Annotated in this window: 51 protein-coding genes, 5 tRNA genes and 1 pseudogene (2 of these 57 running past the window's edge); 22 read left to right on the top strand and 35 right to left on the bottom strand. The window is 31.3% G+C overall.

The features are described 5' to 3' along the window. On the top strand, window positions 1–566 hold the 3' portion of the coding sequence (locus C7447_RS12825) for a histidine decarboxylase (protein WP_148870907.1). Its footprint begins 604 nt before the window's first position; the window shows 566 of its 1170 coding nt (coding positions 605–1170); the start codon falls outside the window, past its left edge; it ends in the stop codon at window positions 564–566. A 1-nt stretch (window position 567) separates the two neighbouring features. Here C7447_RS12825 and C7447_RS12820 read toward each other — a convergent pair whose 3' ends face one another. The 3 genes from C7447_RS12820 to C7447_RS12810 form a co-directional block, all read right to left on the bottom strand. Further along, window positions 568–1674, bottom strand: coding sequence for a class I SAM-dependent methyltransferase (locus C7447_RS12820; protein ID WP_148870906.1), 1107 nt, complete (start codon window positions 1672–1674; stop codon window positions 568–570). A gap of 5 nt (window positions 1675–1679) precedes the next feature. Further along, entirely contained in the window at window positions 1680–3209 is a 1530-nt protein-coding gene (locus C7447_RS12815; RefSeq protein ID WP_148870905.1) for an FMN-binding glutamate synthase family protein, read from the bottom strand. Between the two features lie 97 nt (window positions 3210–3306). Further along, window positions 3307–3558 carry a type B 50S ribosomal protein L31 gene (locus tag C7447_RS12810; RefSeq protein WP_148870904.1) on the bottom strand — a complete coding sequence of 84 codons (252 nt, stop codon included), beginning with the start codon at window positions 3556–3558 and terminating at the stop codon, window positions 3307–3309. Between the two features lie 195 nt (window positions 3559–3753). Between C7447_RS12810 and C7447_RS12805 the strand changes: the two genes are divergently transcribed. Both C7447_RS12805 and C7447_RS12800 read left to right on the top strand, forming a co-directional pair. Further along, window positions 3754–4794: a glutaminyl-peptide cyclotransferase gene (locus C7447_RS12805; RefSeq protein WP_148870903.1), complete on the top strand. Its 1041-nt coding sequence runs from the start codon at window positions 3754–3756 to the stop codon at window positions 4792–4794. Between the two features lie 3 nt (window positions 4795–4797). Continuing rightward, a complete protein-coding gene (locus tag C7447_RS12800) occupies window positions 4798–6306 on the top strand; it encodes a hypothetical protein (RefSeq protein WP_148870902.1) in 1509 nt (502 codons plus the stop codon). Window positions 6307–6709: 403 nt separating this feature from the next. Here the strand turns inward: C7447_RS12800 and C7447_RS12795 are convergent, their stop codons facing one another. Next, window positions 6710–7993, bottom strand: coding sequence for a metal-dependent hydrolase family protein (locus tag C7447_RS12795; RefSeq protein WP_148870901.1), 1284 nt, complete (start codon window positions 7991–7993; stop codon window positions 6710–6712). Window positions 7994–8107: 114 nt separating this feature from the next. Between C7447_RS12795 and C7447_RS12790 the strand changes: the two genes are divergently transcribed. Genes C7447_RS12790 through C7447_RS12770 form a run of 5 tightly spaced genes read left to right on the top strand, consistent with a single transcriptional unit; the run spans window position 8108 to window position 12578 of the window. Beyond that, window positions 8108–9079 (top strand): YjgN family protein, encoded by a 972-nt coding sequence (locus tag C7447_RS12790; RefSeq protein ID WP_148870900.1) that lies wholly within the window; start codon window positions 8108–8110, stop codon window positions 9077–9079. Window positions 9080–9085: 6 nt separating this feature from the next. Further along, on the top strand, window positions 9086–10216 hold the full coding sequence (locus C7447_RS12785) for a M48 family metallopeptidase (RefSeq protein ID WP_148870899.1): 1131 nt from the start codon (window positions 9086–9088) through the stop codon (window positions 10214–10216). After that, the gene (locus tag C7447_RS12780) at window positions 10203–10895 is read left to right on the top strand and encodes an SDR family NAD(P)-dependent oxidoreductase (RefSeq protein WP_148870898.1); all 693 of its coding nucleotides are present in this window, start codon (window positions 10203–10205) and stop codon (window positions 10893–10895) included. The genes C7447_RS12785 and C7447_RS12780 overlap by 14 nt, the downstream gene beginning before the upstream one ends. Next, complete coding sequence (locus C7447_RS12775; protein ID WP_148870897.1) at window positions 10895–11482, top strand: SprT-like domain-containing protein; 588 nt, start codon at window positions 10895–10897, stop codon at window positions 11480–11482. The genes C7447_RS12780 and C7447_RS12775 overlap by 1 nt, the downstream gene beginning before the upstream one ends. Before the next feature lie 19 nt (window positions 11483–11501). Continuing rightward, window positions 11502–12578, top strand: a complete 1077-nt coding sequence (locus C7447_RS12770; RefSeq protein WP_148870896.1) for a mannose-1-phosphate guanylyltransferase — start codon at window positions 11502–11504, stop codon at window positions 12576–12578. 51 nt (window positions 12579–12629) lie between these two features. On the opposite strand, the gene C7447_RS12765 is transcribed toward C7447_RS12770, so the two are convergent. Both C7447_RS12765 and lpxK read right to left on the bottom strand, forming a co-directional pair. Next, window positions 12630–13130 (bottom strand): thioredoxin family protein, encoded by a 501-nt coding sequence (locus C7447_RS12765; protein ID WP_148870895.1) that lies wholly within the window; start codon window positions 13128–13130, stop codon window positions 12630–12632. Window positions 13131–13189: 59 nt separating this feature from the next. Beyond that, window positions 13190–14212, bottom strand: a complete 1023-nt coding sequence (gene lpxK / locus C7447_RS12760) for a tetraacyldisaccharide 4'-kinase (RefSeq protein WP_148870924.1) — start codon at window positions 14210–14212, stop codon at window positions 13190–13192. Between the two features lie 129 nt (window positions 14213–14341). Here lpxK and C7447_RS12755 point away from each other — a divergent pair, with 129 nt between their 5' ends. From C7447_RS12755 to C7447_RS12745, 3 genes are all read left to right on the top strand, one after another. Next, window positions 14342–15436: a Nif3-like dinuclear metal center hexameric protein gene (locus C7447_RS12755; protein ID WP_148870894.1), complete on the top strand. Its 1095-nt coding sequence runs from the start codon at window positions 14342–14344 to the stop codon at window positions 15434–15436. A gap of 2 nt (window positions 15437–15438) precedes the next feature. Beyond that, window positions 15439–16209, top strand: a complete 771-nt coding sequence (locus C7447_RS12750) for a zinc ribbon domain-containing protein (RefSeq protein ID WP_148870893.1) — start codon at window positions 15439–15441, stop codon at window positions 16207–16209. A 143-nt stretch (window positions 16210–16352) separates the two neighbouring features. Then, complete coding sequence (locus tag C7447_RS12745) at window positions 16353–17972, top strand: family 20 glycosylhydrolase (RefSeq protein ID WP_148870892.1); 1620 nt, start codon at window positions 16353–16355, stop codon at window positions 17970–17972. 138 nt (window positions 17973–18110) lie between these two features. Here C7447_RS12745 and C7447_RS12740 read toward each other — a convergent pair whose 3' ends face one another. The 5 genes from C7447_RS12740 to C7447_RS12720 form a co-directional block, all read right to left on the bottom strand. After that, complete coding sequence (locus C7447_RS12740) at window positions 18111–19958, bottom strand: DUF349 domain-containing protein (protein WP_148870891.1); 1848 nt, start codon at window positions 19956–19958, stop codon at window positions 18111–18113. A gap of 191 nt (window positions 19959–20149) precedes the next feature. Beyond that, entirely contained in the window at window positions 20150–20908 is a 759-nt protein-coding gene (locus tag C7447_RS12735; RefSeq protein WP_148870890.1) for a shikimate dehydrogenase family protein, read from the bottom strand. Continuing rightward, on the bottom strand, window positions 20886–21896 hold the full coding sequence (locus tag C7447_RS12730; RefSeq protein WP_148870889.1) for a DUF368 domain-containing protein: 1011 nt from the start codon (window positions 21894–21896) through the stop codon (window positions 20886–20888). Before C7447_RS12730 ends, C7447_RS12735 begins: the two co-directional genes overlap by 23 nt. Window positions 21897–21914: 18 nt before the next feature. Continuing rightward, window positions 21915–22844 carry a DUF368 domain-containing protein gene (locus C7447_RS12725; protein WP_148870888.1) on the bottom strand — a complete coding sequence of 310 codons (930 nt, stop codon included), beginning with the start codon at window positions 22842–22844 and terminating at the stop codon, window positions 21915–21917. After that, window positions 22837–27291: a translocation/assembly module TamB domain-containing protein gene (locus C7447_RS12720; protein ID WP_246143072.1), complete on the bottom strand. Its 4455-nt coding sequence runs from the start codon at window positions 27289–27291 to the stop codon at window positions 22837–22839. The genes C7447_RS12725 and C7447_RS12720 overlap by 8 nt, the downstream gene beginning before the upstream one ends. 133 nt (window positions 27292–27424) lie before the next feature. Here C7447_RS12720 and tsaD point away from each other — a divergent pair, with 133 nt between their 5' ends. After that, complete coding sequence (gene tsaD, locus C7447_RS12715; protein WP_148870887.1) at window positions 27425–28447, top strand: tRNA (adenosine(37)-N6)-threonylcarbamoyltransferase complex transferase subunit TsaD; 1023 nt, start codon at window positions 27425–27427, stop codon at window positions 28445–28447. A gap of 34 nt (window positions 28448–28481) precedes the next feature. Here the strand turns inward: tsaD and C7447_RS12710 are convergent, their stop codons facing one another. From C7447_RS12710 to C7447_RS12700, 3 genes are all read right to left on the bottom strand, one after another. Continuing rightward, entirely contained in the window at window positions 28482–29099 is a 618-nt protein-coding gene (locus tag C7447_RS12710; RefSeq protein ID WP_148870886.1) for a thioredoxin family protein, read from the bottom strand. 6 nt (window positions 29100–29105) lie between these two features. Continuing rightward, a complete protein-coding gene (locus tag C7447_RS12705; RefSeq protein ID WP_148870885.1) occupies window positions 29106–29624 on the bottom strand; it encodes a TlpA disulfide reductase family protein in 519 nt (172 codons plus the stop codon). A gap of 102 nt (window positions 29625–29726) precedes the next feature. Further along, entirely contained in the window at window positions 29727–30509 is a 783-nt protein-coding gene (locus C7447_RS12700) for a S1/P1 nuclease (protein ID WP_148870884.1), read from the bottom strand. Window positions 30510–30624: 115 nt separating this feature from the next. Here C7447_RS12700 and C7447_RS12695 point away from each other — a divergent pair, with 115 nt between their 5' ends. The 9 genes from C7447_RS12695 (at window position 30625) to C7447_RS12655 (ending at window position 39118) form a co-directional block, all read left to right on the top strand. Continuing rightward, window positions 30625–31485, top strand: a complete 861-nt coding sequence (locus C7447_RS12695) for an SPFH domain-containing protein (protein WP_148870883.1) — start codon at window positions 30625–30627, stop codon at window positions 31483–31485. 76 nt (window positions 31486–31561) lie between these two features. Next, window positions 31562–31660 carry a DUF4177 domain-containing protein gene (locus C7447_RS12690; RefSeq protein ID WP_148870882.1) on the top strand — a complete coding sequence of 33 codons (99 nt, stop codon included), beginning with the start codon at window positions 31562–31564 and terminating at the stop codon, window positions 31658–31660. A 61-nt stretch (window positions 31661–31721) separates the two neighbouring features. Then, complete coding sequence (locus C7447_RS14935) at window positions 31722–32237, top strand: hypothetical protein (protein ID WP_211354927.1); 516 nt, start codon at window positions 31722–31724, stop codon at window positions 32235–32237. Then, window positions 32230–32394 carry an Arc family DNA-binding protein gene (locus C7447_RS12680; RefSeq protein WP_148870881.1) on the top strand — a complete coding sequence of 55 codons (165 nt, stop codon included), beginning with the start codon at window positions 32230–32232 and terminating at the stop codon, window positions 32392–32394. Before C7447_RS14935 ends, C7447_RS12680 begins: the two co-directional genes overlap by 8 nt. Window positions 32395–32479: 85 nt before the next feature. Beyond that, on the top strand, window positions 32480–35686 hold the full coding sequence (locus tag C7447_RS12675) for a sialidase family protein (protein ID WP_148870880.1): 3207 nt from the start codon (window positions 32480–32482) through the stop codon (window positions 35684–35686). A gap of 68 nt (window positions 35687–35754) precedes the next feature. Further along, entirely contained in the window at window positions 35755–36414 is a 660-nt protein-coding gene (locus C7447_RS12670; RefSeq protein WP_148870879.1) for a DUF2490 domain-containing protein, read from the top strand. A 52-nt stretch (window positions 36415–36466) separates the two neighbouring features. Next, window positions 36467–37732, top strand: a complete 1266-nt coding sequence (locus tag C7447_RS12665) for a DUF819 family protein (protein WP_148870878.1) — start codon at window positions 36467–36469, stop codon at window positions 37730–37732. 40 nt (window positions 37733–37772) lie between these two features. Continuing rightward, window positions 37773–38477: a DUF4369 domain-containing protein gene (locus tag C7447_RS12660; protein WP_148870877.1), complete on the top strand. Its 705-nt coding sequence runs from the start codon at window positions 37773–37775 to the stop codon at window positions 38475–38477. Window positions 38478–38620: 143 nt separating this feature from the next. Next, on the top strand, window positions 38621–39118 hold the full coding sequence (locus C7447_RS12655) for a PAS domain-containing protein (protein WP_148870876.1): 498 nt from the start codon (window positions 38621–38623) through the stop codon (window positions 39116–39118). On the opposite strand, the pseudogene C7447_RS12650 reads toward C7447_RS12655, so the two are convergent. Beyond that, window positions 39115–40751 (bottom strand): annotated as a pseudogene (locus C7447_RS12650) (DUF885 domain-containing protein). The gene C7447_RS12655 and the pseudogene C7447_RS12650 sit on opposite strands and share 4 nt — an antisense overlap. 320 nt (window positions 40752–41071) lie before the next feature. Further along, a complete protein-coding gene (locus tag C7447_RS12645; protein WP_148870875.1) occupies window positions 41072–41410 on the bottom strand; it encodes a winged helix-turn-helix transcriptional regulator in 339 nt (112 codons plus the stop codon). A 119-nt stretch (window positions 41411–41529) separates the two neighbouring features. Between C7447_RS12645 and C7447_RS12640 the strand changes: the two genes are divergently transcribed. Next, window positions 41530–41928 carry a DoxX family protein gene (locus C7447_RS12640; RefSeq protein ID WP_148870874.1) on the top strand — a complete coding sequence of 133 codons (399 nt, stop codon included), beginning with the start codon at window positions 41530–41532 and terminating at the stop codon, window positions 41926–41928. A 177-nt stretch (window positions 41929–42105) separates the two neighbouring features. Here the strand turns inward: C7447_RS12640 and C7447_RS12635 are convergent, their stop codons facing one another. From C7447_RS12635 to C7447_RS12545, 19 genes are all read right to left on the bottom strand, one after another. Continuing rightward, entirely contained in the window at window positions 42106–42414 is a 309-nt protein-coding gene (locus tag C7447_RS12635; protein WP_148870873.1) for a DUF3467 domain-containing protein, read from the bottom strand. A 54-nt stretch (window positions 42415–42468) separates the two neighbouring features. Next, window positions 42469–46743: a DNA-directed RNA polymerase subunit beta' gene (gene rpoC / locus C7447_RS12630; RefSeq protein WP_148870872.1), complete on the bottom strand. Its 4275-nt coding sequence runs from the start codon at window positions 46741–46743 to the stop codon at window positions 42469–42471. A gap of 99 nt (window positions 46744–46842) precedes the next feature. Next, window positions 46843–50652, bottom strand: a complete 3810-nt coding sequence (rpoB, locus tag C7447_RS12625) for a DNA-directed RNA polymerase subunit beta (protein ID WP_148870871.1) — start codon at window positions 50650–50652, stop codon at window positions 46843–46845. Between the two features lie 242 nt (window positions 50653–50894). After that, complete coding sequence (gene rplL / locus C7447_RS12620) at window positions 50895–51272, bottom strand: 50S ribosomal protein L7/L12 (RefSeq protein ID WP_148870870.1); 378 nt, start codon at window positions 51270–51272, stop codon at window positions 50895–50897. A gap of 49 nt (window positions 51273–51321) precedes the next feature. Then, window positions 51322–51840: a 50S ribosomal protein L10 gene (gene rplJ / locus C7447_RS12615; RefSeq protein ID WP_148870869.1), complete on the bottom strand. Its 519-nt coding sequence runs from the start codon at window positions 51838–51840 to the stop codon at window positions 51322–51324. Window positions 51841–51860: 20 nt separating this feature from the next. Continuing rightward, window positions 51861–52553, bottom strand: a complete 693-nt coding sequence (rplA, locus tag C7447_RS12610) for a 50S ribosomal protein L1 (protein ID WP_148870868.1) — start codon at window positions 52551–52553, stop codon at window positions 51861–51863. 20 nt (window positions 52554–52573) lie between these two features. After that, window positions 52574–53011 carry a 50S ribosomal protein L11 gene (rplK, locus tag C7447_RS12605; protein ID WP_148870867.1) on the bottom strand — a complete coding sequence of 146 codons (438 nt, stop codon included), beginning with the start codon at window positions 53009–53011 and terminating at the stop codon, window positions 52574–52576. Between the two features lie 66 nt (window positions 53012–53077). Further along, window positions 53078–53626, bottom strand: a complete 549-nt coding sequence (nusG, locus tag C7447_RS12600) for a transcription termination/antitermination protein NusG (RefSeq protein WP_148870921.1) — start codon at window positions 53624–53626, stop codon at window positions 53078–53080. Between the two features lie 2 nt (window positions 53627–53628). After that, the gene (gene secE / locus C7447_RS12595; RefSeq protein ID WP_148870866.1) at window positions 53629–53820 is read right to left on the bottom strand and encodes a preprotein translocase subunit SecE; all 192 of its coding nucleotides are present in this window, start codon (window positions 53818–53820) and stop codon (window positions 53629–53631) included. Window positions 53821–53834: 14 nt separating this feature from the next. Next, window positions 53835–53907 (bottom strand) — tRNA-Trp (locus C7447_RS12590). Between the two features lie 60 nt (window positions 53908–53967). Then, a complete protein-coding gene (tuf, locus tag C7447_RS12585; protein ID WP_148870865.1) occupies window positions 53968–55155 on the bottom strand; it encodes an elongation factor Tu in 1188 nt (395 codons plus the stop codon). 70 nt (window positions 55156–55225) lie between these two features. Beyond that, window positions 55226–55298 (bottom strand) — tRNA-Thr (locus C7447_RS12580). A gap of 12 nt (window positions 55299–55310) precedes the next feature. Then, window positions 55311–55383, bottom strand: a tRNA-Gly gene (locus tag C7447_RS12575). Window positions 55384–55452: 69 nt separating this feature from the next. Then, window positions 55453–55535, bottom strand: a tRNA-Tyr gene (locus C7447_RS12570). 42 nt (window positions 55536–55577) lie between these two features. After that, window positions 55578–55651 (bottom strand) — tRNA-Thr (locus C7447_RS12565). A 97-nt stretch (window positions 55652–55748) separates the two neighbouring features. After that, window positions 55749–56069, bottom strand: coding sequence for an HPF/RaiA family ribosome-associated protein (locus C7447_RS12560; RefSeq protein WP_148870864.1), 321 nt, complete (start codon window positions 56067–56069; stop codon window positions 55749–55751). Window positions 56070–56073: 4 nt separating this feature from the next. Next, window positions 56074–56964: a tyrosine-type recombinase/integrase gene (locus C7447_RS12555; protein ID WP_148870863.1), complete on the bottom strand. Its 891-nt coding sequence runs from the start codon at window positions 56962–56964 to the stop codon at window positions 56074–56076. A 101-nt stretch (window positions 56965–57065) separates the two neighbouring features. Further along, window positions 57066–57263 (bottom strand): 30S ribosomal protein S21, encoded by a 198-nt coding sequence (gene rpsU, locus C7447_RS12550; RefSeq protein WP_148870862.1) that lies wholly within the window; start codon window positions 57261–57263, stop codon window positions 57066–57068. Between the two features lie 312 nt (window positions 57264–57575). Then, a protein-coding gene (locus tag C7447_RS12545) for an alpha-amylase (RefSeq protein ID WP_148870861.1) crosses the window boundary here: on the bottom strand, window positions 57576–57671 show its 3' portion. It continues 1290 nt past the right edge of the window; only the last 96 of its 1386 coding nucleotides appear in the window; its start codon lies beyond the right edge, outside the window; the stop codon is at window positions 57576–57578.

Here is a 57671-nt window from a genome sequence, read left to right as displayed (position 1 = left end):
GTGACGCAGCATTAGCTGGTTCTTTTGGTCCATTTATGCAACCTCGTTTGCCTTTCGATTTTATGGACGGTGCCGACAGTATTTCTATTAGCGGGCATAAATTTATTGGCTCTCCTATTCCTACAGGTGTATTAATTGCAAAAAGATCAAACAGAGATAGAATCGCTAAAGGGATTTCTTATATTGGATCTTTCGACACTACAATTACTGGTTCTCGTAACGGACATTCTCCTTTATTTTTATGGTATGCTTTAAAACGATTAGGAATTGAGGGGCTAAAACAACGCTATCAGCAAAGTTTGGAAGTTGCAGAATATTGTGAAGCTCAGTTAAAATCTATTGGTATTGATGCTTGGAGGAACCCAAATGCAATTACTGTTGTATTGCCTAAAACACCAAAAAGGATTAAAGACAAATGGCAATTAGCTACTGAAGGAAATATTTCACATGTAATTTGTATGCCAAATGTTAGCAAAACTCAAATTGACGAATTTGTAAACGATCTTAAAAATACTACAGATGCTTTCTCCGAAGATGAATTTTCGTATGATTTTTCGTTGAGTTAAATTACTTTATACATTCTATAATCTCGAACTTTTTATTGAAGTTGACTACAGTAACTTCAGTAAAAAGTTTATTTAAATGTGTTTTATAATTGAGATGTGTATTGGCTACCAATAAAAAACGTCCGTTGTTTTTTAAACACGCTTTTACATCTTCAAAAAGAGATAAAGTTACTTCGATATTATTTTCGTACTCAAAATGAAATGGCGGGTTACTTACCACTAAATCAAAATTTTGATTGTGCAAACTAGATAAGTTTTCGGCACATAGAAACTTTGCTTTTCTATCTTTTAAATTAATTTTTGATGACTCAATCGCTAAATTAAAATCATCAACTAATGTTACTTCTGCCTTAGAATTTAATTCAGTTACTTGATAAGCAATCACCCCGTTACCAGAAGCCAAGTCTAATACTTTTGTTTCCTGCGGAAATACTTTTAAATTTTCTAAAAAAAATTGCGTTCCTATGTCTATACTTCCAGATGAGAATACTCCATAATATTGTTTTAATTCTTTTCCTTTAAACTCAAGAGTGTTGATGAGTTCTTCCGTTAATCTAAGTATAGAGGAAGGGGCTTTTTTAGGTTTTTTAAGAACTAACAACCGTGCTTTTTTCCATGCTTTCGATTGTTCAACTTCTTCAAAATAAATACTAGCAATTTTTAAAAATGATGGGCTAAAATACTTGAGCATAAATCCACAAACTACCTCTGTTTCCTCATGAGAACTCTTATAAATCTGTTGTAAAAATAACTCGAATAATTCTAATGATTTCGGAATTTTAATCAGAGCTACATTAACTTTATTCAAAGCGTCTAAAGGAGTTTTAAAAACAACATCCGCAGATAAATTATTTCTTTCTAAATTTTTACAAATTGCTTTTTGTTGACTTGCGTAGGTCCAAACAGTAGTTAATTTTTTATCGTGTAAAACGCAGTTCCAAACTCCAAAACGATCGTTAAACAAATGAATGTTATCAATATTTTTATCAGCAATAAAATCTAACGCTAATAATTCTGCATTGCTCCATGCCCTTAACGACTTATCTGTTGTTACAGGGTAACGCTCTAACACAAAGACTTTAGAATCAATTTGAAGTTTTTCTTCCAACGAGTTTACGATATTAAGACTTCTTCAGAATAATAAATTTTATCTAATGAAGTAATTTCTCCTCCTTTATTCCTTCTAAAAACATCAGTAGCTTTTATTTCTTTGATTGAGTTTTTCCCCATCGCCGAAACAAGCTCTTTTACAGCTCCGATTGTTTTATCATGATAATTTTTAACACGAACATTTTTATATTCAACTACTAAAGCCTCCACTAAATCTTCATCTTGCGTAGCCACACCAACAGGGCAAGTATCTAAATTACATTCTCGTGCCTGGATACATCCCAAACTTAACATAAAACTACGCGCCATACCAATAGCATCTGCCCCTAAAGCAAGAAACTTTACCACATCAAAAGCATCGATCGCTTTACCACTTGCAATAATTTTAATTTTATCTTTTAAGTTATATTTTAACAAGGTTTTATTAACAAAAGAAAGACCTTCCAATAAGGGAGTTCCTACATAATTTGTAAATTCTATAGGTGCAGAACCTGTGCCTCCTTCTCCCCCATCCACAGCAATAAAGTCAGGATAGTTATTCGCTTCTGCAAATGCTTTTATCATTTCCTCTATTTCTTCATTATTACCCACACAAAATTTAATTCCTACGGGTTTACCTCCACTTAAATCTCTTACTTTTTGTAAAAAAGAAATCATTCCTTCAAAGCTTGAAAAAGCGGAATGACCAGGAGGAGAATCTACTCTTGTAAATGGATCTACCGAACGTATTTTAGCAATTTCTTCTGTGTTTTTTTTGGCAGGCAAAATTCCCCCATGACCTGGTTTTGCTCCTTGAGAAAACTTAATTTCTATCATCTTCACTTCTGGTCGAATCGCATTTTGTTTAAAAATTTCATCATCGAAAACTCGTTTTCCATCCACCGTTTTTCCAGCACCAAAATAACCAGTACCAACTTGGAAAATTAAATCTCCTCCTTGTAAATGATATGAAGATATTCCCCCTTCACCTGTATTATGTGCAAAACCTCCCATTTTAGCTCCTTGATTTAAAGCCATAACAGCATTTTTACTCAACGAACCAAAAGACATTGCTGAAATATTAATAATTGAAGCATTGTATTTTTGAGCGCACTTATCTGAACCAAAAACCACACGATCTCCAGCTATATGATGATGATCTGTTGGAAAAAGCGAATGTTTTATAAACTCATACCCTTTTGCATACACATTATGTTGGGTACCAAAAGGAACTGTTTCTATTTCTGTTTTTGCTCTTTGATAAACTAAACTTCTTTTTTCACGATTAATAGGTGTTCCACTTAAATCATCTTCAATAAAATATTGTTGTATTTTTTCGCGCTCCTCTTCAAAAACCCATCGTAATCTTGCTACTACTGGAAAAGCACGTAGTAGAGAATGTTTTTTTTGAATAAAAGCATCATAGATAGCAATACAAGTAAGAAAGAAACTGATAGTTAAAAATGAAACCGTAGTTCCATTAAGAAAAAAATAGGTCAACACTCCAAAACTAACTGTAGCTATTATAAAAACAGCTAAGATCGTATTTCTCATTTTATTAATTTTTGTGGTCTAATGTACAGAAAATTTATGCATAAAAAAAAGCTCTAACGTAGTCGCTAGAGCTTTATATATCGTTAATACGTCAAAATTATTTTTTGAATTTTGAGTATTTGTTTTTGAACTTATCGATACGACCTGCTGTATCAACCAATTTAGACTTACCTGTATAAAATGGGTGAGAAGTTCTTGAAATTTCTAATTTAATTAATGGATATTCAACACCATCTACCTCTAAAGTATCTTTAGTGTTAGCAGTTGAACGCGTTAAGAATACATCTTCATTAGACATATCTTTAAATGCAACCATTCTATAATTTTCTGGATGTATACCTTTTTTCATCTCTGTATAATTTTAAAATCTTAATTTTGTGATTGAATTGTTTAAAATTGGTAAAGTTTAAAACACTTCAAAAATATCAAAAAACCTGCAATGGCTATTTGAGGGTGCAAATTTAACCCTTTTTTTGAATTTGCAAACAAATAAATTGCTTTATTTGTATTGAAAACGAATAAAATAGAATTTAACACTACAAATATGCGTATTTTTTCAAACCTAACATTCTTTTTATCAGTATTTTTACTACTAACTTCCTGCAGTGAAACAGGTTATAAATTCAAATTAAATACTACTCAAAAAGTTACTTTAGGGCAAGAGGCATCTATTTCTTTTGAACAAATTAAAGGAAATAAAATTGACAGCGTTCAATTATTTATTGATGGAAAACGTTTAACTAAAACAGAAAATGCTACTGTAAATACTTCAACTTTAGGTGTAGGTAAACATGCAGTAACTGCCTTAGCATTTTACCCAGGAAAGGTTAAAAAAGTAAATAATTCAATTGAAGTAGTAGCAGACATAGCTCCTAACGTATATAACTACAAAATTGTTAATACCTACCCTCACGATGAAAACGCTTACACACAAGGTTTAGAATATCATGATGGTTTTTTATACGAAACAACGGGGCGTAGAGGTCAATCTTGGTTACGAAAAGTGAATCTTGAAACAGGAAAAGTTCTTCAACAAAAAGATTTAGATAAAAAATATTTTGGAGAAGGTATGACTATTTTTAACGATGTTATTTACTGGTTAACATGGCAAGCCAATAAAGGGTTTACTTATAACTTATCTAATTTTGAACTAATTGGTGAATTCAACTATAATGAAAGTGTACAAGGTTGGGGTTTAACACATAACGATACTGAACTCATTAAATCGGATGGAACTAATAAAATTTGGTTTTTAGATCCTACTACTAAAGCTGAAAAAAGAAATATCCAAGCCTATACAGATAAATATCCTGTTGACAATTTAAATGAGTTAGAATTTGTTAACGGACAAATTTTCGCAAATAAATGGCAACAAAATTCGATTGTAATTATTAACCCTGAAACGGGAGTGATTGAAGGTGTTGCTGACCTCAACGGGTTAAGAGATATTGTAGCTAAAGATCAAAAATTAGACGTTAGTGATGACGTTTTAAACGGAATTGCTTACGATTCAAAAAGCAAGCGTTTATTTGTTACTGGAAAACACTGGAGTAAATTATTTGAAATTGAGTTGATTAAACGATAGTAAATGAGGTATTTTCTATCAATTTTAGCCGTAATTATTATTACAACTGTTAGTTCTTGTAGAAAAGATTTTACTACTATTGCTAGTTTTGGTCAATTGGAATTTTCTAGAGACACTGTTTTTTTAGATACAGTTTTTACCAATATTGGTTCTGCTACTTATAATTTAAAAGTATATAATCGTAGTAATAAAGCTATTACCATTCCACAAATTACATTAGAAAATGGTACAGCTTCAAATTATCGCCTAAATGTAGATGGAAAACCAGGAAAATCATTTGAAAATATTGATCTTCTTGCCAATGACAGTATGTATGTTTTTATTGAAACAACTATTGATTTTAGCAATATTCCTGATCCACTTTATACCGACAGGATTTTGTTCGACAACGGAAACAATCAACAAGATGTAGACTTAGTTACCTTAGTTCAAGATGCTACATTTATATTTCCAGATAAGGATCCTATTTCTATGAAGATTGATAGTTTATCTTTAGATGGAGAACCTACAACTATAAAAGGGCGTTTTTTAGAAGACAGCGAACTTATATTTACCAAAGACAAACCTTATGTTATTTATGGTTATGCAGCAATTCCATCAAACAAAACATTAATTATTGAAGCGGGAGCTAAAATTCATTTTCATGATAATTCAGGATTGATTGTTGATAGAGATGCAACTCTAAAAGTAAATGGAACGTTAGATGAAAAAGTAGTTTTTGAAGGAGACAGACTGGAAAGTTCGTTTAGCAGAATTCCTGGACAATGGGGAACTATTTGGATGCGAGCAGGAAGTAAAGAAAATGAAGTAAATCACGCACAAATTAAAAACGGTGTTATTGGCTTTTTAGTAGATAGTCTTGGTTCAGCTACTACTCCAACATTAAAACTTCAAAATACAGAGGTTTATAATCATGTCAACTTCGGTATTTTAGGAAGCCAAACCAACATTGAAGGAAATAATGTTGTTATAGGAAGTGCGGGGCAAGCTTCTTTTGCAGGAACTGCTGGTGGCACTTATAACTTTACTCATTCTACTTTTGCTAATTATTGGAGTAATAGTTTACGGCGACTCCCCACTGTTTTGATAAATAATTTCTCTGTAAATCAAAATGATATGGGACAAGAAATTATTGAAACTCAAGATTTACAAGAAGCTACTTTTACCAACTGTATTATAGAAGGAAATAATAATATTGAATTTGTTCTCGATAAAATAGATGGCAGCTTATTTAACTATAACCTCTCAAATTGTCTTATTAGATTCAATGATATAAATGGTTTATACACCAATAACGACGAACTAAAATTTGACGATGTTACTCATTACCAAAATATCATTTTAAATGGAACTCCAGGTTTTAAAAGTGTTTTTTTTAATGAATTTATTATTGGTGAAGAAAGTGACGCAATCAATAAAGCCACGCCAACAACTATTTCATTAGATATTTTAGGTACTGATAGAACTAGCAATCCAGATATTGGTGCTTATCAGCATATATCTTTTCAATAATTATTATTTAGAAATAATAAATAAAAGCAACTAATAAATCTATTTTTATTAGTTCAAGTTTTCCGTTTAACTACTCTATATCTATTATTAAACTCCCAAATATCACCATCCATCGAATTATTAAAAATTAAAAAACTTCTCTTTCTATCTTTACTACAAGTTCTTTTAATTACAATAATTTCAAGTGGTTAATTTGGTTTAATTTAAAAGAGCTATTAACTATAAATTGGTTAATAGCTCTTTTTAAAATTTCAATTAGTTTTTTTAAATTGAGTATAATGGTTTCGGGGGAAACTATTAGTTTTTTTTAATTGAGTGCAATGGTTTCGGGGGAAACTATTAAGTTTAAAAGTATACCTATTAGATTAGGTATACTTTTTTTATTTATTTAAATAATTAATTTTTAATCTTTTTTATATACAACTCCGTTTTTCATTACAAAAACTACCTTTTCCATGGTCTTAATATTTTGAGCTGGATCTTCATCAACCGCGATAATATCAGCATAAAAACCTTTTTTAAGTTGTCCTATTTCATTTTCCATTTTTAAAATTTTAGCAGGTGTAATTGTAGCTGATTGTATCGTTTCTATTGCAGACATACCTGCTTCAACCATATAACCAAACTCTTTTCCATTATTCCCATGCTTAAAAACACCTGCATCTGTTCCAAAAACTATTCCTACTCCTTTTTTATAAGCCTTAGCAAACGTTCCTTGAATTTGTGGTCCCACAGCCAATGCCTTTGGCACAACAATTTCAGGGTAAAACCCTTTTACTTTTGCCTTCTCCTCTACTTCTTTTCCTGCTGTAATTGTTGGCGTCAAATACACATCGTATTTTTTCATTAACTCCATGGTTTTATCACTCATGTATGTACCGTGCTCTATAGTTTTTACGCCTCCTAGTATTGCTCGCTGCATACCTTCGTCTCCATGAGCATGAGCTGCAACATGCATTCCGTAGTCTTTCGCCATATCACAGATAGCTTTTATTTCTTCAACGGTAAATTGTGGATTGTCCCCACTTTTCGCAACGCTTAACACTCCTCCTGTAGCTGTGATTTTAATACAATCGGCTCCATTTTTATACCGTTGTCGCACTGCTTTTTTTGCATCTTCAACACTATTTACAACTCCTTCTTTTGGTCCAGGATTACCAGTTAACTCTCTACTACTTCCATTAGTGGGATCTGCATGACCTCCGGTTGTCGCTAATGATTTACCAGCAGTAAAAACTCTTGGTCCTAAAATTTTACCTGCGTTAATTGCATTTCGAATCGAAATATTAACTCCAGTTCCACCTAAATCTCTAACTGTCGTAAATCCGTTTAATAAAGTCGTTTTGGCAAAACCAACTGAGTTAAAAGCAATATCTGCCTCGTTTAAAATATATCTATTCAATCGTGTTTTTTGATTAAACTCTTGTTCAATATGCACATGCATATCAATTAATCCAGGCATCACCACTTTATCTTTTAAATCAATGATTTTATCAACTGTATTACGTGGCATTACGTAATCATTTATAACATCAATAATTTTATTATCATTAACAACAATAGTTTGTTCTGTTTTTATTTCTCCTGATTTTGTATCAATCAATTTTCCACATAAAACATATGTATTTTGAGCAACTACACTATTAATCATTAATAAAAAAGAGAGAAAAACAATTATTTTTTTCATATTAAATAGGGATTATGTTTTTATAAAAGTATCAAATTTTATACAAACAAAGTGTTATTTGTAAAACACAAAATAAAATTGCATTTTTGGTTTCTAATCAATCCCCAAAAGATAATGGAAATTATATCTGGTTTAAACACCGAAAAAAAACGCTTTAAATACTTCGGAAAAGGTAGTGAGTTTGCTATCATTTACTTTAAAAATTTGCTTTTAACAATTGTTACATTAGGAATATATTATCCTTGGGCAAAAGTTGAAAAATTAAAATATCACTACCAATCTACCGAATTAGACAAAGCGCGTTTTACATTTCATGCAACGGGTAAAGAAGTGTTTCGAGGATTTATAAAAATTTACATCATCTTTATATTACTGTACGGATTCTTATTCTACGGGATTCAAACCGAAAACGAAATAACCACTTTTATCGCTTTAGGTGTTTTTTACCTTTTCTTTTTATTGATTATTCCTTTTGCTATACATGGAGCTGCTCGTTACAGAGCTTCAAGAAGTTCGTGGAAAGGTATACATTTTAAGTATTTAGGAGACAAAATGGAGTTGTTTTGGAAGTTTATAGTAGGAGCTATTTTAACAGTATTTACACTAGGAATATACGGCGCATGGTTTTCTGTAGATATTAGAAAATATATTCTGAGCCATATGCGCTTTGGTAATTTATCTTTTGATTTTAAAGGAAAAGGAGAATCATTATTTTGGATTAACATTAAAATGATTTTGTTTGTTTATCCTACACTTGGAATTTATTCTTTTTGGTATTTTAAAAACTTATGGAAATTTTATGCTGACAATACAGAAATTACACAAAACGGCAAAAAAGTAAACTTTAAATTCAATATGAAAGTTGGTGATATCTTTGAACTTTTTGTAGTGAATTCTTTATTAATCGTGTTCACATTTGGTATTGCAACTCCTTGGGTAATTGTTCGTACCTTTCAATTTATGTTCCGCTTTTTAGAAATTGAAGAAGGCTTAGATACCAATAGCATTCAGCAAGTTTCTTATGATGATTATGATGATGCAGCTGGTGATGATTTCTTAGATTTTTTAGATTTTGATTTAATATAACAATCAATGTCTTTTAAAGCAAATTATTTTGACGGAGAATCATCAAAAACGTATTTAGCATCAGTACATCCAAATACAACAGATTGGAGGATTTTATTTACTGATGAAAATGGTTTACATAAAGAAGTGCATTGGAAAATTGAAGATATTCAAAAATCAGAAGTTTTTACCAAAGGATTAATTGCTTTCACATATGGAAAAACTTTTCCATTTCAGAAAATTGAAAGTTCAGACAATACTTTTATTGAATACATTTCTAAAAGCATTCATAAAAATTTAAACAATAAAATAGATATTTTATTACATAAATCAGGCAATAAATCTATTACTTTATTACTATTAGCAATTGTTGGTTTTGCCGCAGGTATGTATTTTTATGTAATACCAACTGTCGCTATTAATTTTGCTAAAAACTTACCGAAAGAACGTGTTATTACTTTTGGTAATTATGTTTATAGAGCATTATCTCCCGATTGGGAGATTGACTATCAACAATCAAAAAAATTACAGTATTTTGTAGATGCCATGCAAATAGATAGTGAATTTCCAATAAAAGCACACGTTGTTAAAAACGATGATCTAAACGCTTTTGCAATTTCTGGAGGAAAAGTTATAATATACTCTTCTTTATTAAAAAAAATTGAAAACGAAAATCAACTTGCCGCTTTAATTAGTCACGAAATTTCACATATAAATAACAGACATGTGTTAAAAAATGTATCTCGCAACTTATCAAGTGCTATCTTTGTCTCTGTTTTATTTGGTGATATTAACAGTATAACTGCTATTATTGGTGAAAATGCGCATCTATTTTCTCAGCTCTCTTTTACACGAAGTTTAGAAAAAGAAGCCGATATTTTCGGGTTAGAAATGATGCGAAAAAACAATCTAGATTTACACGGAATGCCTGAATTGTTTCAACTTCTAAAAAAAGAAACTTCGAGAGATATTCCTTCTTTTTTAGATAGTCATCCAATGCTAAAAGACCGTATTGAATACACTAAGAAAATTGCCGATAAACAAGAAAGCTTTGAACAAAATGAGATTTTAAAAGAAAAATGGCTAGACCTTAAAAATTCTTTTTCTTCTGAAGAGAAAACAAAAAGTTATGACGATCTATTAAATGAAAATTATTAATAAAAATATTGTAATTACTGGTACCAGTAGAGGAATTGGGCTTGAACTCGCTAAACAATTTGCAAATGCAGGTTACAACGTTTTAGCTTTATCAAGAAAAACAAACTCTCTAGAAAGTTTAAATCATAAAAATATCACTCTCATTTCTACAGATTTATCTGATGTAAATGACATAATGAAAGCAGTCAATTTTGTAAAATTAAATTGGCAAAAAGTAGACATCCTAATCAATAATGCTGGTAAACTCATTAATAAACCATTTGAAAAATTAACTTCAGATGATTTTTTAGAAGTGTATAAAGTAAATGTTTTTGCTGTTGCTGAATTGACTAAAAACCTACTTCCATTTATGGAAAAAGGAAGTCATGTAGTTACTATTAGCAGTATGGGAGGAATTCAAGGAAGCATGAAGTTTCCTGGTTTAGCGGCTTACAGTTCGGCAAAAGGAGCTGTAATTACATTATCAGAGTTGTTAGCAGAAGAATACAAAGAACAACAAATAGCATTTAATGTATTGGCTTTAGGAGCTGTGCAAACAGAAATGTTAGAAGAAGCTTTTCCAGGTTATATTGCTCCATTATCTGCAAAAGAAATGGCCGATTATATATTTAATTTTGCCCTTACAGGAAATAAATTTTACAACGGAAAAGTATTACAAGTTTCGAGTTCAACACCTTAATGCAAATTCTTTACAAACACATCCCTAAAAAAGCTGTTCCGTTAGTTGAGTATTTAATTATCGAGCATAAAATCAATTTAAAAATTGTAAATCAACGACACACCAAACATGGTGATTTTAGAACTTTTCCTAACGGAAGTACTCAAATTACTGTTAATAATAATTTAAATGAGCATCAGTTTTTGCTGACTTTAATCCACGAAGTTTCTCATCATGTAACACATAAAAAATTCGGTCGTGTTCAACCACATGGTAAGGAATGGAAAACTGTTTTTCAACATTTAATGTTGCCTTTTTTACAACCTGAAATTTATCCTCAAAATGTACTACCTCATCTAGCTAATTATTTAAAAAATCCGAAGGCAAGTACAGATGCCGACGTAAATTTATCATTAGCTTTACGAGGAGGTATGGCAGAAACCGGAAAGAGCTTTATCTTTGAGCTTCCAAAAGGAAGCGTTTTTCAGTTTAAAAGTAAACTCTATAAACGCGGAATAAAGAGAAGAACACGTTATGAGTGCTTAAATTTAGCAAACAAACGTGTGTATCTTTTTAATCAGAATGTAGAAGTTTTACTTGTTGAGTAAAACAAAATCAATCAAAATTATGAACAATAATTATTACGCAGTTATTATGGCGGGTGGTGTCGGCTCTAGGTTTTGGCCTGTAAGTACACAAAAATTTCCAAAACAGTTCCATGATATGTTAGGAACGGGAGAAACGCTAATTCAACGAACTTTCGAAAGAATTAATGAATTAGTGCCATCAAAAAATATATTAATTGCAACCAACGAACGATACGAAAAACTAGTGTTAGAGCAATTACCTAAGGTTAACCAAAATCAGTTATTGTTAGAACCTGCAATGCGTAATACTGCACCTTGTATTTTGTACTCTGCTTTAAAAATTTATAATCAAAATCCAAACGCGGTTATGTTGGTTGCTCCGTCTGATCATTGGATAGACAATGAAGCTGAGTTTATTAAAAACATTGAAACTTCATTCAAAGCCTGTTCTGAAAAAGATATTTTAATGACGTTAGGAATTCAACCTGATCACCCTAATACAGGTTATGGCTATATTCAATTTGAAGCAAATTCTGCAGAAATAAAAAAAGTAAAAAACTTTACCGAAAAACCAAATCTAGTAACTGCAAAACAATTTATAGAGAGTGGTGATTATCTATGGAATGCAGGAATTTTTGTGTGGTCGGTGAAAAGTATTATCAAAGCTTTTAAAAACTATTTACCAGAAATGGTTGATGTTTTAGATGATGGAAATAATGTTTATAATTCTGATTTTGAAGATGACTTCATCCGTAATAATTATGAAAAATGTGAAAACATTTCTATTGATTTTGGTGTCATGGAACGCGCTAAAAACGTTCATGTTTTACCTGTTGATTTTGGTTGGAACGATTTAGGAACCTGGGGTTCTCTTTATAATAAGTTAGAAAAAGACATTCATAATAATGCAACTGTTGGTGCAGATACTATTTTTAGAGATGCCAACGGAAACATGATCCGAACTCAAAACGGAAAAAAGGTCATTATTCAAGGTTTACAAGATTTTATCGTTGTAGAGAAAGAAGATGTTATTATGATTTGTCCTAGAAAAGACGATCAAGATATTAAACAAATTATGGCGAACGCCAAAAATACTTTTGGTAATGAGTTCGTATAAAAAAATCCGCTGAAAATTTCAGCGGATTTTTTTATATCATTTTATGGAATATTACTTATAATTGTTGGAAATTTCTTCAAAAAAAGGATAATAATACTCAACCATATAAGAACCATTTTTTCTACCTAACACATTTCCGTTTTCATCAATCATTATTAATGTTGGAAATGAAGTTTGCGCATACCTTCTACTAAGCTCTTCATTTGTTGCTTTATTTTTAGCGGTTACTAAATCTTTATTTCTAGGATAATCTGCTAAGTATAAAACCATATTTTCTTTCGAATATGCTTTAAACTTTTCTGTATGAAATAAGTTTTTATCTAACTCCATACAAGGTCCACACCAATCTGAACCCGTAAAATAAATTAAAATAGGCTTATGTTCTTTTTTTGCTTTTTTAACGGCTTCTTTAAAAGTTGATTGCCAATCTATTTGTATTAAATTCTCTTTAGTCTGCTCAACCTCATCACCATTAGAAACAACGGTACTTTGTGCATTTAAAAAACTCACAACACCAATAAACATTCCTAAACCTAAAATCAATTTCTTCATCTGCTATAATACGTTTATATTCAGTTCACAATACCAAAAACAATGCCAATATAATAAATTTATTTTTTTATAAACTCCTGAATTTCAAAAACAAACAGTTTTTCATCAGTTAAAAAAATACTTTTTATTGCTATATAACTAATATTAGCTACTTTATCTTTAAGTCGAACGTAATCTTTCTCGGTAGTAATTAATATTTTTTCTTCGGATTCAATTCCGTTAAAAACAGTATGTATTCTTGAAATATCCTCTGAAGTAAAATTGTGATGGTCTGGGAACTTCAAATGTGTGAAATTAATGTTTTCTTCTGATAAATAATTTAATAATGGAGTCGGATTTGCAATTCCTGTAACCAAAACAATTTCTTTATTTTTTAAATTTTCTATTGAAATCTCCCCGCTTCCTTTTAATTTTTTATCATAATCAATAGCGGTAAAAAATACTTTTTGATTTGACTTCAGGTTGAGTTTTTTAATGATTTTATTTTGTTCTGTGTCTGATAGATTTTGCGGACATTTAGTTACAACAACTATATTTGCTCTCTTCGCTCCTTTTCTACTTTCACGTAAATGTCCTGCAGGTAAAATAAAATCGTTTACATATAAATCGTCGTATTTGGTAAGTAAAATATAAAAACCTGCCTTCACTTTTCTATGTTGAAAAGCATCATCTAACAATATAATTTCTGGTGGATCTACTAACTTCAATAACTGTTGAATTCCGTTCGTTCTATTAGCATCCACAGCTACAGTAACATTATCAAATTTTTTAAAAAATTGGAGTGGTTCATCTCCCACATCTTCTGCAGAATGCGTTGAATTTACTAATTGAAATCCTTTCGTTTTTCGTTTATATCCACGACTTAAAACTGCAACCTTATGTTCATTTTTTAATAATCGAATTAAATATTCAATTTGTGGCGATTTACCTGTTCCTCCTACACTTAAATTCCCAACAGCAATTACAGGAATATCAAAGGATATAGATCTTAAAATGTTAACATCAAATAAAAAATTACGAATTGAAATTATCAAATCGTATAAGATGGCAAATGGAAATAGTAAAAACCGAAGTATTTTCATTAAGCCAAAAGTAGAAAATATTTCCGTCATTGCGAACAACAGTGAGCCAATCTTATTAAATAGATTACTTCGTCGTTTCTCCTCGTAATCACTAAATTTAGTAACTTTGATTTCAGTTAATATAGAACTATGCAAATAAAAGACATCACTAATTATTTAGAACATATTGCACCTCTTTCATACGCAGAAGATTTTGATAATGTAGGTCTACTCCTTGGTAATTACCAAACAGAAGTTACAGGAGTTTTAGTTACTTTAGATACTCTTGAAGAAACTGTTGATGAAGCGATTGCTAAAAATTGTAACCTTATTGTTAGCTTTCATCCTATTATTTTTAATGGCCTTAAAAAACTAAACGGCAATAATTATGTAGAGCGTGTAGTATTGAAAGCTATAAAAAATAATATTGCTATTTATGCTACACATACTGCTTTAGATAATTCTAACAACGGAGTTTCTGCTAAAATGTGTGAAGTTCTTGGATTAGAAAACACACAGGTTTTAATTCCGAAAAAGGGAATTATAAAAAAATTGACCACTTATATTCCTTTTGCTGATGCCAATGATTTACGAAATAAATTATTTGAAGCTGGAGCCGGAAACATAGGAAACTACGACCATTGTAGTTTCAACGTTGAAGGAAAGGGAAGTTATCGTGGTAACCCTGATTCTAATCCTACAGTTGGTGAAAAAGGAAAGCTAATGTTTGAAGAAGAAACTTGTATTTCAGTGGTTTTTGAAAATTATCTAGAAGGAAAAGTCCTTAAAGCATTATTTAGTAATCATCCGTATGAAGAAGTCGCTTATGAAATAATTACATTAGATAATACTAACCAAAATATAGGAATGGGGATGATTGGTGAATTGTCATCAGAAATGAATGAAAAAGATTTTTTACAATTCGTTAAAAAGATATTTAAAACAGACTGTGTACGCCATTCAGAATTACTAAACAAATCGATAAAAAAAGTAGCTGTTTTAGGCGGTTCTGGAAGTTTTGCTATCAGCAATGCTATTAGATCAAAAGCAGATGCTTATGTGAGTGCTGATTTTAAATATCATGAATTTTTTAAAGCTGAAAAAAGGATTTTATTAGCCGATGTTGGTCACTATGAAAGTGAACAGTTTACAAAAAACCTTTTAGTTGAGTATCTTACCGAAAAATTTAGTAATTTTGCAATTATTTTAAGCGAAAAAAGTACAAATCCAATACACTATATTTAAAGATGGCAAAAAAAGAAGTAACGGTAGAAGAGAAATTAAGAGCGTTATACGATTTACAATTAATCGATTCTAGAATTGATGATATTAGAAACGTTCGTGGTGAATTACCTTTAGAAGTTGAAGATTTAGAAGATGAAGTTGCCGGATTAAACACCAGAATTTCTAACTTAGCTGAAGATGTTGCTAATTTAGAGGCAGATATAAGCAATAAAAAATTAGCGATGGAAGAGTCTAAAACGCTAATAACTAAATACGAAGAACAACAAAAGAACGTTCGTAATAATCGTGAGTTTGATTCTTTAAGTAAAGAAGTTGAATTTCAAGAATTAGAAATTCAATTAGCCGAGAAAAGAATTAAAGAATTTAAAGCTAAAATTGCTCAAAAAAATGAAGTAATTGACAGTACTAAAGAAAGATTAGCACAACAACAAAATCATTTAGATCACAAAAAAAATGAATTAAACGCTATCTTAAAAGAAACTGAAAAAGAGGAGAAATTATTACACGAAAAGTCGGAAGAATATTCTAAATCTATCGACGAGCATTTACTAAATGCCTATAACAGAATTCGTACAAAAGTTAAAAACGGATTAGCTGTCGTTTCTATTGAACGTGGAGCTGCTGGTGGATCTTTCTTTACGATTCCGCCACAAGTACAATTAGAAATTGCCAACCGTAAAAAAATTACCATTGACGAGCATAGTGGGCGTATTTTAGTAGACGCTGCTTTAGCCCAAGAAGAAAAGGATAAAATTGATAGCATATTTGCTTAATATTTTCATCAAAATATATTTTAAAAGCTCTCGGTTACGAGGGCTTTTTTGTTGAGTTCAATTTAAGTTTGCTTCTAAAATTAATTTCTGATAACTTAGCTATTATCGAATAGCTATATTCTAACAAATCAGAACTAAAGATTATGAAAACTCCTATAACAATCAAAAATTTAATCATTTTATTTTTTTTAATAATCTCAACTGCTTGTACCTTACAAAAAAAGAAACGTGTAATTACTTTCCCGAAAACAGATTTAGCTGCAGAGAGTTTTATTCCAAAACCTCTAAAAGTGATTTCTACTAATAGTGGATTTGCTCTGGATAAACATACTGCTATTTACACCTCTAAAAATAATACAGAGTTTGAAGAAGTTGGGAGGTTCTTAGCTAATAAAATTAAAGCAAAAACTGATTTAGATCTTAAAGTAAATATAGATGAAATTCTCGATAAAGAAACCGTTATCTATATTAACCAATCAAATGGTATTAATCACAATAAACGAGAAGCTTATCAACTATACATAACTCAAGATTCAATAATACTTAATTCTAATACTACAGAAGGAGCTTTTAGAGGTATCCAAACCTTACAACAAATAATTCCAGAGACAAGTAATGATACTCTTTCAAGCACTAAAATATGGGTCGTTCCTACAGGAAAAATCATCGATTCTCCTCAATTCGAATATCGAGGAGCAATGCTAGATGTAGCACGTCATTTCTTTAACGTTGAAGATGTCAAAAAATACATTGATATATTAGCATACTATAAATATAATGCACTCCATTTACACCTTACTGATGATCAGGGATGGCGTATAGAAATCAAATCATGGCCTAAACTTACGGAAATTGGAGGAAGTACAGAAGTAGGTGGAGGATCTGGTGGCTTCTATACCCAAAAGGAATACTCTGAAATTGTTAATTATGCAGCAATTCATCATATTATAATTGTTCCTGAAATTGATATGCCTGGGCATACTAATGCTGCCTCTGTTTCTTATCCGTTTTTGAATGGGAATGGCAAAACTCCAAAACTATATAAAGGGATGAAGGTAGGTTTTAGTACATTTAACACTCATAAAGATACCGTTTATGCTTTTATTGATGATGTAGTTCGTGAAATATCTGCTCTTTCACCTGGTCCTTATTTTCACATAGGTGGAGACGAAAGTCATGTAACTAAAAAGAAAGATTATATATATTTTATCACTAAAGTAGAAAAGATTGTTCAAAAATATGGTAAGCGTATAATTGGATGGGATGAGATTGCCACAGCGAATATAGATTCTACTTCCATTTCACAATTCTGGTCTAGCAAAAAAAATGCAGAAAAAGCTATAAATAAAAACATGAAAATTATTATGTCTCCAGCTAAAAAAGCATATTTAGACATGAAATATGACTCGCTCTCCAAACATGGGTTACACTGGGCAGGCTATATCCCCGTTGATACTGCCTACATTTGGACACCAGAATCTTATGATGGTATACCAATAAAAAATATTTTAGGAATAGAAGCACCTCTGTGGTCAGAAACCATTAGCAATATTGATGAATTGGAGTACTTAGCTTTTCCAAGAGCTATTGGGTATTCAGAACTCGGTTGGACAACTCAAGAGAATAGGGACTGGGAAAATTATAGACTTCGTTTGGCAAAACAATCATCTTTTTTAAATCGCATGAATGTTAACTATTACCCTTCAATCTTAATTGATTGGAATAAAAATGAAAATTCTCTTGAAAAGATTGAAAAGTATTGATAATACATATAAAGATTTGATTTGCAACTATTTTACATAAAAACGATAACAATCCCTATAAAAAGCAAAAAACTCGAACCACATTAGGTTTCGAGTTTTTTACTAAGATCTTGATTTTATAAGTTTATTAGCCAAAAACTAATAATCTAGCTTTTTAATATAATCTAACTTTAATTGTAAAAGATCTAATTCATCTTTGAACCCTTGAATTTCTTTACGTACATTTTGTACCAATGGATTATCTGCAGAAGCATTAGAAATAAAGCTTAAATTATTTTCTAATTGCTGCATTTCACGAACCGTTTCATCTATCTTTTTACGAATATAAAATTGCTCGTTATCTAATTTTTTTAAATCCTCTTGTTCTAAATGGTTTTCAATTAAATTCTTAAACTTCATCATTTCAATATCTTCACGACCTAAGTTTAATTTTTCTAATTGAGTATCGATTACTTTATTAAATTTACCGTCTAAATGGCGTGCGTTTCTTGGTAACCTACCTAAATCTCTCCACTTATTTATAGCATCCTGTATATTTTCTAATGTAGCTACTTCTTCTACTTTAAATTCATCTAAGAATACTTTTTTTGCATCTACAACATCTTGTTGCTCTTTATTTAATTCATTTTTACGAGCGTGTAATTTATCAAAATAATAATTACAAGCACTTTTAAAACGTTTCCAAATATCATCAGAAAATTTGCGTGGTACATGACCTATTTTTTTCCAATCGGCTTGAATACGCTTCATTGTGTTGGTAGTTTCCTCCCAATCTTCACTATCCTTAATACTTTCAGCTAATTCAACTAAAGCGATCTTTTTCTTTAAATTATCACTTTGAGAATTTTTTTCTTCTTTATAAAAAACATTCTTTTCTGAATTAAACTTTTTTGTAGCCGCTTTAAATTCTTGCCAAACCGCTTCACTTTTATTATACGGAAGTTTACCAGCATCAAAATATTTTTTACGAATAGCTTCCACTTCTTTAATGCTTTTTTGCCAATCGTTATGTGTCTTATTACCTGAAGTATCGTAAGCGTTAAGCTCTTCAATAACCAACATTTTTGCATCAATAATATCTTGATACTTTGATTTCAATTCACGGAAATGTTCATGGCGTTTATCATGTAGTTTTTTGGTTACCTCGCTAAATTTATCCCAAACATCTTCTCGATGTTCTTTATCTACTGGACCTATATCTTCTTTCCACAAGCGGTGTAAATCCTGTAATTCTTTAAATGCGTCATTAACATCTTCTTTTTCTAAAAGGCCTTCGGCACGAGTAATTAATTTTAGCTTTTCTTCTAAATTATGTTTAAAATCTAACTCTCTAAAGTCTTTATTAAGGTGTAAAATATCATAAAAACGCTCTACGTGATGATGATAGGTTTTCCAAGTATCATTATAACGACTTCTCGGTACAGACCCTATTGCTTTCCATCGCTCTTGTATCTGCTGATACTCATTGTACATTGTTTTTGGATCTGCATTTTCAATCAATGCTTTTAACTCATCAATTACAGCATTTCTCTTATCTAAATTTTCATTTAGTTGCTTTTCTAATTGAGAATAATAAGCATCACGTTTTGTTTTATATTCTTTTAAAAGTTTATTGTATTCTGTTTTAATGGGACTCGAAAATTGAAAATCGATAGAATTTCCTCCTTCTGCTAAAAATGCTTCTTTTTTCTCTGCTAATAACTTACCAAATTTACTATTGAAGGCATTTTTAATTGCATCCGAATTCGCTTTTATTTGTTGAACAGGATTGTTTTTTATTAGCTTACTTAACTCCTCTACTAGTTTCTCTAACTCCATAGAATTGAAGTCTAACATAGGTATTTCGTGCTTCTCATCTTTCTTTTCAGCTTCTTCCGCGACTTCATTTTCTATAGCATCTACTACTTTTGATGTTTCTTCAGTAATTTTACTATCAACTGTACTCTTTGATTTATTCTCTACGCTTTTATCGTTATTTTCTAACATTTATATAATGTTTAAAGTTCCAAAATTAGATTATAAAGATACGGATTATTGCATAATTGCAAAGTTTAATTTAAGTAAAACCCTTTAAAATATTGTGTTTAAGAAGATTTTTAACATCCTTAACCTTAATATAAAATAAAGATTTCTAAAAAAATTAGTTGTAATTTAATTTAAAAACTATTCGAACGATGTTATTTATTCCAAATTTTCCAAGATTTTTCAGCTTGTAATTCAAGCATTTCTAATCCGTTTTTTGTGGTTGCTCCTTGCTTTTTTCCTAAACTTAAAAATGTAGTTTTTGCAGGATTATAAATTAGATCGTACAGCAAATGTTTTTCGTTAATATATTGATATGGAATATCCGGACGATTTTCAATATTAGGATGTGTACCCAAAGGGGTACAATTTATAATAATTGTGTACTCAGTGATTTCTTTTGAAGTTAATTCAGAATAAGTAAACATTTCTTCATTCCTTTTAGTTCGCGTTACAAACTTGTATTTTATATCTAACTTTTTTAACGCATGCGCTACTGCTTTAGAAGCACCCCCTGTTCCTAAAATTAATGCTTTTGTATGATGTTTTTTTAAGAGTGGCTTTAAAGAGTTTTTGAATCCATAATAATCGGTATTATATCCTTTCAACTTTCCTTTTTTGGAAATTTTAATACTATTTACCGCTCCTATTTTTTTTGCCTTTTTATCAATAGTATCTAAAAAAGGAAAAACTTCTTCTTTGTAAGGAATCGTTACATTTAAACCACATAAAACATTTTTATTTTCCTTTAAAATCTCAGATAAATCTTCTATTTGTTGTAAGTCAAAATTTATATATTTATGATTTTCCAGCTTTAATTCTTTAAATTTTTCTGTAAAATACTCTCTGGAAAAAGAATAAGAAATATTTCTTCCCAAAAGACCAAATAATTTATTTTTTTCGCCTTTTACCATAATAATCGATTGCTAAAACTAATAAAATACCTACTAATATAAATCCAATAACAAGCCACGTTTCTTGTTTTTCAAAATCTGGAATGTAACGTTGATAATTTTCTACAATTTTATTTCCTTCTTGGTCAAGTAAAAAATCTCCGTTATCTGTTTTGAAAACAGTTTTTTTCCATGGCCAAACAATTCCTAAAGAACCCGTTATAAAACCAATAATAAGAGCAGTAACAATTTGATGCCATCTTTTTAAAACATAGCCTAAAACATGGGATATTGATACTAATCCAAAGGCAGATCCTGCTGTAAATGATCCTATGATTTTTAGATATCTAATTTTAATTGGATCTTTTAATACATCAAAATTCCCTGAGAATAATTGGCTAATAACATTTCCTAAAACATTTACGCTATCTACTAACAAGAGTACATAATTTCCAAACAAAATAAGTATAAAAGAACCCGACAAACCAGGTAAGGTCATTCCTGAAACACCAATAATACCACAAGCAAAAACAAACCATAAATTATCGTTTTCTTTAGCAGGTGTCATAAAACTAATCGCTATTCCTATAGAAGCTCCAACGATTAACGCTAAGATGTTTTTGGCCCTCCAATCTCCAAAGTCTTTGGAAATATAATAAATAGAACCTATAATCATTCCAAAAAACCAAGCCCAAACATAAAGTTCGTAGTTCTTAATAAAATAATCTAAAATCAAAGAAACACTAAAGTAGCTAAATACACTTCCTAGCATAACCAACACTAAAAATTGTATGTTTGTATATTGTACAAAACTTTTAAACCGTCCGTTAAAAAGTAGCTTAAAGGCTTTACCGTTTATCCTCTGAAAAGCAAATATAAGCTCTTCATAAAACCCCATTACAAATGCAACCATACCACCAGAAACACCAGGAATTTTATTAGCGCCACCCATTACCAATCCTTTTAAGAATAGATTGATTTTTTCTGATAGTTTTCGTTGTTTGTACATTTATTCTGGTCGTTATAACTAAAGACTATTATTTTTAACAGCTAGTCTTTCTAGTAATAAAATTAAACCAAAGCCTAATACTGATAGTAAAACAGCGTACATTATTTGTGGATCTCCATCAAAAGAATAAGGTGAAATTGACAATTCATTAAAAGGCACTTTCTCTCCGTGAGAATTTATTCTATAGGTTAACGCTTTTTTCCAAGGCCAAATTTTATTAAGTGAACCAATAATAAAGCCTGTTAATACTGCCAACGTATAATTTTTATAATTATCAAACAGCCATTTTAATATTTTCGAAAAAGTAAGTAACCCTATAATAGCACCAGTACCAACAAATGCTATAATTTGAAAATTTTTATTATTTACTGCAGATAAAATAGGTTTATATGCCCCTAAAAGCACCAAAATAAAAGAACCTGAAATACCTGGCAAAATCATAGCACAAATTGCTATTGCCCCTGCTAAAAACATAAAAATTGGGGAGGAATTTTCTGAAACTAGAGGGTTTAAAGTGGTAATGTAATATGCTAAAACAGCACCTAAAACTAACACTATAATAGAAATTGTATTCCATTTTGTGATTTGCCTTCCAATATAAATTATACTTGCTAAAACTAATCCAAAAAAGAAAGACCATAATAAAACAGGATGATGGTCGAGTAACCATGATATTACTTTTGCTAATGAAATAACACTTATAACAATCCCTACAAAAAGTGAAAGTAAAAAGGTTCCATTTAATTGTTTCCAAGCTTTTTTAAACCCTTCTTTTTTTAAGGTTTTAAATAATTCTAAATTTATATTACTTATCGACCCCAAAAGCTCTTCATATATACCCGAAATAAATGCTATTGTACCTCCTGAAACTCCAGGAACCACATCTGCGGCTCCCATTGCCATTCCTTTTAACCCTATTATAAAATAATCTTTAATTGTTCTACTCATTCTTAATTTTGGTTGTATCTTTTTTAGTTTTAAAATTAATTAGTGGTCTTTTTTGCTTAACGTTTATACTATCTATATTTTTATCCTTGTTCTTTTTGAGTCCAATTTTTTCTTTCAATTCTTTAATATTATTGAAGTTTACTTGGTAGGATAGTCCCAATCCCTGTGTGTACCCTTCTTCTTCTAATGAATATTGAACTTCATTCGGTTTGTTAAAAAAATTAGCTCTTAACGTTCCTTCTTCATTTAATAACACCTCAACTTTTACTTCTCCAACTACATTTGTTTGAGTATTTCCTCCAACTGGAACCCCTACTTTACCATTTACTAAAACTCTATCGCTTATTTGAGTAGATACAGAAACATCTACCTGATCATCAATAGCGTTTCTTAATTTACTAACATCTGCTTTATCTCCTTGTGTATAGCCTACACCCACTTGAAATTTACTATCTTCACTATTCAACATATTAGACAATATACTCGTTGCCATTTGAGCAGCTGTTCCTGTTATCCCTGAATTGGCACTACTACCAATAGTTTCTTCATCGAAAAAAGTACCAAAAGCCAGTAAAAAAGTAAAGTGTTGCATTTTCGTATTTAAATCGTTTTCATTTAATATAAATTCCAATTCAGAGGCAATAGTTGAGTTTGCATTGGGTATTTTTATATCAAACTCTTGTTTCGAATTAAATAGTCCTCCTGTAATTCTTGTATATAAATCTATGGGTATTTTACGAGTTGAGTTAATATTATCTAATAATTGAGCTGGATTAGCCTTAGTTTCATAAATTGCTGTCAAATCTAATTCAGCATCAAACGGACTCCCATTCCAAGAAATAGTCCCTCCTTTTTGCACGTTAAATGGTTTATTAATAATTCCTCCATATTTAAAATTATATACCCCTTTTTCAATTTTTAAATCCCCAAACATATTAAACTTTCCACGGGTATCAATTTCTATATCCAGATTCCCTGTACCGCTTCCTTTTAAATCACTTCCAGATATTTTATCGATTACCACATGCGCTAATGCATCTTTAGTAACATCCAGCTTAATTGTTAAATTTAACCCTTTAATTTTATCAATACCTAGATTTTGATCTTCTTCTTTATCTTCGGTTTTAAAACGAATGAGTTTATAATTATCTATTGTGGTTACATCGTTTAAAGGAATTACAAAAATGGTTCCCGGTTGAGTACTTCCATTAACATCTATACTTAAATTACTTGTTAGACCTCTTATTTGAGCATTACCTCTTAAAAAAGCAGATCCATAATACGGTATTTCTTCTGCCTCTTTAGTATCTAATACTAATAAATTTGGGGTATTTAAATCTAAATTCATATACCACTTTTCAAATTCTTGATGTGTAACACTTCCAGATAAATATCCTTTTGTATCGAATTTTGTATCTTTTAAAACAATGTTTTTAACTATAAAAGATTGATCTTGTAATTTTATATTGGCATTTTCGATAAAATCAAAATCTATGTTTAAATATGGGAATGTTAAACCTGCTTCTATTAAATTTAAGTTTCCTTTAAAATCAGGATTTGAAATTTCTCCTTTTGAGGTAAAATTACCTGATAATCTTCCTCGTAGGTTTGAAATTACTTCACCTCCAAAATCACTAAAACCGTTAAGCTCGTACTCTTTAAAAGTAATTCCCAAATCCATCGTAGGTTTTTCAGTAGAAAAATCGAGAGATCCTATAGCTTTTACGTTATCAAATTCATAATCTCTTAACGAAATATCAACATCGTATTTATTGAATGAATTTTGTCCTTCTACTTTAATCTTTAAGGTACCTTGAGAAAATTCATTTACAATAACATCCTTAATCGTTAGATTTGCCAATGGTTGTATATTTCCGTCTTTTTGTTTTAATTCGGCGACTCCATTTATAACTCCTTTTAAGTCTAAATTTTCAATTTCTGGCAAAACACTACTTACTTGAACATTAGTGAGTTTTGATTTTAAATCTTTATAATCATCACCAAACAAATCTCCTGAAAATTCAATTTTTTGATCATCAGAAATCAATAAAAAAGGACTAAAAGAAAAGCTATCTTCTCTTAAATCAAATGTAACTTTGTTATCATTATTACCTTCTGGATTTACCACCCAATCATAATCATTGTGATTAAACGTAGATTTTTGTATACCTACCACGGATTTCTGATTTTGATTAATCGTGTAAAAGAAATCTAAATTAAAATCCTCCGCTTTTTTCTTTCCTCCTTTAAATGTTGATTTAAAAAACAAAGTATCATTTACCGTTCTGTTTAATAAATTAAGATCGGTAACATCATAATATTTGGTTGTTATTTTATCAGCAGTTAAGTGTGTATTGTAGAGAGTGTTTTTATTATCAATCCGCAACAAAACTTCATCAATTACATTTTTATAAATATCTAATTGAGGTGATGAAAAGGTTATTTTTACAGCGTCTCTATTCGAATTAATTCTTCCCTTAATTTTTGTGTTTTTACTAATTGAAATATGAGGTAAAAACACATCTACAATTTGATTGTAAATAGCAAAATCGAAATTTATATATTGATTGGGAGCTACTGGTATAGGTTTATAGTTTGTATACACACTCCCTAAAGCATTTTGAAAAACAGGGAATAACTCAGAAAATGTAAATTTTCCTTCTAATTCGCCCTGAACAATATCTTTAGAATCTACTTTTATTGTTTTTATACTGTCTTTTACAGATGAATTAACTTCAAACTGTTCAAAAGGATAAACCTGTTTATTGTTAGTATAAACCACATTGGTAAACGTAGCTTTACCTATGATATCATCAAATGTATTTCCTGAAATATCCAACTCAATTTTTCCTTTTAATATCGCTAAACTATCTCTTTTAAAAAGGTTCGTTTTTGTCAAATCAACTTTATCGATATCTGCCGTAAAATCAAATTTGTTTACTTCGGAAGAAAAATCTGCTAATCCCTTAAATTTTAAATTGAAATTATCATCCTTTGCATCTAAAAAGCCATCAAATTTTTTATTTTGAAACTGACCGTTTACACTTAAATTTTTGTAGGAATACCCATTAAATTCTAAACTAGAGACATTACCTATGATAGTGGTATTGATGTTTTCTACTTGAAAACCACGGCCTCTTACATCTGCTTTTAAAGATATTTTTCCTAATTGAGGATCATTAGCAAATTTACCTAAATCGAAATCAATAAACTCTACTTCTCCACTATACCTAGCGTTATCAATATTATCAATATTAGTTAATTGTAAATCAGAAATAGTACTTCCTATTTGTGAATGAACTTCTAAAGTAGCGTCCATTTGCTCGGGAGTAACTTTAATAATTCCTGAAAGATTAAAATTACCAAACTTTTTAAAATCTGATGGTAACTTTTTTCCCAGTACATTCGGTAAAATACTTCTTAATTGATTATAATTTGAAGAGACTCTATCAATATTTCCATCAAAAACAAAACCTCTTTCGGAATTGAATGCATTTACAAAACCTAAATCACCTTTTATTTGCATTCCATATTTAGAATACATATTTAAATTATCTGCACTAAAATTATTTAAAACTCCTTTTATTTTACCTGTAAAAAACAACATATCTGCACCTCCTAATTCACCATAAAACTTGTTTAAATCTATTACTGATATTGAGCTCTTTTTAAATTCTCCTTGTACTTTAACTTTATCTAAAAAACTTGAAAAATCTTCTCGTTTATACTTAAAAATTATATCTGCAACTACGTTCGTTTCATTATCTGTTTTAATAATTGTATTTTGTAAGAGCATTTGAGTTCTGGTATATTCAAAATCGCTTGACATACTTGTTACATTTATCCCCCTATTATCTGTAAAGTACAACCCTCTTATTTTCATAGAAACATTAGGACCTACTAACGAAAAATCTTGCACACTGGTTCCAGCATTGTATGCAGCGAATTGAAGATGGTTATTCTTATTTTCATCTTTCAATTCAAAAGTTAAACCATCAATATATATGTTTTGAGAATTTAAAACGAAAGGGGTTGAATCTTTTTGAGGTTTATCATCTTCAAAGCTTTTTAAAAAAATAGACATATTATCTTCTTCTTCGCCTTTATAGGTTTTCATATAAAAATGAGCTCCGCTTAAAGTAGCATCCCCTAAATTCACATTATTATCCAGTACTCGTTTTGCATTAAGTAACGATGTTTTTAAGTTTTTTACAAAAATAAGTGTGTCTTGATGATGATCTCGAATTTCTATCCCTTTTAACTGAACACTTCCTAGAAGAGACAAATCTATTTTTTTTACAACAATGCTAGTATTAAATTCTTTATTGAGATAATTTGTAGCAATTTTAGCCAACCTACTCTGAACAGCAGGTATAGATAATATAAGCATCAAAAGGAGAAGAAGAATCAAAATGACTCCTATTAATCTCATTAATATTTTGTTCACTTTTTTGATAACTCGCCTATTAATTTACCTGTAAAACATCAAAAATTTTGCCTTATTACAAAGAAACATCAATTTTAACGAATATCTAACGTATTATGAATATTTTTGTAGCTAATTAATTGAATAATTAAGCGTGCAAAATATTTATATTTTAGGGATAGAAAGTTCTTGTGATGACACTAGCGCATCAGTAATTCATGATGGAAAAGTACTGAGTAATATAGTTGCAAATCAAGAAGTTCATTCGAAGTATGGAGGTGTTGTTCCCGAACTAGCCTCAAGAGCTCATCAACAAAATATTGTACCTGTTGTACAACAAGCCATTGAGCAAGCTAAAATAACAAAAGAGCAACTTTCTGCTATTGCTTTTACTCGCGGACCTGGTTTAATGGGGTCATTACTTGTAGGAACATCTTTTGCTAAATCACTAGCATTAGGATTGCAAATTCCTCTTATTGATGTAAACCATATGCAAGCTCATATTTTAGCCCATTTTATTAAAGAAGATGATAGTAAAATTCCACCATTTCCTTTTATCTGTTTAACTATTAGTGGCGGACATACACAGATTGTAAAAATCACCAATCATTTTGAAATGGAAATTTTAGGTGAAACTATTGACGATGCCGTTGGTGAAGCGTATGACAAGTCTGCAAAAATTTTGGGTTTACCTTATCCTGGTGGACCTTTGGTTGATAAATATGCACAACTTGGAAATCCGAAAGCTTTTCAATTTACCAAACCAAAAGTCGGTGATTTAGATTTTAGTTTTAGCGGATTAAAAACCCAAATTTTATATTTTCTTCAAAAGAATGTTAAAGAGAATTCTAATTTTATTGAAGAAAATCTCCATGATATTTGCGCCTCCATTCAATACACCATTATTGAAATTTTAATTGGTAAACTTAAAAAAGCTGTAACGCAAACAGGAATTAAACATATAGCAATTGCAGGTGGAGTTTCTGCGAATTCTGAGATAAGAAAACGTCTTAAAATTGCTGAAAAACATTGGAATTGGACTACTTATGTTCCCAAATTTGAATACACTACCGATAATGCCGCTATGATAGCTATTACAGGGTATTTAAAATACTTAAATGAAGATTACTCTGATGTTTCTATCACCGCGAAAGCAAGATTAAAAGTTACAGAATAAAAAAAGCGAACTCTTTGAGTTCGCTTTTTTTATTTTATTTTGCCACCTTTATGGAGCAACCTATTGCTTTTGTCTCGGTCGTTACAGGCGCTTTTCCTGCTAGTAAATTATCTACTGCCGCCTCAACATATTTTTCCGATGCCTCATTAGCATTTCCAGAATTGTTATCTATAGCTCCAATATAAGAAACTACCATGCTATTATCTTCTTTTTTACTCAATACAAAAACATGAGGTGTTCTCGTGGCTCCAAATTTTGGATACACTTTTTGCCCTTCATCGAATAAATAAGGAAAGGTAAATCCTTTAGTTTTTGCTCTCTCTTTCATAGATTCAAAATCATCTCCAGGTGAAACTGCGGGATCGTTAGGGTTTATTGCTACTACTGGGTATCCTAAGTTTTTGTATTTTTTATCTAAGGCAATAATTCTATCTTCATACATTTTTGAAAACGGACAATGATTACATGTAAATACTAAAATAATCCCTTTAGCTTTATTATAATCTTTTAAAGAAATCTTTTTCCCATCTATATTTTTTAACGAAAAATCTTCTACAGTATCTCCAACTTTATATCCTTTTATTGAATTCACTGTAAATGCTGATGTAATTGCAAATACTGATAAGATTAATAGTGTTTTAAAAGTCTTCATAATTGTTTAATTAATAAGTTTATTTAATTCTTTTAATAATGATTCATACTCGAACGATTGTTCGTAAAAGGCTCTTTTATTCTTGTTATAAATTAATGTTGCAGGTATTGCTCCACTCCATTTTTCATTAATTTTATTAATCCATTTATTTTGATCTGGATCGTCTAACAAAACTACTTTTGATTGAAGTTTATTGTCTTTTATAAATGGTATTAATTGATCTTCTATTTGATTAGAGAAATCTAAACTCACCAACAACACTTCTACATTTTTATCTTTAAATTCTGTGTTAATCTTTTCAAAAACGGGTAATTCATCTACACAAGGTTTACACCAAGTCGCCCAAAAATTAACCACATAAGTCTTATCATCCTTTTTATTCAACAACGGCTCTAATTGACTGTAATTATACACTTTAATACCTTCAATTTTTTCAGAAATTGCCTCTCTAATTTCTTTTTTTTCATTTTGTTTACATGAAAAAAGTAATACTAAAACTAGTAAATATAGTCCTTTAAATCTCATAGGATAAAAATATGTATTGTGATTCTGTTATTTAAAAAATTAACTTTATTTAACAAAAAAAGCCTCTTAAAAAGAGACTTTAATTTATTTGTTTTTATTGATTTAACAGAAAATTTCATTTAAAATTTTTGCCAAACGTAATCCGCCTTTTTGTAATTGTTCTCTTACAACAGGAAAGTACTCATACGAATAACGGTAACGCAAATCTTCTCCTACTTCTACCGACCCATAAACTTTTTGGGTTATTTGATGTGTGTCTTTAACCCAATCTAAAACACTTCCTTTTTGAATAGCTTTAATTTGTTCTTTCGATAAATCTTTTGCATTACTAGCTAATTCTAAATAACTCATATTCCATTCTTCTATCATGTTTTCGTCCCAAACTCTATGCAAGTTCGTTCCTTTTTTAAACCATTGAACTTGTATTGTGTTTCCACCTTTATCTTCCTTTTGGCCAATATGCATTGGTTGGTGTAAATCTCCTACTAAATGTACTAGCATTTTTAAATAAAATCGTTTATCTTCTTTAGATGATTTTTCATCTTTTAAGACCTTAACACAATAATTTATTCCTGTTACTAAATCTCCTTGTGGATTTTTTTCAGCAGTTTCATAATCACCATCTAATGGCATGTTTACATAATGCCAAGAGTAAAACTCATTATACTTTTTATCAGATTTAATCTGATCTGCATGTGTAGACACAAATGCTAAACTTTCTCCTTGTAATAATTCATCTATTTTTCTTTTAGCACGTTTAGATAAATGATTTTCAGCAATTTTTCCTGTTGCTCTATGACCTGTTGGTCCCCAAACATCAAAAGTTGTAAATCCTGTAAAAACAGCTAATAAAGATAGTATAAAAAATAGTTTTAAAAATTTCATTATAATTATATTTTCCGCTAAAGTAACAAATATTTCAACTCAAATTTTTGGTAATATTAAAAAAAATGATATATCTTTATGACATCAATTTGATATCACTTTAAATTTTAAAATAATGAAATCAGAAAAAATCATCAAACCAACGAATGGCTATGTAATGTTAACCATAGCTTTCTTATTAATTTTTGGAGGTATTTATTTAGCAATATCAAACAGTAACCCTTTATATGTAATTACTTCTTTTTTAGGTATATTTCTTTCACTAGGCCTCATTTTAGTAAATCCAAACACTTCAAAAGTTCTGTTGCTTTTTGGAAAATATGTTGGTACTGTTAAACAAAACGGATTGTATTGGGCTAATCCATTTTTTACAAAAAAAAACATCTCATTAAGAGCGAGTAATTTTGATAGCGAACGTTTAAAAGTAAATGATAAATTAGGTAACCCCGTTATGATTAGTACAATCTTAGTTTGGCGTGTTACCAATACTTATAAAGCGGCTTTTGATGTAGATAATTATGAAAATTTTGTTCGAGTTCAAACAGATGCGGCTGTAAGAAAGTTAGCTAGTATGTATCCGTACGATAATTTTGCTGATGAAGGGCATAAAGAAGACATCACTCTACGTTCTAGTGTAAATGAAGTGAGCGAAGCTTTAGAAAAAGAAGTAGAAGAACGCCTTGCTTTTGCAGGTATTGAAGTTTTAGAAGCTCGAATTGGTTATTTAGCATATGCTCAAGAAATAGCAAACGCCATGTTAAAAAGGCAACAAGCTACAGCAATTGTTGCTGCAAGACATAAAATTGTTGAAGGCGCTGTTAGTATGGTGGAAATGGCTTTAGAAGAATTAAATAAAAAAGAAATTGTTGAATTAGATGAAGAACGAAAAGCTGCCATGGTAAGTAATTTAATGGTAATTTTATGTAGCGACAAGGAAGCATCGCCTGTTGTAAATACTGGAACTTTAAATCACTAAAATTATGATACAAATAATCTTATCATTAACAATTCTAATCGTAGATTTTATATTTAATATTTTAGTCCAATAAAACATGAAAGAATACAAAGTAATAAATTGGAAAATGGGTTTGTCAAAAAATAGCGAACGCTTAGAAGACACCTTAAATAATTATGCCAAACAAGGTTGGTAAGTAACACATATTGCTGAACACTCAGCTAGAATAGTGTTTGAAAGAGAAAAAAACAGATAAAATGAAAGTTTTTAAAGAAGAGCAAAAATTTACACAATGGTGGTTAATTGTAATTTTAATTTTTTCAACCATCACTCCTATTGTTATTGTATTTAGAGAATATCAAGCTTCTGAAAACACATTTGAAGGTAATTATCATAATTTAATTGGTTTAACTATTGGTGTTTTAATTTCAGTGTTAATTTTTTTTCTTAAACTTAGAACACGAATAGATGAAAAAGGAGTTCATTATCAGTTTTTTCCTTTCCACTTTTCATTAAAAACTATTCTTTGGACTGAAATGAGTAATGCTTATACTAGAAAATATGATGCAATTTCAGAATATGGAGGCTGGGGATTAAAAGGTTGTTTATTATGGAATAAAAACAAAGGAAAAGCTATAAATGTATCAGGAGATTTAGGTATTCAACTAACCTTAAACAATGGTAAAAAAATATTAATTGGTACACAAAGAGAGGAAGAAGCAAAACGAGTACTAGAAACTTATAAAGAAAAAATTAAACAATTAAATGGCTAAGAAAAAAGCATTTGCACTACGCATCAATGAAGAAATGCTCAAAGCTATTGAAAAATGGGCATCCGACGAATTTCGTTCTACTAATGGACAAATCGAATGGATGTTAATGCAATCTCTAAAAGATGCTAAACGAGAACCTAAAAAGAAAGAAGAATAAAACCCCGATACTTCATTAACACTTTTTTAAGAATTATAAAACGAATTAACTGTACTTTTATGTTAAATCAGCAATTCTTTTTTTTATGAAAAAAATAACCATACTACTACTTATATTAACTTCTTCATTTTTATTAGCCCAAGATTTCTCTATGGATTTAGTAAAAAACATGAAGCCTCGTAATATTGGCCCTGGAGGAATGAGTGGGCGTGTTACGTCAATTGATGTTGTACAGTCTAATACTGATATTATGTACGTAGGCACAGCTTCTGGTGGATTATGGAAATCTACTTCTGGAGGAATTAAATGGGAGCCTGTTTTCGAGAAGGAAGTAACAGCTTCTATAGGCGCTGTTGCAATTCAACAATCAAACCCTAGTGTAATTTGGGTAGGTACTGGTGAAGGAAATCCTCGTAATAGTTTAAATGGTGGATATGGTATTTATAGGTCCCTTGATGGTGGAAAATCATGGAAATCTATGGGGCTAGAAAAAACCCGACATATTCACAGAATCGTAATTGACCCAACAAATCCAAATACAATTTATGTAGCTGCTATTGGCTCTCCTTGGGGAACACACAAAGAACGCGGCGTTTATAAAACCATAGATGGAGGTAAAACTTGGAAACAAATTTTATTCAATAATATAAAAACTGGAGCTGCAGATTTAGTGATGGATTCGTCCAACCCTAACAAACTAATCGTAGCTATGTGGGAACATAAACGTGATCCTTGGTTTTTTAATTCTGGTGGAAAAGGAAGTGGGCTTTACATTACGCATGATGGGGGAGAAAACTGGAAACATGTTACAGAAAAAGAAGGTTTTCCTAAAGGAGAGTTAGGAAGAATAGGTGTAGCAATTTCTAGAAGTAATCCAAATATCATTTATGCTTTAGTAGAGGCTAAGAAAAATGCTTTATACAAAAGTGAAGATGGTGGGTTTAATTGGAAGAAAATAAATGACAAACCTGGAATAGGGAATCGCCCTTTTTATTACTCAGAAATTTATGTTGATCCACAAAATGAAAACAGATTATATACTGTTTTTACTTATATAAATGTATCGCAAGATGGCGGTAAAAACTTTAACCAGTTAATGCCAGCTTATGGCGTTAATAACGGAGTTCACCCCGATCATCATGCTTGGTGGATTCATCCAACAGATGGTTCATTTATGATTGATGGAAATGACGGAGGTATGAATATTACCAGAGACGGCGGAAAAACTTGGCGTTTTATTGGAAATCTTCCTGTAGCTCAATTTTATCACATAAATGTAGATAATGAATTTCCATACAATGTTTATGGAGGGATGCAAGATAACGGTTCTTGGGGAGGACCCGCTTACGTATGGAAATCACAAGGTATTAGAAATTCGTATTGGCAAGAATTGGCTTTTGGCGACGGTTTTGATGTTGTTCCTGATAAAGAAAATTCTCGTTACGGATATGCAATGAGCCAACAAGGATATGTTTCTCGTTACGATAAGGAAACTGGAAATAATTATACAGTTCGCCCAACACATCCAGATGCTAATATTAAATTACGTTTTAACTGGAATAGTGCAATTGGTCAAGACCCTTTTGATAATTCAACGATCTATTTTGGAAGTCAATTTGTACATAAAAGCACCGATAAAGGTTTAACTTGGAAAATAATTTCGCCAGATTTAACAACTAACGATAAAAGTAAACAAAAACAAAGTGAAAGTGGTGGTTTAACCATAGATGCTACTGGAGCTGAAAATTACTGTACAATTTTAGTTATAGAACCTTCTCCTTTAGAAAAAAACATGCTATGGGTTGGAACAGATGATGGTAATGTACAAATAACTCAAAATAACGGAGCTACATGGACAAACATTACAAAAAACATTAAAGATTTACCCGCTGGAAGTTGGATTACACAAATAAAAGCTTCTAATAAAAATAAAGGTGAAGCTTTACTTATTGCAAATGATTACAGACGTTTTAACTACACACCATACGCATACAGAACCAAAAATTATGGCAAAACATGGGAACGTATTGTTAATGAGAAAGATGTAAAAAGTTATACATTGAGTATTATTGAGGATCCTATCAATCCTAATTTACTGTTTTTAGGTACCGATGATGGACTGTACATTTCTATAAATGCCGGTAAAAAATGGACAAAATGGACCGAAGGATTTCCAACAGTTCCTGTAAAAGACATGGTAATACATCCGCGAGAGCATGATTTAGTTATTGGTACATTCGGTAGAGCTGCTTGGGTTTTAGATGATATTCGCCCATTAAGAGCTATCGCAAAAAATCCAGAAATTACAAAAAAGAATATTGTTTTATTCGAACCGCCTACAGCATATCAAGCAGCCTACCAACAACCAACAGGAAGTCGTTTTGGAGCAGATGCTTTGTATAATGGTGAAAACAGATCTCGTGGTGCTTTGGTTTCTTTTTATGTTAACAAACCAAACACAAAAAAAGAGGACACTCAAAAAAAGAAAAAAGATACTCTTAATACTAAAGAAGAAGAAGAAGAAGTAAGTGTAAAATGGGATTCAATTAAATTTGACATTTTTGATGGTAATCGTCTTATCAGAACTATTAAAAGAAAAACTCCAAAAGAAAACGGAATACATGAAGAGGTTTGGTTTATGGATGAAAAAGGAATCGCAAGACCTTCACGAAAAATTCGAAAACAAAACAGAGAGCCTGGTGGTATTGATGTAAAACCTGGTACATATAAAATAAAAGCCACTTTTGGAGATCAAATTTCTGAACAGAACATAAAGGTAGAATTTGACCCTAGATTATCAATTTCTGAAGGAGCTATTAATCAAAAATATAAAGCTGGTAAAGAATTAGAAAGTTATCAAGAAACAATGGCTAAGGCTGTTAAACAGTTAGTGGAAAGTAAAAACATAGCTAATGATTACAAATCTAAATTAACTAAGGAAGATAAAAAGCTTTATAAAAAACAAATAAAAAAATCGACTGAGATTACGAAGGAAATCGACTCGCTGATTAACATTTTTATAGGTAAAGAAGATAAAAGACAAGGTATAATTAGGAGTCCAGAAGTAAACGTAAATCAACGCCTAAGAACGGCTAATGGTTATATTAGAAGCAGATTTGGAAATTTAACAGAAACAGAAAATCAATTAGTTAAACAATTTAAAGATGCTTTAAAAGATGCTTTATTTAAAACTAATGAATTCTTTGATAAAGATTGGTCTACTTATAAAAATGAAGTAGAAAAGATAGAAATATCTCCTTTTAAAAAAACAGAAAAATTCAATCTTAATTAAAAAATCATAAAAAAGTATATATAAAATCCTTCAATGAATTTTGAAGGATTTTATGTTTATTTGCATCCATGAAAAACAAAATATCTATTTTAATTACAATTTTATTAGCAACACATTTAATAGCACAAAATACTACAACCCCTGAAAAAAAATTAGGAGTTTGGTATATGTACAATGGAAACCATAAACTTTCCCATAAATTTAGCCTCAAAACAATGGCTCATTTTCGTTTTTTTGAAATTGGTGATGATTTGCAACAATTTATTGTTCGTTTAGGAGGGAATTATAAATTCAATAAAAACTTAAATGCCACTTTAGGCTATTCTTATTTAAACACAGACAGTTCTTTTCTTGCTAATGGCGGTGAAGTAAATGAACATAGAATTTATGAAGATCTAAATTTAAAACATAAAATAGCAGATTTAGGATTAACACACCGTTTAAGAGCCGAACAACGTTTTTTTAATTCTATAACAGATCATTTTATTCGCTACCAATTTACATTAAGCCACCCTTTATTTAATAAATGGTCTACTTATTTATATAATGAAATATTTTTCGATTTTGACGGAGAAGCTTTCAATCAAAATTGGTTAGGTCTTGGTTTAAAATACAGCGTATCTAATCATCTAAAATTGCAACTAGGCTATATGAAAATATTTAATGATATAGACATGAGTTTTGACAGAATTCAACTAGGTATTTCAATCAATACAAAACATTTCTAACAAAAAATAGTCCAATTATTTTTTTGATACATTAGCTAAAATATTCTTACCTATGTACAACCAACCTCTTTTTACTAACGATGCTATCGTTTTCGGAATCTTAATGCTTTCACTCGGATTTGTTTTTTATACAGAAAGTAAAACATCTGGTTTCTGGAAAAAATTCTATAAAATTGTTCCTGGGTTATTAATGTGTTATTTAATTCCTGCAATTTTTAATTCCCTCGGAATTATATCTGCCGAAACTTCTAAAACATATTATATTGCAAGTCGTTTTTTATTACCTGCTTCGTTAGTATTAATGACTTTAAGCATCGATTTAAAAGCAATTTTTAATTTAGGTCCAAAAGCACTAATCATGTTCTTTACAGGAACAATAGGAATTATTTTAGGTGGGCCAATAGCAATACTTTTAATCTCTATTGTTTCTCCAGACACTGTTGGTGGTGTTGGCTTTGATGCTGTATGGAGAGGTCTTTCTACCTTAGCTGGAAGTTGGATTGGTGGTGGTGCAAATCAAGCCGCTATGTTAGAAATCTATCAATACAATCCTCAAAAATATGGAGGTATGGTTTTGGTTGATATTGTAGTGGCTAATATTTGGATGGCAATTATTCTTATTGGAATTGGTAAATCTAACAAAATTGACAACTGGTTAAAAGCAGATAATTCTGCTATTGAAGAATTAAAGCAAAAAGTGAGTTCATTTTCTGAAAGTGTAACCAGAAACCCATCATTAACTGATTTTATGATTATTCTAGCACTCGCTTTTGGAGCAGTCGGTTTTGCTCATTTTGGTGCAGACGGTATCTCTTCTTTCTTAAAAAATAATTTCGAAGCTGTTTCTGATAAATCATCTGCTTTGTCTTCTTTTTCTTCAAAATTTTTTTGGATGATTACCATTGCTACAATTATAGGTATCTTTTTATCATTTACAAAAGCAAAAAATTACGAAGGTGCTGGTGCAAGTAAAATAGGTAGTATTTTTATTTATGTTTTAGTAGCAACTATAGGTATGAAAATGGATTTAACCAAAATTATTGAAAACCCTGGTTTAATAGCCATTGGTTTGGTTTGGATGACGATACATGCAGGCTTATTAATTCTAGTTGCCAAACTCATTAAAGCGCCTTATTTTTTCTTGGCTGTTGGTAGTCAAGCAAACGTAGGTGGAGCAGCATCTGCACCAGTTGTTGCAGCTGCTTTTCATCCTTCTTTAGCTTCCGTTGGTGTACTGTTAGCTGTTTTTGGTTATGTGGTAGGAACTTATGGTGCAATATTATGTACAATTTTGATGGAAATAGCATCAAAAGTTTAAGAGAATTCTGCATATTTGCAATCGAAAATTATAAGACACCATGAAGAAAATAGTAGCGCTTTTAACCATAACAATCTTAGTTTTTTCTTGTTCTAAGGACAAAGGGAACATGATTGTTAAAGGTCAGATTAAAGGATTAAAGAAAGGAACATTATATTTACAGAAAATGAAAGACACTCTTATTGTGTCTGTAGATTCTGTTAAATTATTTGGTGATGATAAATTTTTATTAAGTGATAACGTTGAATCTCCTGAAATGTACTACCTAACTTTTGATGGAAATACGCAAGAAAAAAAATTGATGTTTTTTGGAGAACAAGGAGAAATTACGGTTAATGATAATATTGAAGAATTTGGCTTTAAACCTGAAGTTTTAGGTTCTAAAAACCAAGAAGTAATGGACAAATTCAATGAAATTAATAAACAATTTATATTAAAAAGATTAGACTTTATTAAAAGAGATATTGAAGCGCGTGCTGTTAAAGATGAAGAAGCTGTAACAGATTTAGAAGCTGAATATAAAAGATTAGTACGTAAACGCTTCTTATTTACCACCAATTTTGCCATCTCTAATAAAGATAGTGAAGCAGCTCCATATATTGCATTGTCTGAACTTTTTGACGCAAATATTTACTTGTTAGATACGATAAACAATAGTTTAACAGACCGTGTTAAGGCATCTATGTACGGCAAACGTTTAAACAAATTTGTTACCGATGTAAAAGAAAAGGAAGGACAGAAATAAAAAAGCTATTCTTACAAAATAAAAAAGCGCTGTTTTAAAACAGCGCTTTTTTATTTTTTTTCTCTAATCTTAATTAAGTATTATAATATATATATATATGTTGTATTTTTATATAAATAAATTAAACATTTACTTTTAAAATAATGAGTAATTCGATTGAAGAATATATTGATAAAAGAGTGATTATGCCTTTGTTAAGTTGGGATATTTTTAGCCAATTCTCTTTAAATAAAAACGATATTTATAATTTACAAGATCAAGAAATAAAGCAACTTTTATATTTTTCTCATAAATACAAGTGGGATCAAAACATACAGTCTATACTAACTAAAAATAGTTATGAAGCCTTAGTTTTAACTAATAATGCAAAAGAAATTATATGGGTAAATGAGGGGTTTACTAAAATGACAGGTTATTCTAAAGAGTATGTAAAACATAAGACACCTAGTTTTTTACAAGGGAAAGATACTTCTGAAAATAAAAAAACAATAATTCGAAAAAAAATAAATAACAATACACCTTTTAAAGAAGTCATTTTAAATTACAAAAAAGACGGAACACCATATCAATGTGAAATCTACATTATTCCATTAAAAAAAGAAAACACAACTCATTATTTAGCTTTAGAAAAAGCAATTTAATTATCAACTAAATTTTCTAAAACATTTAATGGTAACGGACCATTGGTTAATACCACATCATGAAATTTTCTAATATCAAACTTATCACCTAAAGCATCTTTAGCTTTTTTACGTAACTCCAAAATCTTTAACATTCCTATTTTATATGCAGTTGCTTGACTTGGCATTACAATATGTCTTTCCACCATTTTTACAGCATCTAATTCAGCATTGGGAGTATTATCAATATAATATTTAATTCCTTGTTCTCTTGTCCATTTTTTAGCATGAATTCCTGTATCAACTACTAAACGACACGCTCTCCATAATTCCATTGCTAAACGACCAAAATCTGAATATGGATCTGCATAAAAGCCCATTTCCTTAGGAATAAATTCTGAATACAATCCCCAACCTTCTACATAAGCAGTATAACGACCAAACTTTCTAAACATAGGCACCTCTTTTAACTCTTGTGCAATCGCAATTTGCATATGATGACCTGGAATTCCTTCATGATATGCTAAGGCTTCCATTTGGTATGTTGGCATACTTGCCATATCATATAAGTTTGCATAATATGTTCCTGGACGAGAACCATCTAATGCCGGTTGTTGGTAAAATGCTTTCCCTGCAGATTTTTCTCTAAACCCTTCTACTGCCTTCACTTTTAAATCGGCTTTAGGTTTAGTAATAAACAACTCATCTAAACGTGTTTTCATACTATCTATAATATGAAGTGCCTTATTTAAATACGCTTCTTTTCCTTCTGGGTATTAGGATAATAAAACTGCTTATCAGTTTTCATGAATTTAAAAAAGTCTTGTAAAGAACCTTCAAAAGCAACTGTCTTCATTATATTTTTCATTTCTTCATGAATTCGAGCTACTTCTTTCAACCCAATTTCATGAATTTCATTTGCCGTTAAATCAGTTGTAGTTGTTCTTTTTAAAGCATTGTTAAAAAAAGCTTCTCCATTAGGAAATTTCCATGCTCCATCATCTGTAGTTGCAGTTTTTTCTTGCGCCTCTAAGGTTGCTATTAAATTTCTGTATCCAACTAAAACATCTTTTTTTAATGCTTTTTTTGCTGATTCTATTAATGTTGATTTCTCTTCTGAGGAAATGTCTAATTTCTCAACTTTAGATTCAAAGTCATTTAATAAAGTACTTTTTTCTTTAGAATCATCAAAAGGCTGTCCTTTAATTAGGTTTTTTGAATCATCTAAAACCTTTGCAAAAACAAACTTGGGAATCATAATTCCTACTTCCTCACGTGTTTTTAAATTCTTTGCAAGTTGATTAAATAATGGTTTAATTTTATGTAGCCTGCTAATGTAATTTTCTGCATCTTTTTTATTTTGTATTTGATGCATATTAATTAAAAATGCAGGTATTTCTGCTTGCATACCATGCATTTGATTTACAGGATAGTCATACAATCTGTAGGCGTCATCTGCAATTGAATTTTCTAAACTTTGTTTAAAAAGATCGTAACTCAATTTAGTATCAGCATTTAAAGCTTCCACATTTACTGAATCTTGAATCCACTGTAATGCTTGTTTGGTGTATTCTAATTCTTTATCCGCAAACTCATCAGAAATATCATTCCATTTATCGGCATCTTTTTTAATACCTAAATAAGTTTGATACATAGGATGACGATCTAGGTTCTCATCAAATTGCTTTTGAAAAAAAGTATTTACTTTTTCGGACTCTTTTTTAATTTCTTCTATTGAATAGGTTTTGGCTGTGTTAGTTTTACAAGAACTTAAAACGGTTAGGCCAGCTACAACAACTACTTTTAAAACATGTGATTTCATTTAAAAAAATTTGAGCTTTAAAGGTACTAAATTTGATTTGTTTCTTAATCCAATTTCTAATAACTTGATTATCCTTGAATATCCACAATTAAAACAGATGGGTATTCTTTCACCTGTTAGCGGTAACCTGAAAAGCAACTCTAGAAATAAAACTACTTCCCGATTATCTTCTTTCTATGTAACAAACCCCAAAAATGTAATTCGTCCAAGACTTTTTCCAATGACATTCCGTGTTCCGTAATTGAATATTGAACTTTTGGAGGAAACGTATCAAACACTTCTCTTTTGACCAACTGATTTGTTTCTAAATGTTTTAATTCTTTAGATAACGTTTTGTCTGTTATACCAACAACTTCCCTACTAATTTCTTTAAACCGTTTTGGACCACCAGACAAGGAAAATAAAATCAATAATTTCCATTTTCCCTCAAGAACCTCAAGAGCATCTTTGATAGAAAGCATTGTTTTTGGACAACCACCTTTTGATAACATAACTTCAATTTTAAACACTTTACTTTCCTAATGGATAGTGCTATCCAGCGGGAAAGTAATATCAAACAGATAGCTAATGTACATAATTTTGTTTCGTATAAACTAAAAACATAAAGACAATGATAAATCAAAAAAATTCTAAAGTGCTTAACATTACCTTATGGATATTTCAAATCCTTTTGGCAGTAACATTTATTTGGGCGAGTGCAATGAAATTATTTCAACCAAATAAACTGCCTTGGCTGTGGACAAAAGAAAACCCTGAACTAGTAACAAGTACAGGAATTTTAGACGTATTAGCAGGTTTCGGATTAATCTTACCTTCTCTACTTCGAATTCAACCAAAAATGACAATATATGCAGCCTATGGAACAATAGCTCTTATGATTTCTGCAAGTATATTTCACATTATGAGAGGAGAAGGAAATCAAATAGGATTCAATATCTTCGTTTTGCTTTCTGCTATATTTATTGCTTGGGGAAGACTGAAAAAAGCACCAATAGAACCAAAAAAATAAAAGGTAGCCGCTAACAATGGCTATATAATTCAACGAAAATTTACTATCTTTCAGTTACGGCAGGAAAAAATCATGCGGATTTTTCCGTAACGGAATCATTTCATAGCCAAGACCGATAGCTAAATCTCAAAATAGACCCCATAAAAAAACCGAAACTAATTAGTTTCGGTTTTTATTTTATGCTTCCCCTGTGGTTCCTCCAAAATTCATAGGAATTGGTGGTTGCTCATAATCTTTAATTTCACCATTAGTTTGTTCAAATTTCCGAACATTATCTGCTAACGCCTTACTTAAACGTTTAGCATGTTGTGGTGTCAAAATAATTCTAGACTTTACTTTTGCCTTGGGTACACCAGGCATAATATTAATAAAGTCTACTATAAATTCAGATACCGAATGGTTAATAATTGCTAAATTACTATACGTTCCTTCCGCTATTTCTTGATCTAATTCTATATTTAACTGTGGTTCTTTATTTTCTGCCATTGTAAAATCAATTTAAAAAGAAAGACCTCTAAAATTAGAGGTCTTTACTATAGATTATAAACTTTTTTCTATCTCATCTTTAGGACCTACAATAATTTTATCATAAGCTCTCATTCCTGTACCTGCTGGTATACGTTTACCAACAATTACATTTTCTTTTAATCCGTCTAAGCTATCAATTTTACCGTTAACTGCGGCTTCATTTAATACTTTAGTCGTTTCTTGGAACGATGCTGCAGAAATAAATGATTTAGTTTGTAACGATGCTCTTGTAATACCTTGCAACACTTGTTCTGCCGTTGCTGGTTGCGCATCTCTTGCTATTACTAAATTTTTATCTGATCTGCGTAAAAATGAGTTTTCATCTCTTAACTGACGAGCAGATATTAATTGACCTGCTTTTAGTTTTTCTGAATCTCCTGCTTCTTCAACAACCTTCATACCGAAAATTGCATCATTATCTTGAATAAAGTCATCTTTATGAACTAATTGATTCTCTAAAAATAAAGTATCTCCAGAATCAATAATTCTAACTTTACGCATCATTTGACGTACTACAACTTCGAAATGCTTATCGTTAATTTTTACTCCTTGTAAACGATAAACTTCTTGAATTTCGTTTACTAAGTATTCTTGTACTGCCGAAGGTCCTTTAATTGCTAAAATATCTGCTGGAGTTGTAGCTCCGTCCGATAATGGCATACCTGCTTTGATGAAATCATTTTCTTGTACTAAAATTTGGTTTGATAACTTAATTAAGTATTTCGTTATTTCTCCAGTTTTAGACTCTACTATAATTTCACGATTACCACGTTTAATTTTACCGAAAGTAACTACACCGTCAATTTCAGCAACAACAGCTGGATTAGATGGATTACGTGCTTCGAATAATTCTGTTACACGCGGTAAACCTCCTGTAATATCTCCTGCTTTACCAGATTTACGAGGTATTTTCACTAACGTTTTACCCGCTTCTACTTTCTCTCCGTCATCTATCATTAAGTGAGCCCCTACAGGTAAACTATATGAACGTAACGCATTACCATCTTTATCTTCAATAATTAAAGAAGCAATGATTTTTTTGTTCTTAGAATCAGTAATCACTTTTTCTTGGAAACCTGTTTGCTCATCAATTTCTACAGAATAATTAATACCTTGCTCTAAATTATCGAACTTAACTTTACCTCCGAATTCAGAAACAATTACACCATTAAATGGATCCCATTGACAAACAACTTCTCCTTTTTTAATTGTTTTTCTGTCTTTATTAAAAATAACAGAACCGTAAGGAATGTTGTTAGTACTTAACGTGATTTCTGTTTTCTTATCTATAATTTTAATCTCTGCAGTACGAGAAATTACGATTTCAACCTCTTCTCCATTACTATCTTTTCCTGTTACTGTACGTAAATCTTCAATTTTAACATCTCCATCAAATTTAGCTATTAGCTTATTTTCTTCAGAAATATTTCCTGCTACCCCACCAACGTGGAATGTACGTAATGTTAACTGTGTCCCTGGCTCTCCAATAGACTGTGCTGCAATTACACCAACTGCTTCACCTCTTTGAACTTTACTATTAGTAGATAAACTCTTACCATAACACTGCTCACAAATTCCACTTTTAGCTTCACACGTTAATGCAGAACGTACTTCAACTCTATCAATCCCTGATTTTTCAATTTTTAAGGCTACTTCATTACTTAATAAATCACCCGCTTTTGCTAAAACTTCATCAGTTAATGGATCGTATACATTATGTAAAGTAACACGTCCTTCAATTCTATCTGATAAAGACTCAACGATTTCATCATTTTTCTTTAATGGACTCACTTCTAATCCACGTAAAGTTCCACAATCTGCCTCGTTAATAATTACATCTTGAGAAACATCTACTAAACGACGGGTTAAATAACCAGCATCGGCTGTTTTTAATGCGGTATCGGCAAGACCTTTACGAGCACCGTGCGTTGAGATGAAGTATTCTAAAATTGATAAACCTTCCTTAAAGTTAGATAAAATTGGGTTTTCAATAATTTCACCACCACCAGCAGTCGATTTTTTAGGTTTCGCCATTAATCCACGCATACCTGTTAACTGACGAATCTGTTCTTTCGATCCACGAGCTCCAGAATCTAACATCATAAATACAGAGTTAAATCCTTGTTGGTCTTCACGTAAACGTTTCATTGATAACTCAGTTAACCTATTGTTGGTAGATCCCCAAACATCAATTACCTGATTATAACGTTCTTTTTGCGTTAACATACCCATGTTATAGTTCATAACAATTCCATCCACTTCTTTATTAGCTTCAGCAATCATAGTATGCTTTTCTTCAGGTATAATAATATCACCTAAACTAAATGATAACCCTCCTTGGAAAGCAAACTTGTATCCCATGTTTTTAATTTCATCTAAGAAAGCACCTGTAGCAGGGATATTAGTTACTTTTAAAATTCCACCAATAATTCCTCTTAATGATTTTTTTGTTAAAACCTCATTAATGTATCCTGCTTCTTCTGGTACTACTTCGTTAAATAAAACACGACCTACAGTAGTTTGAATAATTTGAGTTGTTAACTCTCCTGCTTCATTAAAGTCTTTTGTGCGTACTTTAATTCCTGCATTTAAGTCTACCCTTTCTTCGTTAAAAGCAATAGTTACTTCTTCTGGAGAGTAGAAAGTTAATCCTTCCCCTTTTACAGGTACTTCTGGAGTAGACTTTCTTTCTTTTGTCATATAGTATAAACCAAGTACCATATCTTGAGACGGCACCGTAATTGGTGCTCCGTTTGCAGGGTTTAAGATGTTATGAGAAGCCAACATTAATAATTGCGCTTCTAAAACAGCTTCTGGTCCTAATGGTAAATGAACTGCCATTTGATCCCCATCAAAATCGGCGTTAAAAGCTGTACACACTAATGGGTGTAAACGAATTGCTTTACCTTCGATTAATTTTGGTTGAAATGCCTGGATACCAAGACGGTGTAACGTAGGGGCACGGTTTAATAAAACTGGATGTCCTTTAATTACATTTTCTAAAATATCCCAAACAACTGGTTCTTTTCTGTCTATAATTTTCTTTGCAGATTTTACCGTTTTTACAATTCCTCTTTCTATTAACTTACGAATAACGAAAGGTTTGTATAATTCAGCAGCCATATCTTTTGGCAATCCACATTCGAATAATTTTAATTCTGGTCCAACAACAATTACAGAACGTGCAGAATAATCAACACGCTTACCTAATAAGTTTTGACGGAAACGACCTTGCTTCCCTTTTAAACTATCTGATAAAGACTTTAATGGTCTGTTAGATTCTGTTTTTACTGCTGATGACTTACGCGTGTTATCAAATAATGAATCTACCGATTCTTGTAACATACGCTTTTCATTACGTAAGATAACTTCTGGAGCTTTAATCTCCATCAATCTCTTTAAACGGTTGTTACGGATAATTACACGACGGTATAAATCATTTAAATCTGATGTTGCAAAACGACCACCATCTAATGGCACTAATGGACGTAATTCTGGTGGAATAACCGGAACTACTTTCATAATCATCCATTCTGGTTTGTTTTCGCGATTCTTTTGAGAATCTCTAAATGCTTCAACAACATTTAAACGCTTTAATGCTTCGTTTTTACGTTGTTTAGATGTTTCTGTATTTGCTTTGTGTCTTAATTCATAAGATAAGTCATCTAAATCGATACGAGCTAATAAATCAATTAAACACTCTGCTCCCATTTTAGCGATAAACTTATTTGGGTCAGTATCATCTAAATATTGATTGTCTTGAGGAAGTGTATCGGCAATATCTAAATACTCTTCTTCCGTTAAGAAATCCATCTTTTGTAATGGTTCTCCTTCTGTATTTTTTGCAATACCTGGTTGAATTACTACGTAACGTTCGTAGTAAATAATCATGTCTAACTTTTTAGATGGTAATCCTAATAAATACCCCATCTTGTTAGGTAATGATCTAAAATACCAAATGTGAGCTACAGGCACAACTAAGTTGATATGCCCAACACGATCTCTACGTACTTTTTTCTCTGTTACTTCTACACCACAACGATCACAAACAATACCTTTGTAGCGGATTCTTTTATATTTACCACACGCACACTCATAGTCTTTTACAGGACCAAAGATACGCTCACAAAACAACCCATCTCTCTCTGGTTTATGCGTACGATAATTAATAGTTTCTGGCTTTAAAACTTCACCTTTTGATGCTTCTAAAATAGATTCTGGTGATGCTAAACCAATCGAAATTTTGTTAAACTTCTTAACAGTGTATTTTTCGTTTTTTCTTGCCATAATAATGGATTCGAATTAAAATTTGAAAGTCTCTAACGAGACAAATATTGAAAAAATGATTTGCCTTCGGGTACAAGACCCGAAGACACTTCACTGTGATTATTCTTCTAACTTAACGTCTAATCCTAAACCTTTAAGTTCGTGCATTAATACATTAAAAGATTCTGGTAAACCTGGTTCTGGCATTTGCTCTCCTTTAACAATACTTTCGTATGTTTTAGCTCTACCTAATACATCATCAGATTTTACAGTTAAGATTTCTCTTAAGATACTTGATGCTCCATATGCTTCAAGTGCCCAAACTTCCATCTCTCCAAAACGCTGACCACCAAACTGAGCTTTACCTCCTAATGGTTGTTGTGTAATTAATGAGTAAGGACCAATAGAACGCGCGTGCATTTTATCTTCAATCATGTGTCCTAACTTAATCATATAAATTACCCCAACCGTTGCTGGTTGATCGAAACGCTTTCCTGTTCCTCCATCATATAAATATGTATGACCATACCTTGGAACTCCAGCTTTATCTGTTAATTCGTTAATTTGATCAATATTTGCTCCATCAAAAATTGGTGTCGCATATTTTTGATCTAAATTTTGACCTGCCCATCCAAGAACAGTTTCATAAATCTGACCAATGTTCATACGAGATGGTACACCTAATGGGTTTAAAACGATGTCTACTGGTGTTCCGTCTTCTAAGAAAGGCATATCTTCTGCTCTAACAATACGAGCTACAATACCTTTATTTCCATGACGTCCAGCCATTTTATCTCCAACTTTTAATTTACGTTTTTTAGCAACATAAATCTTAGCTAATTTTAAAATTCCTGCTGGTAATTCATCCCCTACAGAAATTGTAAACTTCTCACGACGTAAAACCCCTTGTAAGTCATTTACTTTAATCTTATAGTTATGAACTAATTCCCCAATTAAATCATTTAACTCTTTATCTGTGGTCCAAGTTCCGTTTAGGTGTGTAAAATCATCAACAGAATTTAACATTTTTTGAGTGAACTTTTTACCTTTCGGTAATACTTCTTCTCCTAAATCATTAAAAATTCCTTGTGATGTTTTTCCTGTTACTAAACCGAATAATTTTTCAACTAAAGTGTCTTTTAACTCTTCGAATTTAGATACAAACGATGCTTCTAAAGCAGCAATAGCTTCTTTATCACGAGCACGTTTGGTCTTATCTTTTACAGCACGCTTAAATAATTTCTTTCCAATTACTACACCTCTTAATGATGGTGATGCTTTTAAAGATGCATCTTTTACATCTCCTGCTTTATCACCAAAAATAGCACGTAATAATTTTTCTTCTGGTGTTGGGTCGCTTTCTCCTTTTGGAGTAATCTTACCTATTAAGATATCTCCAGGTTTAACTTCAGCACCAATACGTATCATTCCACTTTCATCAAGGTCTTTAGTAGCCTCTTCAGAAACGTTAGGAATATCATTAGTTAATTCTTCACTTCCTAATTTAGTATCACGAACATCTAATGAATACTCGTCAATATGTATAGAAGTAAAGATATCTTCCCGAACAACTTTTTCAGAAATTACGATCGCATCCTCAAAGTTATACCCTTTCCAAGGCATAAAGGCTACTTTCATGTTTCTTCCTAAAGCTAATTCTCCTTTTTGTGTAGCATATCCTTCACAAAGAACTTGACCTTCTTCAACTCTATCTCCAACTTTTACAATTGGCTTTAAGTTAATATTCGTTCCTTGGTTCGTTTTTCTAAACTTAATTAAGTCATATGATTTTTCATCTGGATCAAAGCTTACTAAACGTTCTTCTTCAGTTCTGTCGTACTTAATTACAATTTTATTTGCATCTACATATTCTACAGTCCCCGCTCCTTCAGCATTGATTAAGATACGAGAATCTTTTGCGACTCTACGCTCTAAACCAGTACCAACAATTGGTGATTCTGGACGTAATAATGGTACTGCCTGACGCATCATGTTAGATCCCATTAACGCACGGTTCGCATCATCATGCTCTAAGAATGGAATTAACGATGCAGAAATTGATGCAATTTGGTTAGGAGCAACATCCATATAATTTACCTCTTCAGGTGTAACTACTGGAAAATCTCCTCCTTCACGTGAAATTACTTTTTCTTTATCTATCGCTCCATCTTCCTTAACTTCAATGTTAGATTGAGCAAATTTCATTCCTTCTTCTTCCTCTGCACTTAAGTAAATAGGGGCTTCTTTACTTACTACTCCATTATCAACTTTCTTGTATGGAGTTTCAATAAATCCTAAATTATTTACTTTAGCATATACTGATAAAGATGAAATTAAACCAATGTTTGGTCCTTCTGGTGTTTCAATCGGACATAGTCTTCCATAGTGAGTGTAGTGAACATCACGTACCTCAAAACCAGCTCTTTCTCTAGATAAACCTCCTGGTCCTAAAGCGGATAAACGACGCTTATGTGTAATCTCTGCTAATGGATTTGTTTGATCCATAAATTGAGATAACTGGTTAGTCCCAAAGAATGAGTTAATTACTGATGATAACGTCTTTGCATTAATCAAATCAATTGGTGTAAATACCTCGTTGTCACGGACATTCATTCTTTCACGAATGGTACGAGCCATACGAGCTAAACCTACTCCAAACTGACCTGCTAACTGCTCACCTACTGTACGTACACGACGGTTAGATAAGTGATCAATATCATCTACTTCAGCTTTCGAATTGATTAACTCAATTAAATATTTTATGATAGTAATGATATCATTTTTAGTCAATACTTTTTGACCAATATCTTCATTTAAGTTCAGTTTAGTGTTCATTCTAAAACGACCAACTTCTCCTAAATTATAACGTTGTTCTGAAAAGAATAACTTATCTATAATACCACGTGCTGTTTCCTCATCTGGCGGTTCAGCATTACGCAATTGTCTATAGATATGTTCTACAGCCTCTTTTTCAGAGTTTGTAGGGTCTTTTTGTAATGTATTATGAATGATAGCATAATCTCCTTGCTGGTTTTCTTCCTTATGTAATAAGATAGTTTTTACTCCAGAATCGATTATTTCATCAATGTGTTCTTTCTCTAAAATAGTGTCACGATCAAAAATAATTTCGTTACGCTCAATAGATACAACTTCTCCAGTATCTTCATCAACGAAATCTTCATGCCAAGTTTTTAAAACTCTTGCTGCTAATTTACGTCCTAACACTTTTTTTAATCCAGCTTTAGAAACTTTAATTTCTTCTGCTAAATCAAAAATCTCTAAAATATCTTTATCTCTTTCAAAACCAATGGCTCTGAATAATGTTGTTACTGGTAATTTTTTCTTTCTATCAATATAAGCATACATTACTTGATTGATATCGGTAGCAAATTCTATCCAAGAACCTTTAAAAGGAATTACTCTTGCGGAGTATAACTTGGTTCCGTTTGCGTGAAAAGATTGCCCAAAAAACACACCTGGTGAACGGTGTAATTGCGATACAACTACTCTTTCTGCTCCGTTTATAATAAAAGTTCCAGAATTCGTCATATAAGGTATAGTACCTAAATAAACGTCTTGAACTATAGTTTCAAAATCTTCATGCTCAGGATCTGTACAGAATAATTTTAAACGTGCTTTTAACGGCACACTATGTGTTAATCCTCTTTCAATACATTCTTGAATGCTATATCTAGGTGGATCTACAAAATAATCTAAGAATTCTAAAACGAATTGATTACGAGTATCTGTAATTGGGAAGTTATCCATAAAGGTTTTATACAAACCTTCTTCACCACGCTCTTCTGCTTTTGTTTGCAATTGGAAAAAATCTTGAAAAGACTTTACCTGAATATCCAAAAAGTCTGGATAATCTGTTGCTAATTTCGAAGATGCGAAGTTAATTCTTTCAGTAGTGTTTATCGTTGCCAAAAGACTGCCTATTTTTAAATTAAAAATATTTTATTGAAGCCCTTGCGGGTTTTTTTGTATTTTTTGGTTAATAACAATTTTTTAAAATATTGATTTTTAGTTAGTTAAACTTAAAATAAGACAATATTATAAATGAAGTGAAATACAGAACCAATATATACACAAAATGGTTTAGGGCTAGAACTTATGCTCTAGCACCTAAACCTGTATTTGTTATTCCCGTTTTAAGTCGGGATAGTAGCTTACTTTAATTCTACTTCAGCTCCTGCTTCTTCTAAAGATGCTTTAAGACCTTCAGCCTCATCTTTAGAGATTCCTTCTTTTACTGCTGCTGGAGCGCTATCTACGATACCTTTAGCTTCTTTTAATCCTAAACCAGTTAATTCTTTAACTAATTTAACAACTGCTAATTTAGAACCACCTGCTGCTTTTAAAATTACATCAAATTCAGTTTTTTCTTCAGCTGCGTCTCCTCCTGCTGCTGCTCCACCTGCTGCTACTGCTACTGCTGCTGCTGCTGGCTCAATACCGTATTCTTCTTTTAAAATATCAGCTAATTCATTAACTTCTTTTACTGTTAAGTTAACTAATTGTTCTGCGAAATCTTTTAAATCTGCCATTTTAATTGTTTTTTAAAAATTTTATTATTTTAGTTTATAGTGCGCTTAATTATTTTTCTGATAAGGTCTTTAAGATACCTGCTAATTTACCTCCACCTGATTGTAACGCTGAAACAACGTTCTTAGCAGGAGATTGTAATAATCCGATAACCTCACCAATAAGTTCCTCTCTAGATTTAATGTTAACAAGAGCATCTAATTGGTCATCTCCAATATACACTGACTCTTCAACAAATGCACCTTTTAATAAAGGGCGATCTTTTGATTTTTTACGAAACTCTTTAATTACTTTTGCAGGCGCATTTGCACCTTCAGCAATCATTAATGAAGTATTACCTTTTAATACAGTTGGTAAATCTCCGAAATCTTTATCAGAAGCTTCCATTGCTTTTTCAAGCAAAGTGTTCTTTACAACAGCCAATTGTACGTTTGCTTTAAAACAAGCTCTACGTAAGTTTGATGTAGTTAATGCATCTAAACCAGATATATCTGCTAAATAGATGGTATTAGTATCTGCTAATTGTGCTGTTAAATCTTGTATTACTTGCGATTTTTCTTCTCTAGTCATGATCTATAAATTTAACTGCCTTACGATACAGATTTTACATCTACAGCTACACTAGGACTCATTGTTGAAGACATAAAAATACTCTTAATATAAGTTCCTTTTGCCGCTGTTGGCTTTAATTTTAATAATGTTTGAAGCAACTCGTTTGCATTTTCTTGGATTTTATCAGCATCAAAAGATACTTTTCCAATTGCTGCGTGAACGATACCAGTTTTATCAACTTTAAAGTCAATTTTACCAGCTTTTACTTCTGTAACAGCTTTTGCTACGTCCATAGTTACTGTACCTGTTTTTGGGTTTGGCATTAAACCTCTTGGTCCTAAAACACGACCTAAAGGACCTAATTTACCCATAACGCTTGGCATAGTAATAATAACGTCAACGTCTGTCCATCCTCCTTTAATTTTTTGAAGGTATTCATCTAATCCAACATAATCTGCACCTGCTTCTTTAGCTTCTGCTTCTTTATCTGGAGTAACTAATGCTAAAACTTTTACATCTTTACCTGTTCCATGTGGTAATGTTACTACCCCACGTACCATTTGATTTGCTTTACGAGGATCTACTCCTAAACGTACAGCTAAATCTACAGATGCATCAAATTTTACATTTGTAATATCTTTAACTAATGCTGATGCATCTTTTAAGTCATAAACTTTAGAGCTATCTATCTTAGCATAAGCTTCTTTCTGCTTTTTTGTTAATCTTGCCATTTCTAAATATCTTTTAAAGTTTATGCAGGTGCATCACCTGTTACTGTTAATCCCATAGAACGAGCAGTACCAGCGATCATTCTCATTGCAGATTCAATTTCAAAGGCATTCATATCTACCATTTTGTCTTCTGCAATTCCTTTGATTTGATCCCAAGAAACACTTGCTACTTTTTTTCTATTAGGCTCTCCTGAACCCTTTTTAACTTTGGCCGCTTCTAATAATTGTACTGCGGCTGGTGGAGTTTTTACTACAAATTCGAAAGACTTGTCTGTATAAACTGTAATAACAACTGGTAAAACTTTACCTTGTTTGTCCTGTGTACGTGCATTAAACTGCTTACAGAACTCCATGATGTTAACACCGGCAGCACCTAAAGCGGGTCCAACTGGTGGCGACGGATTCGCAGCACCTCCCCTTACTTGTAGTTTAACTAATTTACTTACTTCTTTTGCCATTGTTTAAAATTTAGTCGATATGTTTTAAGTTGGAAGCTAAAAACACATCTAATATAGGTGTAACAATTATATTTTCTCTACTTGCATGTAACTTAATTCTAATGGTGTTTTTCTACCAAAAATCTTAACCATTACTTCAAGCTTACGCTTTTCTTCATTAACTTTCTCTATTGTACCATCAAAACCATTAAATGGTCCATCAACTACTTTTACAGTTTCACCAACTGAATAAGGGATTGCTAAATTCTCATCTTTTACAGAAAGCTCATCTACTTTTCCTAACATTCTGTTTACTTCTGATTTTCGCATTGGTACAGGTTCACCTCCTTTTGTTTCACCTAAAAAACCAATAACACCAGTTACTGATTTAATTACGTGAGGAACTTCTCCTGCTAAGTTAGCTTCAACCATTATATACCCTGGAAAGTAAACTCTTTCTCTGTTTATTTTTTTTCCATTTCTTATTTGAATAACCTTTTCTGTAGGCACTATTACTTGACTTACATAATCAGATAATCCTAAACGAGAAATTTCAGTTTCAATATAATTCTTAACTTTATTTTCTTGACCACCGATTGCTCTCACAACATACCATTTCATCACCGAATCAGCCATCATTAAAACATTTTAAAGAAATTATCTAAACCTGTTTGAAAAACTTTATCAATAGCAGCTACTGCTAATGCAAATATTATTGTAAACGCAGCTACAACAACAGTTGACTTTTGAGCTTCTTCACGAGAAACCCAAGTCATATTTGTACTTAATTCTTCTAAAGAACCTTTGATGTAATCTATAAAGTTATTCATTGTCTTTTAATTTGCACGGATTGAGGGACTCGAACCCCCGACACCTGGTTTTGGAGACCAGTGCTCTACCAACTGAGCTAAACCCGTTTATTTATAAAGGCATCCCGTAAACGGGACACCTTTTAAATTTATTTTGCTAATTTCTAATTAGTCTAAAATTTCAGTTACCTGACCAGCACCTACTGTTCTACCTCCTTCACGGATAGCGAACTGTAAACCTAAGTTCAAGGCAATTGGTTGAATTAAATCAACGTGAATAGTTAAGTTATCTCCAGGCATAACCATTTCAACTCCATCAGGTAAAGCAATATTACCAGTTACATCCGTTGTACGAACATAAAACTGTGGACGGTAGTTATTATGGAATGGAGTGTGACGTCCACCTTCTTCTTTTTTAAGGATATAAACCTCAGCTTTAAATTTAGCGTGTGGCTTAACAGAACCTGGCTTACAGATTACCATTCCTCTTTTAATATCTTCTTTAGCAATACCTCTTAATAAGATACCTGCGTTATCTCCAGCTTCTCCTCTGTTTAAGATTTGACGGAACATTTCAATACCAGTTACAGTTGAAGTTAACTTCTCTGTACCCATACCGATAATTTCTACAGGATCTCCAGAATTGATAATACCAGTTTCGATACGTCCTGTTGCTACAGTACCACGACCAGTAATAGAAAACACATCTTCTATAGGCATTAAGAAAGGCTTATCTGTATCTCTTGGCGGCTCTTCAATCCAATTATCAACAGCTTCCATTAATTCTAAAACTGTATTAACCCATTTTTCTTCACCATTTAAAGCTCCTAAAGCAGAACCAGCAATTACAGGTCCATTATCTCCATCATACTCATAGAAAGATAATAAATCTCTAACTTCCATTTCAACTAACTCTAACAACTCTTCATCATCAACCATATCAACTTTGTTTAAGAAAACAACGATACGTGGAATACCAACTTGACGACCTAATAAGATATGCTCACGAGTTTGCGGCATTGGACCATCTGTAGCAGCAACTACTAAGATAGCGCCATCCATTTGCGCAGCTCCAGTTACCATGTTCTTTACATAATCGGCGTGACCAGGACAGTCAACGTGTGCATAGTGACGGTTAGCTGTTGCGTACTCTACGTGAGAAGAGTTAATTGTAATACCTCTTTCTTTTTCTTCTGGTGCGTTATCGATTTGATCGAAAGCTCTTGCTTCAGAAAAACCTGCATCAGCTAAAACTTTAGTAATAGCAGCAGTTAAAGTAGTTTTACCGTGATCTACGTGACCAATAGTACCTACATTTAAGTGTGGTTTCGAACGATCATAAGTTCCTTTTGCCATGATTATTAATTTTAATTCTTAGTTAAATATATTTAGTGTTATTTTAAAATTCTTACCCTCTTTAAAGAAGAGCCAATGACCGGATTTGAACCGGTGACCTCATCCCTACCAAGGATGCGCTCTACCAACTGAGCTACACCGGCTTGGAATTTTAGAGCGAGAGACCGGGTTCGAACCGGCGACATTCAGCTTGGAAGGCTGACGCTCTACCAACTGAGCTACTCTCGCGGATTTTAAAACTTTTCTTTAACAGTTAAAAATTGAAGCTTAACATATTAATTACTCAGTTTTAAAAAGTGGGGAGAGCAGGATTCGAACCTGCGAAGTCGTAAGACAACGGAGTTACAGTCCGTCCCATTTGGCCGCTCTGGAATCTCCCCGATAATTTTTAATCCTATTTAAAAGAACTTTTACTTTTTTTGAGCCGATGGAGGGACTCGAACCCACGACCTGCTGATTACAAATCAGCTGCTCTAGCCAGCTGAGCTACATCGGCTGTTTTCATAAAAAAACAATCCGCTATTTCTAACGGACTGCAAATGTAAAAAGTAATTTTGGATTTCTAAAACTTTTTTCAAATATTTTTTATGTTTTTATGATACTAAAGAATCCTTTCGTTTCTCTTTAGATTTTTCTTTTGATTTTCCTAGTTGACGTTTTAACGATTCTACCCCTGTACTCACTCCTTCTTCGAATGTTTTTGCTACTTTTTTAACAATTAATTCATTACCTGGTATGTTGATTTTAATTTCTGTTATTTTGTTTTCTTTATCGCTCGTTTTTTGAACTTTTAAGAATACTTCTACATCAACAATTTTGTCGTGAAATTTTTCTAAACCGCTTACTTTTTTTTCAGCGAATTTAATTAAATCTGCATCTGCTTTAAAGTTTACTGATTGTGTGAATACTTTCATATTATCAATCGTTTTTTTTACTCCTAGGATGAGTTTTGTTAAACATTTGTTTCATTTTTTCCAAGCTATTATGAGTATAAACTTGAGTTGAGGCTAAACTTGAATGTCCTAGTAATTCTTTAACCGAATTTAAGTCTGCACCTTCATTAAGCATTTGAGTCGCAAAAGTATGTCTAAGTATATGCGGACTCTTTTTAACCTTAGTGGAGACTTGACTAAAATACAAATTTATAGTCCTGTAAACAAGTGTTTCGTAAATTTTCGTTCCTTTTTCTGTAATCAAAAGCTCTTCTACTTTTGTAAAATGATTGTTTTTTAATTGTAAGTATTTGCTCAATGTTTTTACAACAGAAGGTAATAACGGAACATAACGTTCTTTATTCCTTTTACCTAGCACCTTGATTAGTTTATTATGAAGATCTACATCTTTTTCCTTGATATTAATAAGCTCAACTCTTCTCATTCCTGTTGAATAAAATAATTCTATAATTAATTTATTGCGAATAGATAGAAAATCGTTTTCATTATCTAAACTTTCGAGAACTTGATTTACTTCTTTTTTTGTAAAGGGAATCTGACTTTTCTTTTGAACTTTTAAAGCTTTATGTTTTGCTAATGGATTCACTTCCACTTCTCCTATTTTCTGCAAGAACTTATAAAAGGTTTTTAAAGAGCTAATTTTTCGATTAATCGTTCTATTTGAAATACCTTGATTTACCAAACTAACAATCCAACTTCTAATTTGATTATAATGTATGGTCGCTAATTCTTCTTCTTTAAACTCTGTAACACAAAAGTCTCGAAATGCAATTAAATCTGTTTTATAAGCAGTTACTGTATTTTGAGAATAATTTTTCTCATAAGAGAGGTATTCTAAAAAGGAAGTTAACAACATATATTATATAATAAATTCAACTTCAAAGTTACAAAATCCTAATATAAAAAAGTCTGCATAAATTATGCAGACTTTATATTATTGTTTAAGACATTAAATGATTATCCTAACTCTTCTTGTGTTTTTAATTTCTGAACGTAAGAGGCTTTAAGCTTTTGTGCTCTTTTAACTACTGAAGGTTTGTCAAACTGCTTTCGATCTCTTAATAATCTCATTGCTTGAGTGTTGTTGAATTTTCTCTTATAACGTTTTAACGCTCTATCGATATTCTCTCCTTCTTTAACTGGAATAATTAACATGTTTTTGCACCTCCTTTCATCTGTATCTTATATTTTTAATGTAATTAGCAGACTATGTTCTACTTATCACATTCTATTTTTTCTTAAATTTGGATTGCAAAGATACAAACTTCTTTTAATTTAACAATGTTTCATAAATTAATTTTAGCACTTCGATTAAAGATTAAACATAGACTCATTCTTAACACGAAAGACCCCATAAAAAACCCGACGATTTAATTCGTCGGGTAAGTGTGTTTAATGAAAACAAATAACTGATTACACACTAAACTATATTAATATGTTTAGCTATAAAATCGTAACGATCAAATACTATTTTGGCGCCCAAACTGAATAACTTTTTGGTGGTACTTGAATTTTTACCCAACGACCACTTTGTGTAACAGGCTCCCAATTAGAATGCCCTGT

Origin of the sequence: Tenacibaculum adriaticum (assembly GCF_008124875.1) — a bacterium.
GTDB classification, from domain to species: domain Bacteria; phylum Bacteroidota; class Bacteroidia; order Flavobacteriales; family Flavobacteriaceae; genus Polaribacter; species Polaribacter adriaticus.
Note: the sequence above shows the minus strand (reverse complement) of the source record. Positions and strands in the feature narration are given on the sequence as shown.

Bases quoted from the DNA above. Each gene is read 5' to 3' on its own strand.
- C7447_RS12815 (WP_148870905.1), bottom strand. From the start codon at position 3,209: ATGAGAAATACGATCTTAGCTGTTTTTATAATAGCTACAGTTAGTTTT.
- C7447_RS12810 (WP_148870904.1), bottom strand. From the start codon at position 3,558: ATGAAAAAAGGTATACATCCAGAAAATTATAGAATGGTTGCATTTAAA.
- C7447_RS12805 (WP_148870903.1), top strand. From the start codon at position 3,754: ATGCGTATTTTTTCAAACCTAACATTCTTTTTATCAGTATTTTTACTA.
- C7447_RS12800 (WP_148870902.1), top strand. From the start codon at position 4,798: ATGAGGTATTTTCTATCAATTTTAGCCGTAATTATTATTACAACTGTT.
- C7447_RS12795 (WP_148870901.1), bottom strand. From the start codon at position 7,993: ATGAAAAAAATAATTGTTTTTCTCTCTTTTTTATTAATGATTAATAGT.
- C7447_RS12790 (WP_148870900.1), top strand. From the start codon at position 8,108: ATGGAAATTATATCTGGTTTAAACACCGAAAAAAAACGCTTTAAATAC.
- C7447_RS12785 (WP_148870899.1), top strand. From the start codon at position 9,086: ATGTCTTTTAAAGCAAATTATTTTGACGGAGAATCATCAAAAACGTAT.
- C7447_RS12780 (WP_148870898.1), top strand. From the start codon at position 10,203: ATGAAAATTATTAATAAAAATATTGTAATTACTGGTACCAGTAGAGGA.
- C7447_RS12775 (WP_148870897.1), top strand. From the start codon at position 10,895: ATGCAAATTCTTTACAAACACATCCCTAAAAAAGCTGTTCCGTTAGTT.
- C7447_RS12770 (WP_148870896.1), top strand. From the start codon at position 11,502: ATGAACAATAATTATTACGCAGTTATTATGGCGGGTGGTGTCGGCTCT.
- C7447_RS12765 (WP_148870895.1), bottom strand. From the start codon at position 13,130: ATGAAGAAATTGATTTTAGGTTTAGGAATGTTTATTGGTGTTGTGAGT.
- lpxK (WP_148870924.1), bottom strand. From the start codon at position 14,212: ATGAAAATACTTCGGTTTTTACTATTTCCATTTGCCATCTTATACGAT.
- C7447_RS12755 (WP_148870894.1), top strand. From the start codon at position 14,342: ATGCAAATAAAAGACATCACTAATTATTTAGAACATATTGCACCTCTT.
- C7447_RS12750 (WP_148870893.1), top strand. From the start codon at position 15,439: ATGGCAAAAAAAGAAGTAACGGTAGAAGAGAAATTAAGAGCGTTATAC.
- C7447_RS12745 (WP_148870892.1), top strand. From the start codon at position 16,353: ATGAAAACTCCTATAACAATCAAAAATTTAATCATTTTATTTTTTTTA.
- C7447_RS12740 (WP_148870891.1), bottom strand. From the start codon at position 19,958: ATGTTAGAAAATAACGATAAAAGCGTAGAGAATAAATCAAAGAGTACA.
- C7447_RS12735 (WP_148870890.1), bottom strand. From the start codon at position 20,908: ATGGTAAAAGGCGAAAAAAATAAATTATTTGGTCTTTTGGGAAGAAAT.
- C7447_RS12730 (WP_148870889.1), bottom strand. From the start codon at position 21,896: ATGTACAAACAACGAAAACTATCAGAAAAAATCAATCTATTCTTAAAA.
- C7447_RS12725 (WP_148870888.1), bottom strand. From the start codon at position 22,844: ATGAGTAGAACAATTAAAGATTATTTTATAATAGGGTTAAAAGGAATG.
- C7447_RS12710 (WP_148870886.1), bottom strand. From the start codon at position 29,099: ATGAAGACTTTTAAAACACTATTAATCTTATCAGTATTTGCAATTACA.
- C7447_RS12705 (WP_148870885.1), bottom strand. From the start codon at position 29,624: ATGAGATTTAAAGGACTATATTTACTAGTTTTAGTATTACTTTTTTCA.
- C7447_RS12700 (WP_148870884.1), bottom strand. From the start codon at position 30,509: ATGAAATTTTTAAAACTATTTTTTATACTATCTTTATTAGCTGTTTTT.
- C7447_RS12695 (WP_148870883.1), top strand. From the start codon at position 30,625: ATGAAATCAGAAAAAATCATCAAACCAACGAATGGCTATGTAATGTTA.
- C7447_RS12690 (WP_148870882.1), top strand. From the start codon at position 31,562: ATGAAAGAATACAAAGTAATAAATTGGAAAATGGGTTTGTCAAAAAAT.
- C7447_RS14935 (WP_211354927.1), top strand. From the start codon at position 31,722: ATGAAAGTTTTTAAAGAAGAGCAAAAATTTACACAATGGTGGTTAATT.
- C7447_RS12680 (WP_148870881.1), top strand. From the start codon at position 32,230: ATGGCTAAGAAAAAAGCATTTGCACTACGCATCAATGAAGAAATGCTC.
- C7447_RS12675 (WP_148870880.1), top strand. From the start codon at position 32,480: ATGAAAAAAATAACCATACTACTACTTATATTAACTTCTTCATTTTTA.
- C7447_RS12670 (WP_148870879.1), top strand. From the start codon at position 35,755: ATGAAAAACAAAATATCTATTTTAATTACAATTTTATTAGCAACACAT.
- C7447_RS12665 (WP_148870878.1), top strand. From the start codon at position 36,467: ATGTACAACCAACCTCTTTTTACTAACGATGCTATCGTTTTCGGAATC.
- C7447_RS12660 (WP_148870877.1), top strand. From the start codon at position 37,773: ATGAAGAAAATAGTAGCGCTTTTAACCATAACAATCTTAGTTTTTTCT.
- C7447_RS12655 (WP_148870876.1), top strand. From the start codon at position 38,621: ATGAGTAATTCGATTGAAGAATATATTGATAAAAGAGTGATTATGCCT.
- C7447_RS12645 (WP_148870875.1), bottom strand. From the start codon at position 41,410: ATGTTATCAAAAGGTGGTTGTCCAAAAACAATGCTTTCTATCAAAGAT.
- C7447_RS12640 (WP_148870874.1), top strand. From the start codon at position 41,530: ATGATAAATCAAAAAAATTCTAAAGTGCTTAACATTACCTTATGGATA.
- C7447_RS12635 (WP_148870873.1), bottom strand. From the start codon at position 42,414: ATGGCAGAAAATAAAGAACCACAGTTAAATATAGAATTAGATCAAGAA.
- rpoC (WP_148870872.1), bottom strand. From the start codon at position 46,743: ATGGCAAGAAAAAACGAAAAATACACTGTTAAGAAGTTTAACAAAATT.
- rplL (WP_148870870.1), bottom strand. From the start codon at position 51,272: ATGGCAGATTTAAAAGATTTCGCAGAACAATTAGTTAACTTAACAGTA.
- rplJ (WP_148870869.1), bottom strand. From the start codon at position 51,840: ATGACTAGAGAAGAAAAATCGCAAGTAATACAAGATTTAACAGCACAA.
- rplA (WP_148870868.1), bottom strand. From the start codon at position 52,553: ATGGCAAGATTAACAAAAAAGCAGAAAGAAGCTTATGCTAAGATAGAT.
- rplK (WP_148870867.1), bottom strand. From the start codon at position 53,011: ATGGCAAAAGAAGTAAGTAAATTAGTTAAACTACAAGTAAGGGGAGGT.
- nusG (WP_148870921.1), bottom strand. From the start codon at position 53,626: ATGGCTGATTCGGTGATGAAATGGTATGTTGTGAGAGCAATCGGTGGT.
- secE (WP_148870866.1), bottom strand. From the start codon at position 53,820: ATGAATAACTTTATAGATTACATCAAAGGTTCTTTAGAAGAATTAAGT.
- tuf (WP_148870865.1), bottom strand. From the start codon at position 55,155: ATGGCAAAAGGAACTTATGATCGTTCGAAACCACACTTAAATGTAGGT.
- C7447_RS12560 (WP_148870864.1), bottom strand. From the start codon at position 56,069: ATGAAAGTATTCACACAATCAGTAAACTTTAAAGCAGATGCAGATTTA.
- C7447_RS12555 (WP_148870863.1), bottom strand. From the start codon at position 56,964: ATGTTGTTAACTTCCTTTTTAGAATACCTCTCTTATGAGAAAAATTAT.
- rpsU (WP_148870862.1), bottom strand. From the start codon at position 57,263: ATGTTAATTATTCCAGTTAAAGAAGGAGAGAATATCGATAGAGCGTTA.